Here is a 55411-nt window from a genome sequence, read left to right as displayed (position 1 = left end):
CAGCCTGGAGGCGCGCCGCGGTGAACTCAACCGCTCGATTGAAACCGCCAACCAGCAGGCCACCTCGCTCACCGACGAGCAGCAGCGTGCGCGCGACGAACTGGCCCGCCTGTCTGATGCGGCCGCCCAGGGCGGCCTGCAGGCGGCGCTGGAAGTGAAGATGGAGCGCGAGAAGGCCCTCGGCGCCCAGCGCAGCGAGTACGACGACCTGACCGCCAAGCTGCGCGCCAGCGACGAGCGGCGCATGCAGCTCGAACGTGCGCTCGATCCGCTGCGCGCGCGCATCACCGAATTCCAGCTCAAGGAACAGGCCGCGCGCCTGGGCCTGGAGCAGTACAGCACCTTGCTGGCCGACGCCCAGGCCGACCTGGAGGCCGTGGCGCAGTCGATAGCCGAGGGCAATGTGCGCGTGTCCGGCCTGCAGGGTGAAATCGACCGCCTGCACCGCGAGATCGCCGCGCTGGGTGCCGTGAACCTGGCAGCTCTCGACGAGCTCAAGCTGGCCAGCGAGCGCAAGGTCTTCCTCGATGCGCAGACGGCCGACCTGACCGAGGCCATGAACACGCTGGAAGACGCGATCCGCAAGATCGACGGCGAGACGCGCCAGCTGCTCTCAGGTACCTTCGATACCGTGAACGGCCATTTCGGGCGCATGTTCCCCGAGCTGTTCGGCGGCGGCCAAGCCAAGCTCATCATCACCGGCGACGAAATCCTCGACTCCGGCGTGCAGGTCATGGCCCAGCCCCCGGGCAAGAAGAACCAGACCATCCACCTGCTGTCGGGTGGCGAGAAGGCGCTGACCGCCATCGCCCTGGTGTTCGCCATCTTCCAGCTCAACCCCGCGCCGTTCTGTCTGCTGGACGAGGTGGACGCGCCGCTGGACGACGCCAACACCGAGCGCTATGCCAAGCTGGTCTCCAGCATGAGCAAGGGCACGCAGTTCCTGTTCATCAGCCACAACAAGATCGCGATGGAGATGGCCGAGCAACTGATCGGTGTGACCATGCAGGAGCAGGGCGTTTCGCGCATCGTGGCGGTCGATATGGAGTCGGCTCTTTCCATGGCCGATGCATGACATGATGGCGCCGACATACTTTCATTGCCCAGGCCGCAGGAATAGGCTGGACCGAAATCTATGAGCACATTGCAAGTGAGTCTGGCCATCGTCGGCGGCCTGGTGTTGGCCCTCATCGTGGCCTACAACGCCTGGACATCGCGCCGCAATGCGCCTCGGCGCGCCTCGCCCGAGGAGCCCGAGCACGTGACCGACCCGGCGCTGCGCCAGGAACCCGGCTTCGACACGGGCGCCGTGCAGCTCACGGCGGCAGAGCTCGACAGCCTGGACCGAGGGACCGACCCCTCGGTGCACACAGTCGACGTGCTCGATGCGCTGCAGATGCCGGTGCCGCCGATGTCGCTGGAGCGCCGCCCGGGCCTGGACCCGTTGATCGACGTGATCGCCCCCCTGCAGCCCGAGCTCATCGTCTCGGGCGATGCCGCGCTGGCTGCCATGCCGCCCACCCGCCGCGCGGGCAGCAAGCCTTTTGCCATCGAGGGCTACAACGAAGCCACGCAGCAGTGGGAGACACCGTCACCCGGCCAGCGCTACCAGAGCTTCCAGGCGGGCGTGCAACTGGCCAACCGCATGGGGGCGCTCAACGAGATCGAGTTTTCGGAATTCGTGATGAAGGCCCAGGACTTCGCCGATGCGGTGAATGCCGCCCCGGATTTCCCCGACATGCTGCAGGAGGTAGCGCGCGCCCGTGAGCTCGACCAGTTCGCGAGCGACCACGATGCACAACTGGCCTTCATGCTGCGTGCGCGCCAGGCCGCCTGGAGCCCGGGCTACATCCACCAGAATGCGGCCCGCCTGGGCTTTGTGTCCGGTGCCATGCCGGGCCGCCTGGTGCTGCCCACGGGCAACCCGGGCCTGCCGCCGCTGCTTACCCTGGGCTACGACACGCAGGCTGCGCTGGCCGATGACCCGGACCAGTCCGCCATCCGCGACGTGACGCTGAGCCTTGACGTGCCCCAGGTGCACCGCGGCGAGCAGCCTTTCACGCGACTGCGCGAAGTGGCAGGCGCCCTGTGCCAGGCCATGGACGGCGTGCTCTGCGACCAGAACGGCCATCCGCTGCCTGCCATGGCCATGGATCCCATCGCCGCTGACCTGGAACTGCTCTACGACCAGCTCGACGGGCGTGAGCTGTCGGCCGGCTCGGTGCTGGCAAGGCGTTTGTTCAGTTGATGGCCATGGCTGCGGTACAGCAGGAGAACCACGTGCCCTGGTGGCATGTGCTGTTTCCGCAGGTGGTGGAAACACCGCAGGGGCTGTTCCGCCCCTTCAACCGTTTCATCGACTACGGCCTGCCCGCGATCGGGGCAGTGGTCATCCTGGGCATGTTCCTCAGAGCCTCTTTGGCGGGCCTCACCAACTATTTCATTCTGGGTTACCTGGCCTTCGTCATTGCGCCTGTGGCCTTGGCTTGGCGTGCGCAGCACAAGTTCGGCGCGATGGGGCGGCCGCTGGTGCGCATCGATGGGATGGGTCTCTACATGGGCATGGCCCTGAACGTGCGCCCGGACCATATCCAATTGCCGCTGGCCAATATCCGCACGCTCGTGGTCAAGGGCACGCCGGGCCAACTGAGCTATGTGTTCGAGCGCCATGCGGGCGATCCCATCGAGGTGCGTCCGGGCTTCGGTCGCACCGACCCGCGCGTCGTGGCCTTCCTGCAGCGCGCTCTGCCTCCCAACATTCCTGTGGAGGTGCGCGAGCCTCCCACCTTCCTGGGTGCCATCCGTGGTGACTGATTCCAATGCTTCCGCAGCCAGCGCGCTGCCCCCGCAAGCGACCGATGCCGCTGATGCGGTCGACGCACTGCGCGCGCAATTGAACCTCTGGGCCCACCAGTACTATGTGCTGGACGAGCCCACGGTGCCCGACGCCGAGTACGACCGCGTATTCCGCGAGCTGCAGGCGCTGGAGGAGGCCCACCCCGACCTCATGAGCCCTGACTCGCCCACGCAGCGCGTGATCGGCGCGGTGATGGACGGCCTGGCCCCGGTGCGCCATGCCGTGCCCATGCTCAGCATCCATACCGAGACCGACACCGAGGCCACGGGCGCCCAGGCTTTTGACGCGCGCGTGCGCCGCGAGTTGGGTCTGGCCGAGTCCGACCCGGTGATCGAGTACGTGGCCGAGCCCAAGTTCGACGGCCTGGCCATGAGCTTGCGCTATGAGGGCGGCCGCCTGGTGCAGGCTGCCACGCGCGGCGACGGCGAGGTGGGCGAGGACGTGACGCACAACATCCGCCGCATCCGCCAGATCCCGTTGACCCTGCCGGCCGACGTGCCTGCGCTGCTCGAAGTGCGCGGCGAGGTCTACATGCGCCGTGCCGATTTCGACGCGCTCAACGAGCGCCAGCGCGAGCAGGGCGGCAAGACCTTCGTGAACCCGCGCAACGCAGCCGCCGGCGCGGTGCGCCAGCTCGATTCGGACATCTCGGCCCAGCGCCCGCTGAGCTTCTTTGCCTACGGCTTGGGCGCCATCACATCGGCCGGGGAGGGCGGGCCGGTGTTTGCCACCCACTACGACATGCTGCAGCGGCTCAAGGCCTGGGGCTTTCCGGTGGCGGCGCAGGTCACGGTGGCCCAGGGCGCGGCCGAGCTGGTGGCCTTCCACCAGCAGGTGGGTGCCTCGCGCGACCAGTTGCCTTACGACATCGACGGCGTGGTCTACAAGGTCAACCGCCTGGACCTGCAGCGCGACTTGGGCTTCAAGACGCGCGAGCCGCGCTGGGCCGTGGCCCACAAGTACCCCGCGCAGGAGATGGCCACGCGCGTGGAGGGCATCGATATCCAGGTCGGTCGTACCGGCAAGCTCACGCCCGTGGCGCGCCTGGCGCCGGTCTTCGTCGGCGGCGTCACGGTGACCAATGCCACGCTGCACAACCTGTTCGAGATCCGCAAGAAACAGGTGCGCGTGGGCGACACCGTGATCGTGCGCCGTGCGGGCGACGTGATCCCCGAGGTGGTGGGCGTCATGCCCGGCCAGCGCCCGGCCTATGTGCCCAACTTCCGCATGCCCAGGCAGTGCCCTGTGTGCGGCAGCGACGTTGTGCGCGAGCCCGGCGAGGCCAACCACCGCTGCACCGGCGGCCTGTTCTGCGCCGCCCAGCGCAAGGAGGCCATCCTGCACTTCGCCGCGCGCCGCGCCATGGACATCGAGGGCCTGGGTGACAAGCTGGTGGACCAGTTGGTCGAGTCCAACGTGATCCGCACCTTGCCCGACCTGTACCGCCTGGGGCTCAGCTCCCTGGTGGCGCTGGAGCGCATGGCCGAAAAATCGGCGCAGAACGTGCTGGCCGCGCTGGAAAAATCCAAGGAGACCACGCTGGCGCGTTTTCTCTTCGGCCTGGGCATCCGCCATGTGGGCGAATCCACGGCCCGCGACCTGGCCAAGCACTTCGGTACCCTGGATGCGCTGATGGGCGCGACGCTGGAGACCGCCGCCACCGTGGAGCAACTGCTGGAAGTGCCCGACGTGGGCCCCATCGTTGCGCAGAGCGTACACACCTTCTTCCAGCAGCCGCACAACCGCGAGGTGGTGGAGCAACTGCGTGCCTGCGGCGTGACCTGGCCCGAAGGGGCGCGCACCGAAAAGGCGCCCCAGGTGCTGGCCGGCAAGACCTTTGTGCTCACCGGCACGCTGCCCACCCTGGGCCGCGATGCCGCCAAGGACATGCTCGAAGCCGCGGGCGCCAAGGTTTCAGGCTCGGTGAGCAAGAAGACCAGCTACGTGGTAGCCGGCGAAGAGGCCGGCAGCAAGCTCGCCAAGGCCGAGGAACTGGGTGTGCCCGTGATCGACGAGGCTGGCATGTTGGCGCTGCTGGCCGGCGCCGCGCCAGCCTGAGAACTTGCGCCAGTTTCCTGAGTCTGAGCTTGTTTCCCATCGGGCCGCCAACGTGTTTCTCCTGTCCCTGATTTTCCCGGCCCCCGAGGGGCTTGCCTGATGCCCCCCATGTTTTCTTCCCTGGCCGCCCGACTGGCCGCAGGCTTTGGTCGCGCGCTGGCCTATGCGCAGGCCTCCCGGCGCCGCACCTGGCTGCTGGCCATTCTGGCCCTGCCCATGGCGCTGGTGCTCTACACCCTGGCGCTGATCCCGTTCACTCCGTCCATCAGCGACATCACCAAGGCCAAGACCGAGCGGCCTGCGCAGTTGATCTCGGCCGATGGCAAGGTGTTGTCCGAATACCGCTGGGCCAACCGTGAGTGGGTGGCTCTGAACCGCGTGGCACCGCATGTGGTCAACGCGCTCATTGCCACGGAAGACCACCGCTTCTACGAGCACTGGGGCATGGACTGGCGGCGCACGGCGTCCTCCGTGGTGCACACGCTGCGTGGCGACCCGCAGGGCGGCTCCACCATCACGCAGCAGCTCGCGCGCAACCTGTTTCCCGAGGAGATCGGGCGCTCGCGCACCATCACGCGCAAGCTCAAGGAGGCGATCACCGCGATCAAGATCGAGATGTACTACTCCAAGGACGAGATCCTGGAGACCTACCTCAACACCGTGCCCTTCCTTTACAACGCCTTCGGCATCGAGATGGCGGCGCGCACCTATTTCGACAAGTCGGCCGACAAGCTCAACCTGCTCGAGAGCGCCACGCTGATCGGTATGCTCAAGGGCACGGCCTACTACAACCCGGTGATGAACCCCGAGCGTGCCCAGGCCCGGCGCAACACCGTGCTGGCGCAGATGGTCAAGCGCGACAAGCTCGACAAGGCCCAGTTCGACACCCTGCAAAAGCGCCCCCTGCGCCTGGACTTCGAGCGCCAGACCGAGGCCACGGGCCTGGCCCCGCACTTTGCCCAGCAACTGCGCAAGACGCTGATCGCCTGGGCCGACGCCAATGGCTACAGCCTGCATGCCGATGGCCTGATGGTGCACACCACCATCGACTCGCGCCTGCAGGCCATGGCCAACCAGGCCGTGGCCAAACAAGGCAGGCAGCTGCAGGGCATTGCCGATACGGCCTGGGCCCAGCGCAGCGCCTGGAACCCGCAGTCGGACCTGGTGCAGGACTTCGTGCGCGATACCTCCGAATACCGCACGGCGGTGGAGCAGGGCGCCACGCCGGACGAGGCGCTCAAGACCTTGCTGGCCGATACGGCCTTCATGCGCACCCTGCGCCAGAACAAGACCCGTGTGCAGGCCGGCTTCATGGCCATGGACCCGGTCACCGGCAAGGTGCTGGCCTGGGTGGGCAGCCGCGATTTCGGCCAGGACCCGTTCGACCACGTGCAGCAGGCGCGGCGCCAGCCGGGCTCCACCTTCAAGCCGTTTGTCTACGGTGCGGCCTTCGAGCAGGGCGCGCTGCCCGATGACACGCTGATGGACGAGGCCGTCGAGATTCCCCTGGGCGGCGGTCAGGTCTGGCGCCCCACCGACGGCGGCCCGCCGAGCGACGCGCCCATGAGCCTGGCCGATGGCCTGGCCCTGTCCAAGAACACCATCACCGCGCAGCTCATGCACAAGGTCGGCCCGGCGCGCGTGGCCGAACTGGCCCAGGCCATGGGGGTGCGCGAGAGCAAGCTGGAACTTGTGCCCTCGCTTGCCCTGGGCACCAGCCCGGTCACGCTGCGCGAGATGGTCACGGCCTACAGCACCATCGCCAATGCGGGCCGCTACGTGTCTCCGGTGCTCATCACGCGCATCGAAGACCGCCATGGCAAGGTGCTGCAGACCTTCACCCCGCCCGCGGCCGAGAAGGTGCTTCCCACCGGTGCCGCACAGACCCTGCGCGCAACCATGCGCGGTGTGATCGACAAGGGCACGGGCCGCGCCATCCGCTCGCGCTACGGCATCCAGGGCGATGTGGCGGGCAAGACCGGCACCACGCAGGACAACACCGACGGCTGGTTCATCCTCATGCACCCGCGCGTGGTGGCGGGTGCCTGGGTGGGCTTCAACGACGGCCGTGTGACCCTGCGCAGCGACTATTGGGGCCAGGGCGCGCACAGCGCGCTGCCCATGGTGGGTGACTTCGTGCAACAGGCCTTCCGCTCGCAGGTGCTCGACGGCAAGGACCGCTTCATCGACGAGGAAGACACCAGCGCCATGGGCAATGCCATGGCCGGCATGCGCAACTGGGTGATGGAACTCTTCGGGCGCGATGCACCGGGCCAGCCTCCCGCCGGGGGCTACCCGCCGCCGCTGCCCCAGGGTACGCTGCCGCCTGTCATCCGAGAGCCGGACCAGCCCGATGCACCACCGCAGCGCGGCCCTGCACCGCCGGCCGAGCAGATGGTGCTGCCGCCGCTGCCACCGCCCATGCCTGCGCCGGTCAGCATTCCCCCGCCCGGTAGCGCGCAGGCGCCGGGGGCTGAAACCCCGCCCTGAGGGCGGGGCGGCCCGCCCTCAAGTTGGCTTCACGCTTGGCCAGATGATGGCCTGGGCCACGATCACGCGCTCCCCGTTGAAGGTCGCGGCCGGCGAGCCGTACAGCTGGTAGCCCAGCGCCAGGGCCTCGCTTACCCGCTTGCAGAAGGCCGCATCGTCGGGGCCGGTCAGCAGTCGGTAGGTGGGCAGGTTGTCGGGTGGGGTCGTCATGGCATTGCGGTCGGTGCGCAACCGGCTATTCGATGTCTATGCAGTGCAGGCCGAAGGCGCCTTTTTTCCTGTCGGCAAAAAAGGCCTCCAGCGTTTCCTTCACCGTGCGGAAGGCGATCTCGTCCCAGGGAATATCGGCCTCGGTGAACAGCCGTGCCTCGATGGTCTCATGGCCGGGGTTGAACACCTCGCTGAGCAGTGTGGCGCGGTAGAACAGGTGCACCTGGCCCACACGGCGCACATTGAGCAGGCTGAACAGCGGGCCGATCTCGATCTGCGCACCGGCCTCTTCGTCGGTCTCGCGCGCCGCGCCCTGCGCGGTGGTCTCTTCCAGCTCCATGAAGCCTGCGGGCAGCGTCCACTTGCCCCAGCGCGGTTCGATGTTGCGCTTGCACAGCAGCACACGGCCGTCGGGCAGTGCGGGCACCGTGCCCACCACGTTGAGTGGGTTCTCGTAATGCACCGTGTTGCAGGCCGGGCACACGGCGCGCTGCTTGGTGTCGCCGTCGTCGGGCAGGCGGTACACCACGGCGGTGCCGCAGGCGCGGCAGTGTCGGATCGGGCTGCGGAAGGTCATGGGTGGAAATCGTGGTGCAGGGGGCCCGGGCGTGCCCCCTCAGCTATGAAAAAGAGAGTGTAGCGGCACACCGGCCTGGTGCCCACGCTCAGGCATTGACGTTGTGCACCAGGCGCCCGTCGTTGGGCGTGTTGAGCAGGTCGGTGTCCAGGTCGAAGACGATCTTGCTGCGCTCGGAGGTGAGGTAGGCCGTCAGGTGCATCACCGGCACGCCGCCCTTGGCCGTGACCATGCGCACCATCTTGAGCAGCGGCGCGGCGATGTCCACCTTGAGCAGCGTGGCGACATGGGGGTCTGCCGCCACGGCCGTGATCTCCTCGGTCACATGCTCGAAGTGGATGCCTTCGGCAAGCAGGATCTCGGAGATGCCCTGGCGCCGCAGCTTCTCGGCAGTGATCTGGCGCGCATGGTGCATGGGTGCCCATACGTCCGTGACGATCAGGGGCACGCTGTTGGCACTGCGCAGCCGGCTCACGAACACGGCTTCCTGGTCGGCGGGCTGCTGCAGCTTCGCCGCCACATTGGCTGGCGGCAGGCGGCTGCAGACCTCGAGCACGGTGATCTGGGTCTGGCGCGAGCGCTGCATCAGCGTCTCGACAAAGGTCAGTGCCGGCTCAGCCGCCGTCTCGGTCTCGCTCACGCGCACGAAGGTGCCGCGGCCCATGCGTTTTTCCAGCCAGCCGGCATCGACCAGGTCGCTCACGGCGCGCCGCACGGTGATGCGCGACACCCCGAACAGGCGCCCGAGCTGGTCCTCGGGCGGAATGGCCGACCCCACGGGAAAGACCCCCCTGCGGATCTGTTCGCGCAGGGAACGGAACAGCTGGCGGTGCAGCAGCTCCCCCTGCTCGCGGTGCAAATGTGTGCTCATGGATTCTTGTGGGACATGTCTGTCGGCATTGTCCGTGAAGAAATCAGACGTATTGATATCATGACGTCATGTTGTTATGATGATGTGATTGGATGCCTGGTGGCGGCGACCTGGGTTTCTGTGCCTGGCTGGTGGCAGGCCGGACGCAGGTGGCCAAGGCCAGTGCAGCCGGTACCCAGCCGGCCGCCGCAAGGCGCAGTACAGCCCCGACTGGCAGGCCCGACCACCACAAAAGAGAACCGGAGACATCAGTGAAACCAACGCGCAAGACCGCCCGCTGCCACACCACCCGCCATTCAGTCCGCCATCGCCTGGCGATCCAGCTGCCCACGGCAGCCACGCTGCTCCTGTCCGCCGGCCTGGCCGCGGCCCAGAGCGACTCGCTGCAGCTGTACGGCAACGTCGGGGCGGGCCTGATCTACAAGAACCACCAGACGGGCGGCGGCCATTCGCTGCAGATGACCAACAGCCTGCTGTCCTCGTCCTACTTCGGGTTCCGCGGACAGGAGGACCTGGGTGGGGGGCTCAGGGCGGTCTTTCGCCTGGAGTCGGGCTTCAACACCGATTCGGGCAATCCCAACACGGCCAGCAAGTTCTTCAACCGCCAGTCCTTCGTCGGCCTGGCGCACGAGCGTCTGGTCACCGTCACGCTGGGCCGGCAGTTCCATGCCTCCACCGACCGCGTGATCCAGAGCCTGGACGCGCACAGCGTGGCGGGCCCGGTGCTCGACACCGCGCCCATCGGCCTGTTCGGCGTCAACCGCTTCGCCGGCAACGACAACCGTGTGGACGACAGCCTCAAGCTGCGCATCAGCGGCCCCGTGGGCTCCACCCTGGGTCTGAGCTACGGCAACGGCGAAGGCGCGGGCAAGAGCGTGGCCTTCGACCTGGCGCAGGTCACGCCCGACTACACCGTGGCGCTGTATGGCGTGAAATACAACGCCCCGGCGCCCGTGGCCGCCACCAACGTCTTTCCCGAGCACCAGGTCATCGGCGGCGGTGCCCAGGTGCCCGTCGGGCCGGTGCGCCTGTATCTCAACGTGTTCTCCAGCACGCTCGACTCGACCGCGGCCAATCGCCCGATGCAGAAGAACAAGGGCGCGGTCGCGGGCATCCGCTACGGCATTGCCAACTATGTGCTCAAGGCCGCCTACACCCACGACAAGGGCACGGCCATGAACAACGTGGCCGGGCGCGACGGCACCAAGGACACCTGGCTGCTCTCGGCCGAGTACTACTTTTCCAAGCGCACATCGGCCTACGTGGCGGCCTTCTCGAACCGCTTCTCGGGCGGCTACCGGCTCGACCCGCTGAACATCGCCGCGCTGTCGCGCGACCCCAATGCCGCGGCCACGCGCGGCTACTCCGTGGGCATGCGCCATGAATTCTGAAACCACCTCCACCAACCAGGAAATGAGCCACCAAGATGCATAGCAAGGAATCGTTCAAACCCGTCAAGGTCCTCGTGCCCTGCGGATCCCTCGGGGCCGGCGTGTACGCGGACGAGATCGACTACGGGATCGCGCGGGGCGCGCAGGTCATCGCCACCGATGCCGGCTCCACCGACAGCGGCGCGGCCTACCTGGCCACCGGCCAGTCCAAGAACAGCCGGCAGGCCGTGCGACGCGACCTGCGCATCCTGCTCGCTGCCCACGCGAAGACGGGGATACCGATCATCGTCGGCACCTCCGGCCAGGCCGGGGGCGACGAGAACCTGGACTGGACCCACGGCATCCTGCAGGAGCTGGTGCGTGAACTCGGCATCGCCCCCAAGGTCGCACTGATCTACTCCGAGCAGGGCCGGGACGCCGTCAAGCAGCTCAACCGGGCCGGCCGGATCGCGCCGCTGCCGCCGCTCGGCGCACTGGACGACGCCACCGTCGATGCCTGCGAGCACATCGTCGCGGCGCTCGGCGTCGAGGCCTTCATCGCCGCGCTGGAGCAGGGCGCCGACATCATCCTCGCGGGCCGGGCCACCGACCCCGCGGTGATGGCCAGCTACCCGATCTGGAAGGGCGCGCCCTGGGGCGCCTCCTGGCACGCCGGCAAGATCGCCGAGTGCGGCGTGCACTGCGCCGAGAGCACCACGCTCGGCGCCGGCGTGCTGCTGTCCATCGACGCCGAGGGCTTCACGGTGGAGCCGCTGTCCGAGCAGAACCGCTGCACGCCCTACAGCGTCTCGGCACACATGCTCTACGAGAACGCCAACCCCTTCCAGCTGACCGAGCCGGGCGGCGTGCTCGACGTGTCCGCAGCGCAGTACGTGCAGCACGGCGAACGCGCGGTGCGCGTCACGGGCGCGGTGTGGAACCCCCGCCCCTACACCATGAAGCTCGAAGGCGCGGGCGGCAACCAGTACCAGACCATGATGCTGGTCGGCATCCAGGACCCCGAGGTGCTGGCCGACGTGAGCGGTTTCCACGACCGCATCCTGAAGGCCCTGCACGACCGGGCGCGTTCCACGGCCTCGGCCGAGGAACTGGGCGACTTCCACATCTCGCTGCGCATGTACGGCTGGAACGCGGTGAGCGGCGACCACCCCATCGACGCGGCCCCGCCGCGCGAGATCGGCATGCTCTTCGTGGCCACCGCGCGCACGCAGGAGCTCGCCAGCTCCATCGCGCGGGCCTGCAACCCGTACTTCTTCCACTACCCGGCGGTGCTGGGCAAGGAGCTGCCGAGCTACGGCTTCGCCTTCAGCCCGGCCGACGTGCCGCGCGGGCCGGTCTACGAATTCAAGCTCAACCACGTGGTGCACATGGACGACCCGCTGGAGCTGGTGCGTTTCGACTGGCCCGAAGTGGCCGTGCCAGAGACCGCCGCATGAACCGACAGCAAGGAAACCACGCCATGACCCAACTGAAAGACGTGTGCCGGCACATCCGGTCCAAGCAGGCTGGCCCGTTCTGGGTGACGGTGGACCTGTTCTTCGACAGCGCCGAGAGCTTTGAGAAGTATGGCCGCCACCCGGCTCTCTCGGCCGACCTGATCCACGAGCTCTACGGCGCTGACCCGGCGCTGGTGAAGCTGATCCCGGTGGAGAACCTCCACGTGCTCAAGATCTCGTATCCGCGCGTCACGCCCCAGGGCGGCATGGTGGAGCGCGACATGCATTCAGGCCAGCAGTACGTGCGCCTGTCGAAGACCGTTCTCGACTGAGCCGCCAGGGCATCCCAATGACAAGAATGATGGAGACAAGCATGCCCACATGCACTGCCGCGCCGGACCGTCGGCGCTTCCTGGTGGCCGCTGCGGCGGCGGGGGCCGCGCCCTTCGCCATCGCGCAGCCCGCCTACCCCGACAAACCCATCCGCCTGCTGCTGCCTGTGTCCGCAGGCTCCGGCATCGACGCCACGGCGCGCAAGCTCGCGCCGCTCATGGCCGTCCGGCTCGGCCAGCCCCTGGTGGTGGAGAACATGCCCGGCGCGGGCGGCCTCATCGGCACCAGCGCCCTGGTGCGCAGCGCGCCCGATGGCTACACCGTGGGCATGGTCGCATCGACCCACTGCATCACGCCCCACCTGCACAAGACGCCGTATGACGCGCTGCAGGACGTGCAGCCCATCTCGGTCATCACCTCGGGGCCCATGGTGCTGGTGGTGCCCGCCAGCGTGCCCGCCGGCAACCTCCGGGAGTTCCTGGCAGTCATGAAGAGCCGGCCCGAGGGCCCGGTCCGGCTGGGCAATGCCGGCAACGGCACGGCCGTGCAGTTGGCTGCGGCGCAGTTCGGCATCCAGGCGAAGCTGGAGGTGCTGCACATCCCCTACAGGGGCAACAACAACTACCTGACCGACCTGGTCGGCGGCCAGCTCGATGGCGGCTTCCTGGCCCCGGTGGTCGCCATGCCGCTGGTGCGCCAGGGGCGCCTCAAGGCCATCGGCCTGAGCACCGGCCGGCGCCTGGCGGTGTTCCCGGAAGTGCCGACCCTGGCCGAATCGGGCCTGCCGGGCTTCCACGTGGATGGCTGGTTCGCCATGGTGGCGCCCGCCAGGGTGCCCCGGCCCATCGTGGACCGGCTGCAGGCCGAGCTGGTGCGCGCCCTGAAGGACCCCGAGGTCGAGAAGTTCGTCACGGCCTCGGGCGGCGCCATCGTCGCCGGCAGCGTCAAGGACGCGGAGAAGACCTTCGAGAAGGAGTACGCCGATGCCGGCGCCGTCATCCGGCAGCTGGGCATCAAGGCCGACTGAACACCCGCCCCTGCAGCGGGCCGCTTTCCCCTTTTTCGTTCATCCCATGACCGCCATCACCGACATAGACCCCATCAACCTCGAGATCTGGTGGAGCCGGCTCGTCGCCATCACCGACGAGGCCGCCGCCGCGCTGCTGCGCACCGCCTTTTCCACCATCGTGCGCGAGTCCAACGACTTCGTCACCGTGCTCATGGACCGCAACGGCGAATCCATGGCCGAGTGCAGCGGCGGCATCCCCGCGTTCGCGGGCCTGGTGCCGCGCGCGGCCCAGGCCATGCTGCGCAAGTTTCCGCGCGAGACCTGGCGCGAGGGCGACTGCCTGATCACCAACGACCCCTGGATCGCCACCGGCCACCTGCCCGACATCGCCATCGTGATGCCCATCTTCCACCGCGGCGAGCTGGTGGGCTTTAGCGGCTCGGCCGCGCATTCGCCGGACATCGGCGGCAACCCGAGCCCGCTGACCCGGCAGATCTACGAGGAGGGCGTCTTCATCCCGCCGATGCGCCTGTACCGGGCCGGCGTGCGCGACGAGTCCTTCGTCGAGCTGTTCCTGGCCAATGTGCGCCTGCCCGAACAGGTGATCGGCGACATCGAGGCCCAGGTGGTCGCCAACACCGTGGGCTGCCGGCGCGCGGTCGAGTTTCTGGAGGGAACGGGGCTGGCCTCCTTCGACACCCTGGCCGCCCAGGTGCAGCGCTATGCCGAGATGGCCATGCGCCGCGCCATCGCTGCCATCCCGGACGGCCGCTACACCTCCACCGTCGAGGCCGATGGCGTCGACGACCAGCCCACGCGCATCGCCTGCGAGATCACCGTGGCCGGCGACTCCATGGTGGTGGACTATGCGGGCACCTCGGGCCAGGTGGAGCGGGGCACGAATTGCACGCTCAACTACACCCAGGCCTACAGCATCTACCCGCTCAAATGCGCGCTCGACCCGAGTACGCGCCGCAATGCAGGCTCGTACCGCCCGATCGAGGTGCGCGCGCCCGAGGGCAGCATCGTCAATGCCCGGCGCTCCGCTGCCGTGGGCGCACGCCACCTCACGGGCCACCTGCTGTGCTGCGCGGTGTTCCAGGCGCTGGCCGAGGCCATGCCCGGCCAGGTGCTGGCCGACAGCGGCGGCAGCCCGGCCTTCCGCGCCGGCTTCAGCGGCGTGGACGCCCGGGGCAGGGCGTTCTCGCAGATCCTGTTCGCCAGCGGCGGCATGGGGGCCTCGCACGGGGCCGATGGCCTGTCCACCACCGCCTTCCCGACCAATTCCGGCGCCGGCAGCCTGGAGGCCATGGAAGCCGTCACGCCATTGCTATTCGAGAAGAAGGAGTACCGCACCGACTCGGGCGGGGCTGGGCGCCAGCGCGGCGGCCTGGGGCAGGAATGCGTGGTGCGCAACCTGGCGGCGCGCCCCATCCAGTTCGGCCTGCTGGGCGACCGGGGCCAGCACCCGGCGCTGGGCCTGCACGGTGGCCAGCCCGGGGCAACGGCGGCGGCCTTCGGCGGCGATGGCAAGCCCTTGCCGCTCAAGTTCGTCGGCGCCATTGCGCCGAGCCAGGCGGTCACGCTGCATTTTGCGGGCGGCGGTGGCTATGGTGTGCCCGGTGAGCGCAGCCCGGCCGCTGTGGCCGCCGATGTGCAGGCGGGCTATGTGTCTGCCGCGGCCGCCGCCAGCGACTACAGCAGCGCAGCCGCCGCCTGATGCCAATACCGCGCATGCAACGGCTCGCCATCTGGATCGCCCTCGGCGTTGGTTCGGCCTTGGCGGCCTGGACGCTGCACGGCCTGAAGGTGCCGGGCGCCTTCCTGCTCGGCCCCATGCTGGTGGGCATTGCTTTTGCCACGGCGGGCGCGCAGGCGCGGATTCCCGGCCTGGCCATGCTGCTGGTGCAGGGCGTGCTCGGCTGCCTGATCGCCGCGGCGGTCAACGATGTGCTGCTGGGCGCCGTCCGGCAGCACTGGCCGCTGTTCATGGCGCTGAGCCTCGCCAGCGTCGTGCTGGCGGCGGGCATCGGCCACGTCATCCAGCGCCTGGGCTGGCTGCCGGGGTCGACGGCGGTCTGGGGTCTGGCGCCGGGCGCTGCGACCACCATGATCCTGCTGTCCGAAGGCAGCGGCGCGGATCCGCGCATCGTCGCGCTCATGCAGTACCTGCGGGTGCTGCTGGTGGCTTTGTCCACCGTGGCCCTGGCCGGCCTGGTGGGCGAGCGGTCTGCACCCTCTGGCGCCGCCGGGGCGCTGGCGCCTGCCGGGGCCGCGCTGGGCCTGCAGGGGGCAGTGCAACTGCTGGGCCTGATGGCGCTGGGGGTGCTCGCCGCCGCTCTGTGCCGCAAGCCGGTCCTGGCGCTGCTGGTGCCCACCTTTGCCGGGGGCGCCCTGCAGGGCGCGCACGTGGCGGCCTTCCATGTACCGCCCTTGCTGGCGGCCGCCGCCTTTGGTGTTGCGGGCTGCGCTGTGGGGCTGCGCTTCACGCGCGCGCTGCTGGTGCAGTGCGGGCGGCGCATGCCCGTGTTCCTGCTGGCCATTGCGGCGCTGATGGCCGGCTGCGCGCTGCTGTCCTGCGTGCTGGCGCTGGTGCTGGCCCAGGCCAACCCGCTGACTGCCTACCTGGCCATGACGCCGGGCGGGCTGGACATGGCCGTGGCGGTCGGCGCCAGCCTGCAGGTCTCGCTGCCCATCGTCATTGCCGCCCAACTGGTGCGCTTGATCGTCGTGATGGCGGCCGGTCCCTCCATCGTGCGCTGCGTTGCGCGCTGGGGCTGATGCCGGTGCCCATCCATTGCCTCCACTTTTCTTCCGTTTCTTGAAAGCCTTCCCTTCCATGCCCAAAACCACCCGCATCGGTGTCGACATCGGCGGCACCTTCACCGACTTCGTGCTGCACGACGAGCAGCGCGGCATCACCCGCACCGGCAAGCGCCTGACCACGCCCGAGGCGCCCGCGCGCGCCATCGTCGAAGGCGTGCAGCGCCTGCTCGGCGAGACCGGCACCGACGCCGCGCAGATCGCCCAGATCGTGCACGGCACCACCCTCATCACCAACACCGTGCTCGAACGCACGGGCGCCCGGGTCGGGCTGATCACCACCCTGGGTTTCCGCGACGTGCTGGAAATGGGGCGCGAAAGCCGCTACGACACCAACGACCTGTTCATCCCGCCGGTTCCCGTGCTGGTGCCCCGGCCGCTGCGCCGCGAAGTCGGCGGGCGCATGCGAGCCGATGGCACGGAGCACGCGTCGCTGGACCGCGAGGCCGTGGCCGAAGCCGTGACCTGGCTGGTGGAGCAGCAGGGCATCGAGGCGCTGGCGATCTGCTTTTTTCACGCCTACCGCAACCCGGCGCATGAGCGCGAGGCCCTGCGCATCGTGCGCACCCTTTACCCGGACCTGCTGGCCAGCATCTCCAGCGAGGTGGCGCCCGAGATCCGCGAGTACGAGCGCACGGTGACCACCTGCGTCAATGCCTATGTGCAGCCGCGGGTGCATGGCTACCTCGACCGCCTGCATGCCGACCTCACGGCCCTGGGCTTTGGCGGCGAACTGCAGATAATGCTCTCCAGCGGCGGTGTCACCACGGTGCAGGACGCCAAAGATTTCCCGGTGCGCCTGATCGAGTCGGGCCCGGCCGCCGGGGCCATGGCCGCGGCCTTCATCGCGCGCCAGGCCGGGGTGGAGCGGCTGCTGGGCTTCGACGTGGGCGGCACCACGGCCAAGATGTGCCTCATCGAAGGCGGGCGCCCCGTGATCACGCACGATTTCGAAGCCGGGCGGCTGCAGAAGTTCAAGCAGGGCTCGGGCCTGCCGCTCAAGGTCTCGGTGGTGGACATGATCGAGATCGGCTCGGGCGGGGGCTCCCTGGCGGGTGTGGACGGTCTGAACCTCATGAAGGTGGGCCCGCGCAGCGCGGGCTCGGTGCCCGGGCCGGTCTGCTACAACCGCGGCGGCACGCAGCCCACGGTGACCGATGCCGACCTGCTGCTGGGCGCGCTCAATCCCGCCAACTTCCTGGGCGGCGAGATGCATCTGGCGCTGGACAAGGTGCGCAGCGCCGTGCGCAGCACGCTGGCCGAACCGCTCTCCATCGACGAAGCCACGGCGGCCCGCGGCATCCAGGAGATCGTCAACGAGAGCATGGCCGCCGCCACGCGCATGTACCTGGCCGAGAAGGGCCGGGACCCGCGCGACTTCACCCTGTTCGCCTTCGGCGGCGCGGGGCCGGTGCATGCCTATGCGCTCGCGCGGCTGCTCAACATCGGGCGCATCCTGGTGCCCATGGGGGCGGGCGTGATCTCGGCTTTCGGCTTCCTGGTGGCGGCGCCCTCGGTGGATCAGGTACGTGGCTACGTCACGGCGCTGGAGGACACCGATTGGCAGCGCGTCAATGCCCTGTACGCCGACATGGCGCGGGCGGCGCTCGCCGTGCTCGGCTCAGTGCCCGATGCCAGCAGCATCACCTACCGCTGGTCTGCCGACATGCGCTATGCCGGCCAGGGCTTCGAGATCACCGTGGAGCTGCCGGTGGGGCCGCTCGGCGCTGGCGCCAGGGACGCCATCGAGAAGGCCTTTCTGCGCGACTACGCGCAGCGCTTTGGCCGCGTGGTGCGCGGCGTGGGCCTGGAGATCGTGAACTGGCGCCTGGCGGCCAGCCTGCCCGCACAGGACATCCGGCTGGCGCAGCAGGTGGCACAGGGTGACCCGCAGCGTGGCCAGCGCACGGTCTACTTTGCAGGCTTCGGCGACCTGAGCACCACGGTGTACGACCGCTACCAGCTGGCACCCGGCACCGTGTACCCGGGGCCGGCCGTGGTGGAGGAGCGCGAGACCAGCTGCGCCTTCGGGCCGGACTGCAAGTTCTGGATCGATGCCCATGGCAACCTGGTCATCGAGCTGAGCCAGGCCGTTGCAGGCGCGACCCGCCAGGCCGAAGCCCTGGAGGCCACGGCATGAGCGCGGAACCACGCTACACGGTGGTGGTCTCGCAGCGCAACTTCGACACGGCTTCCTGGCACTACCTGGCCGGGCGTGGCTGCGCCGTGCGCATCGTGCCCCTGCCCGATGGCCTGGGCGATGGCGACCTCTCTGAGGACGCGCTGGTGGCCGAACTGCATGGTGCCGATGCCTGGATCGTCGGCCACGCACGGGTCACCGGGTCGCTGCTGCGGCGCCTGCCGCGCCTTCAGGCCATCTACCGGCGCGGCGTGGGCTACGAGCGCGTGGACACGGCTGCCGTGGCGGCCCTGGGCAAGGTCGCCACCATCGCCGTGGGCGGCAACGACGCGGCGGTGGCCGACCACGCGCTGGGCCTGATGCTGGCCGTGGCGCACCGCCTGCGCGAGGGCCAGGCGCGGCTGCTGCAGGGCGACTGGTCCATCCCGGTGGGTTCGGACCTGTACCGCAAGACCGTGGGCATCGTGGGCCTGGGGCGCATCGGGCGCGGCGTGGCGCGGCGGTTGGCGGGTTTCGACTTCGAGGTGCTGGCTACAGGCGCTGGGCCGGCGCAAGAGGGCGTGCAGCGAGTGGAACTCGATGAACTGCTGCGCCACAGCGACTTCGTGAGCCTGCATGCCCCGCTCAACGAGGCGACGCGCTTCCTGATCGACCGGCGCACCCTGGCCCTCATGAAGCCGGGCGCCATCCTCATCAACACCGCGCGGGGCGGTCTGGTGCACGACGGCGACCTGCTGCAGGCGCTGACCGAAGGCAGGCTTGGCGGTGCGGGGCTCGACGTGTTCGCCAGTGAAGCCGACCTGGCCTTCTTGCCCGCCACCGAGGCGCTGCTGCGCCTGCCCAACGTGGTGGCCAGCCCGCACTCGGGCGGCTCCACACACGAGAGCCTGCAGCGCACCAACCTCATCGCCGCGCACTGCGCGGTGGCCGTGCTCGAAGGCCGATCACCCGACCCGGTCTGCGTGATCGCGGACGGCCGCGCGCCGTCCACCTGAACCCAAGACCCCCGGTTCCCCCAAAACAATGAAAAATGGAGACAGACAAGCATGCACAACAACAACGGTTTCGACCCTTCGCAGGCCGCCTTGGTGGGTGAACGGCAGCAGCAGCGCTTTCGCACCGGCGCGGCCCTGCTCGTCGCGCTGGCCGTGTTCGCGCAGGAATCGGCCTGGAACTTCTACGACGCGCAGGTGCCCGTGTCGCTGCGCCAGTACACATCGAGCGCCGCGCTGATCGGCCTGCTCATGGGCATGGACAACCTGCTGGGCATCTTCATCCAGCCCTGGGTCGCGCACCGCTCGGACAATACGCGCACACGCTGGGGCCGGCGCATTCCCTACCTGCTGATCGGTGCGCCCGTGGCGGCCTTCTTCTACGTGCTGATCCCCTGGGCGAACTCCATGCCGGCCCTGGTCGGTGCGATGTTCTGCTATGCACTGGTCGCCAACTCCTTCAAGGCGGTGACCGAGGCCCTGGTGCCCGACTTCCAGGCGCCGCACCACCGCGGCAAGGCCCTGGCGTTCACCAAGATCGCGGTGGCCTTCACGGTGGCGGTCAGCGCCGCACTGAGTTTCCTCGTCATCGACCGCAGCCCGCACCTGGCCTTTGCCATCCCGGCGCTGCTGCTGGTGGGCGGCATGGGCATCGCCGCGCTGGGCCTGGACGAAAAGACGGCCTATGCCAACCAGTCGCCCGAAGCGCAGGCCGAGGGGCCGGGCATGGGTTTCCGCGAACTGCTGCTCGACATCTGGCGCGACACTGACAAGAGCCGGCTGGTGTTGATCGCCGCCATCTTCGTGATCGGCGGCACCTGGTCGGCGCTGCGCTCGCAGCTCACCACCTATGCCATGGAGGTGCTGGAGCTCTCGCGCGGCAAGGCGGGCTCGGTGGGCTTTCCGGCGGGCGTGGCCTTCATGCTGGTGGCGTTTCCGCTGGCGATGCTCTCCGACCGCGGGCGCCGGCTGCGCATCTGCAAGGCCGGCATGGCGCTCTTCGTGGCCGGCTGCCTGCTCGCGCACTTCGCGGGCTCGGTGACCATGACCACCGTGGGCGTGGCCGTCTGCTCGGTCGGGTTCGCCGCCTTCGTGGTCAATGCGGTGGTGATCCTGTGGAACCAGGCGCCTTCGCCCCTGGTGCTGGGGGCCTACACCGGCATCTACGGCATTGCCCTGGCAGTGGGCTCCACCCTCATGCCGGCGCTGCTCGGCCTGCTGGTGGACGCCACCGCCTGGCGCTACATGATGCTGCACACGGCGGCCCTGGGGCTGCTGGGCATGGCGTTGCTGTCGCGCGTGAAGACCGAGCAGCGCCAGCCGCCAGGGCCCAGGCCCTGAGCCGCTGCAGCTGGTTTACACCACCTTGAGCTTGAGGCCCGTGAGGCCGTCCACGCCGCCTTCGAGGGTGTCGCCGCGCACCACGGCGCCCACGCCTTCGGGCGTGCCGGTATAGATCAGGTCGCCGGGCTGCAGCTCCCAGGCGGCCGACAGGTGCTCGATGGTCTCGGCGATGTTCCAGATGAGCTGGGCCACGGTGCTGCGTTGGCGGTCTGTGCCATTGACCTGCAGCCAGATGCCGGCCTTGGCCACGTCGCCGGCCTGGGCCGCGGGCGTGATGGGGCCGATGGGGGCGCTGGCGTCGAATCCCTTGCCGATGCACCAGGGGCGGCCCTGCTTCTTCATGTCGTTCTGCAGGTCGCGGCGCGTCATGTCCAGGCCCGTGGCGTAGCCGTAGATGTGCGAGAACGCGTCGGCCGCCTTGATGTCCTTGCCGCCCTTGCCGATGGCCACCACCAGCTCGATCTCGTGGTGCAGGTTGGCCGTGAGGCTGGGGTAGGGCAGCTCACCGGTCTGCCCGGCGTCGACGACGACGATGGCGTCGGCCGGCTTCATGAAGAAGAAGGGCGGCTCGCGGCCGGTGAAGCCCATTTCCTTGGCATGCTCTTCGTAGTTGCGGCCCACGCAGTAGATGCGGTGCACGGGAAAGCGGTCACTGCTGCCCACCACGGGCACGCTGGCCACCGGGGCGGGGGAAAACACATAGCTCATGTTGGCCTTTCGGGGAATGTTGGGGAGGTTGCCGTGAATGAAGACACCCAAGGTCATCGTACCTGTTGGCAGTGTGCCACGCTCTGCAGGGGCCTGCCTGCAAGCCTCGCCAAACCGTGCTTTGGCGCCTGCCGATGGCGGCTAAACTCGCGCTTATGGCAAAGAGCTTCGATTTCCACAACACGCCGGGCCACCTGGTGCGCCGCGCGCACCAGCGGACCGTGGCGCTTTTCATGGAGGAAACGGCCGGGTTCGACGTGACCCCGGTGCAGTTCGCCATCCTGCACGAGCTGCTGGCCCAGCCCGGCGAAGACCAGGTCACCCTGGCCTCGCGCGTGGCCTTCGATGCGGCCACCTCGGGCTCGGTCATCGGCCGGCTGGAAAAGCGCGGCTGGGTGCGGCGCGAGGCCGACACCCGCGATCGGCGCCGCAAGCTGCTGTGGATCACCCCCGAGGGCGAGACCGCCGCACTGCAGATGCGTGATGCCGCCCAGCGCGTGCAGGAGCGCCTGACCGGGCCCCTGAATGCCGAGGAGAGCGCGCTCCTGATGAGCCTGCTGACCAAGGTGGTCTACCACCACAAGGACCCCGCAGGCACCTCCGGCGCCTGATCGCTCCCCATGCATGTTTCGCTGCCGGCCGACTGGCTGGTTCCCGACTGGCCTGCGCCGCCCGGCGTACACGCGCTGTGCACCACGCGTGCCGGCGGCGTGAGCGCTGCGCCTTACGACTGCCTGAACCTGGGTGCCCATGTCGGTGACGATGTGGCGGCCGTGCAGTCCAACCGCCAGGTGCTGCAGTCCGTGCTGCAATCCGCCACGGCGAACGCACGTGCCGTTTTTCTGAACCAGGTGCATGGCACCGATGCCGTGCGGATCGACCTGGCCACGCCTGATGCCACCACGGCTGACGCCTGCCTGGCCACCGCGCCCGGCGCCGTGTGCACCATCATGGTGGCCGACTGCCTGCCCGTGCTGTTCGCGCACCGCGCGGGCAGCGTGGTGGCGGCTGCCCATGCCGGCTGGCGTGGCCTGGCGGGCGCGCAAGGGCAGGGCGTGCTCGAATCCACCGTGAAAGGCCTGGCGGAGCAGGGCGCGCCTGCGGCCGAGGTCATCGCCTGGCTCGGGCCCTGCATCGGGCCCACGGCCTTCGAGGTGGGGGCCGAGGTGCGCGCTGCCTTCTGTGGCCATGACCCGGCCGCCGAGGCCTGCTTCGTGGCCCAGCCCGGCGGCAAGTACCTGGCCGATCTGGCGGGCCTGGCCCGCCTGCGCCTGGCGGCGCAGGGCATCACGGGCATTTACGGCAACGACGGCACGGCGCCCTGGTGCACCGTGGGCCATGCCTCACGGTTCTTTTCGCACCGGCGCGACACCGCCGTCCTGGGCGGCAGCGGGCGCTTCGCCGCCTGCATCTGGCGCGCTTGAATCCGAATCCGCCTTAGCGGCGCGAAGGGCTGCCTGCTCGGCATCCCAGGCCGCCTGTTCCATCTGCTCGCGCTGCTTGAGGGCGCGCTTGCGCGAGGGTGTGCCCAGGATGTAGACGAGGATGCCCATGGGCAGCAGCCCGTAGAGCACGAAGGTGACGATGGCACCGAGCACCGTACCCGTGGTGTTGGTGGCCTCGGCCACGGCCATCATGAGGGTGACATACAGCCAGGCAATGACGATCAGGTACATTGTTTGCGTGATCCAACGTGTTACAGGTTGCCAGCCCTTGCCGGGTGGGCAACAATCAAGCCACCGAGATGCCGGAACACCATGACAGGGATAGGAGACGGGATGAGTTCAGAATCGATCTGGGACCAGAGCGCCCAGCAGTTCCAGCAGATTTTCGGTCAAGGTTGGGCACAGGCCGTCCAATCCTTCCAGAAAATGGACCTGGGTACGCCCGCCGGTGCGGCCACGGCCGCACCCGTGCAATTGTCGCCCGACAAGCTGCAGGCGCTGCAAAAGCAATACCTGGAAGAGGCGCAGGCCTTGTGGGCGCAGAGCCTGCAGGGCAAGGCCGAGGTCAAGGACAAGCGCTTTGCCGGTGAAGGCTGGGCCAGCAACCCGGTGGCGGCCTTTTCTGCTGCCGCCTACCTGCTCAACGCCCGCACCCTGATGGGCCTGGCCGATGCGGTGGAAGCCGACGAGAAGACCCGTGCCCGCATCCGCTTCGGCGTGGAGCAGTGGATGGCCGCCATGGCGCCCAGCAACTTCCTGGCCTTCAACGCCGAAGCGCAGAAGAAGGCCATCGAGACCAAGGGCGAGAGCATCGCCAAGGGCATGCAGAACCTGCTGCACGACCTGCAGCAAGGCCATGTCTCGATGACCGACGAAAGCCTGTTCGAGGTGGGCCGCAACGTGGCCACCACCGAGGGCGCCGTGGTCTTCGAGAACGAGCTGTTCCAGCTGCTCGAGTACAAGCCCCTCACGGCCAAGGTCTACGAGCGCCCCTTCCTGCTGGTGCCGCCGTGCATCAACAAGTTCTACATCCTGGACCTGCAGCCCGACAACTCGCTGATCCGCTATGCGGTGAGCGAAGGCCACCACACCTTCGTCGTGAGCTGGCGCAATCCCGACGATTCCCTGGGCAAGAAGACCTGGGACAACTATGTCGAGGACGGCGCCATCGCCGCCATCGAGGTGGTGCAGGCCATCACCGGCGCCGGGCAGATCAACGCCCTGGGCTTCTGCGTGGGCGGCACCATCCTCTCCAACGCGCTCACGGTGCTGGCCGCGCGCGGCCAGGAGCCCGTGGCCAGCGCCACCTTCCTGACCACGCTGATCGACTTCACCGACACCGGCATCCTGGACGTCTTCATCGACGAGAACTTCGTCAAGTTCCGCGAGATGCAGATGGGCAGCGGCGGCCTGATGAAGGGCCAGGACCTGGCCTCGACCTTCAGCTTCCTGCGCCCCAACGACCTGGTCTGGAACTACGTGGTGGGCAACTACCTCAAGGGTGAGACGCCGCCGCCCTTCGACCTGCTGTACTGGAACAGCGACAGCACCAACCTGCCCGGGCCGTTCTACGCCTGGTACCTGCGCAATTTCTACCTCGAGAACAATCTGGTCAAGCCGGGCAAGCTCAGCGTCTGTGGCGAGAAGATGGACCTGGGCCAGCTCACGCTGCCCACCTACATCTACGGCTCGCGCGAGGACCACATCGTCCCGGCCACGGCCGCCTACGCCTCCACCCAGGTGCTGCCGGGCAAGAAGCGCTTCGTGATGGGGGCTTCGGGCCACATCGCGGGCGTGATCAACCCGCCCGCCAAGGGCAAGCGCAGCCACTGGATCCGTGCCGACGGCAAGTTCCCCGGCACGCTCGACCAATGGCTGCAGGGCGCCACCGAACACCCGGGCAGTTGGTGGACCGACTGGTCCGCCTGGCTCAAGGGCCACGCCGGCAAGCAGATTGCCGCGCCCAAGGGCTATGGCAAGGGCAGCAAGTTCAAGGCCATCGAGCCGGCCCCGGGCCGCTACGTGCAGCAAAAAGCCTGACCAGCCGACCTGAGACAATCCACCCCAGACATCCACCTCCAGAAAAGAAGGACATTCCATGGAAGACATCGTCATCGTTTCGGCCACCCGCACCGCGGTGGGCAAGTTTGGCGGCGCATTGGCAAAGGTGCCCGCCACCGAGCTGGGCTCGATCGTGATCCGCGAAGCCATCACGCGCGCCGGCCTGTCGGCCGGCCAAGTGGGTGAGGTCATCATGGGCCAGGTGCTGACGGCCGGTGTGGGCCAGAACCCTGCGCGCCAGGCCTCCATGAAGGCCGGTGTGGCCCAGGAAACGCCTGCGCTCACCATCAACGCCGTCTGCGGCTCGGGCCTCAAGGCCGTGATGCTGGCCGCCCAGGCCGTGGCCTGGGGCGACAGCGAGATCGTGGTCGCCGGCGGCCAGGAAAGCATGAGCCTGGCGCCCCACGTGCTGCCGAACTCGCGCGACGGCCAGCGCATGGGCGACTGGAAGCTGGTCGACACCATGATCGTGGACGGCCTGTGGGACGTGTACAACCAGTACCACATGGGCATCACCGCCGAGAACGTGGCCAAGCAGTACGGCATCACCCGCGAACAGCAGGACGCCCTGGCCCTGAACAGCCAGCTCAAGGCCGCCGCCGCGCAGGACGCCGGCAAGTTCGCCTATGAAATCGTGGATGTGGCGCTGGCACAGAAGAAGGGCGACCCCATCTTCTTCAACACCGATGAATACCTCAACCGCAAGACCAATGCCGACGCCCTGGCTGGCCTGCGCCCTGCCTTCGACAAGACCGGCACGGTCACGGCCGGCAATGCCTCGGGCCTGAACGACGGCGCTGCCGCCGTGGTGGTGATGACGGCCAAGAAGGCCGCCGCCCTGGGCCTCAAGCCCCTGGCGCGCATCGCCTCCTTCGGCACCACGGGCCTGGACCCCGCCACCATGGGCATGGGGCCCGTGTCGGCCACGCGCAAGGCCCTGCAGCGCGCTGGCTGGAACGCCGCCGATGTGGACCTGTTCGAACTCAATGAGGCCTTTGCCGCACAGGCCTGCGCGGTGAACAAGGAGCTGGAGATCGATCCTGGCAAGGTCAACGTCAACGGCGGTGCCATCGCCATTGGCCACCCCATCGGTGCCTCCGGCTGCCGCATCCTGGTGACCCTGCTGCACGAAATGCAGCGCCGCGACGCCAAGAAGGGCGTGGCCGCACTGTGCATCGGCGGCGGCATGGGCGTGTCCCTGGCGCTGGAGCGCTGATCCCCCCGGCGCAGCACCCTGCGGTGCTGCGGCCAGCCAAAGCCCACCAGCCGGTGGGCTTTTTTCATGGCCCGGGCCCGCTCAGCCGGTGAAGCCCGCCAGCTTGAGCGTGTGCGACCGCCCCAGCCACACCGCGCAGTCGCGGTGGTCGCGCAGGCCATCACCGGTATTGGGGTGGGCGAACACGTCGAGCGCGCCGTGGTTGAGCGCCAGCCAGCCCATCACGTGGGTGAACCCGGCCGGGCCAAAGGCCAACTGGTAGCTCCACATCGGGTGCGGGCCCACGGGCCGCTCGTGGAAGCGGCCGATCTCCACATGCCCCGCCAGCTCCCGGGCAATGGTTTCGCGCAGCGCCCAGGCCGCGTCGCGGCTCGATGCGTCGAAGTAGACATGGGCGTGCCAGTCGCGGATGAGGGCAGGGTCGAGCAGGGGCATGGGCGGCATGTTACGGCCTGGCCTGCCACCTTGCAGGGCCCGCCTGAGAAGCCCCTGTGGCCTCGGTGCGGCGGGCAGTGTCTGGTTTGCGCATCATCCGTGCGCGGTGTGCGGGCCCTGAGGCCCTCCGGGCCTTGGCGTGCCGTGGAGTGCGCGCTACATTGGACGATTCGGCCGCCATGGTGCGGCCCCTTGTTTGGCCGAGGCTCCGACACCATGGCACTGACCCGACTTTCTGCATCCTCGCTGCTGGCCCTGGCCCTGGCAGGCGCCGCGCATGCGAGCCCGACCGAGTGCGGCTCGGGCGCCCGCTACACCGCGGCGCAGGCCGAGATCGACGCTGCACTCAAGACCGTGGGCGACGGGCCGCAGCGCAACCGAGCCCGCCTCGAATCCCAGCTCAAGGCCAATGGCGTGGCGCGCGGTTGGTCGCAGGAGCAGCAGGCCGAAATGCTGCGCAAGGCCTACAGCTCCGCGGGCTACTGGGAGCTGGAAAAGCAAAAGCAGCCCCACGTGTCCACGCTCATGCAGGCCGTGACGGCCAGCTCAGGCCCCGATCCGCGGGTCTCCAAGTGCACGGCCGCCAAGCAGGTGAAGGCCAGCGCCTGGGCCGTGGCCGACATCCACAACCGACAGTACGCTTATGTGGCGCGTGAGGTGGGCATCATCAGCCAGGCCGCCCAGACCAAGGCGCGCTGAGGCCGGCAGTATGGGCGCGGTGGCTGTCCGGTAGTGGCGCAGGGCATGGCGCCGCAGCTTGCGATCCGGGTCGAGGAAACCGGCTGCGCGATGGTGCCGTGCCCGTGCGGCTGCGGCGCCCTGCGCGAGCGCCTCGATGGCGTGCTCCATCTGGCGCAGGGCGGCGGCTGGTTCCGCGCCCTGTTGCTGCGGGAGCCTGGCGAGGCTTGCGCGATCTGGCTGGCCATCGTCACGCGGGGATCGGCCGAGGATCCGCGGGACTGGCTGGTCACGCTGCACGGCAACGTGGAAGGCGCGCGCATCGAGGACCCGGGCGCATCGCCCATTACAGCGCCACAAGGCTATTCGGGCCGGCTTGTCACGCGAGATGAGCTGTTGGCCATCGACGGGGCGCCAGCGTTCTACTTTGCCTGCTTCGATGCGCTCATTGAGCAGCATTCGCGCATGCGCGCTTTCCTGGCGGAGTGACGGGCCGGGCCGTTCGTATCCATTGTCCATTGCGCCGTGCGCCACCCGCGACGCATGAAACTGGCGCGGCCAAGGCCAGTGCCCCCGTGCAAGGGCCGCCCCGCAGCACCGGGGGGCGCACCCCTCCCAGATGGCGAAGCAATATGAGAGAGGGGTGAATGCGCGAAGCGCCTCAGAGGGTGTTGCATTTCAGGGCGCGGCCAGGCGCTGCAGCAGCTCGGCCGTGGGATAGCCATCGGCCACCGCACCGATGCTCTGCTGGTACTGGCGCAGTCCGGTGCGCGTGGCCGGGCCCATCACGCCATCGGGCGTGCCGGCGTTGAAGCCGCGCTGGTTCAGTTGCTCCTGCATCTGTTGCAACTGGCTGCGCGACAGGGGCGCGAGGTCGCGCGGCCAGGCGGCCACCACGCTGCTGCCGCCCTCGATCTGGCGCGCCAGCAGGCCCACGGCCAGGGCGTAGCTCACCGAGTTGTTGTAGCGCAGGATAGTGCGGAAGTTCTGTCCCACCAGGAAGGCCGGGCCGCGCGCGCCGGCCGGCGTCGCGATGGAGGCTGCGTCCAGCGCGGGCAAGGGCTGCCCGTCCACGCCCTGCACGCCCTCAGCGGCCCACTGCGCAGCCGTCTGGCGCACGTTCTGCTCGGCGCGGGCGTAGTCGAAGCTGGGCGGCAGCCGCACCTCCACACCCCAGGGCTGGCCGGCCTGCCAGCCCATGCGCGCAAGGAAATTCGCGGTAGAGGCCGCCACGTCGGGAATGCTGCCCCAGATGTCGCGGTGGCCGTCGCCATCGGCATCCACCGCATAGGCCAGGAAGACCGAGGGCAGGAACTGCGTGTGCCCCATGGCGCCGGCCGAGGAGCCGACCATGCGTTCATCGCTGATGTCGCCCTGGTCCAGGATGCGCAGGGCCGCCAGCAGCTCGCTGCGTGCCCAGGCGGCACGCCGGCCTTCGAAGCCCAGCGTGGCCAGCGCATCCACGGCGCGGAAGTTGCCGAAGTTGCTGCCATAGTTGCTCTCCATGCCCCAGATGGCCGTGATGATGGAGGCCGGCACGCCGTAGCGCGTGGCCGCCGCGTCGATGGCTGCCTGGTGCTCGGCCCGCTTGGCCTGGCCCTGGGCGATGCGCTGGGCCGACACGGCGCTGTCCAGGTAGGCCCAGGGCGTGCGGCTGAATTCGGGCTGGGCGCGGTCAAGCTCGATCACGCGCGGCTGCAGCCTGGCATGGGCCAGGGCCTGTTGCACCGTAGCCGGCCGTATGCCTGCGGCCAGGGCTTCGCGCGAGAACGCCTCGATCCACGCGGCAAAGCCGGCCTGCTCGGCGTCTTGCGCAGGCAGTACGGTCGGTGCGGTTGGTGCGGGCGTGGGGGCCGGTGCCGCAGCAGGGCGGGGCGCGGGGGTCATGGGGGTGCCTGGTGCCGGGGACGTGGCGCATCCCGACAGGGCCAGGGCGCTTGCCAGGGCCAGGGTGGTCAGTGCGGGGCGGGTCGGAGGCAAAGAAAAATGCGAAACCAAGGGAATTGAAAGCGTTCTGGGCATGCCCCATTGTCCCGTGCCCGGCATACTTGCGCCTTCTGGTGTTTCTGACCGTAGCAATTTCCTTTCATGCATACCTTTCTCTGGCACGACTACGAAACCTTCGGGGCCAACACGCGCCGCGACCGGCCCGCGCAGTTCGCGGCCATCCGCACCGATGCCGAGCTCAACGAAGTCGGCGAGCCGCTGAACATCTTCTGCCAGCCTGCGAGCGACTACCTGCCCGACCCCGTGTCGTGCCTGATCACCGGCATCACTCCCCAGCAGTGCCTGGAGCAGGGCATGCCCGAACACGCCTTCGCCGCCCGCATCGAGGCCGAGCTGGCGCGGCCCGGCACCATCGGCGTGGGCTACAACACCATCCGCTTCGACGACGAGATCACGCGCTTCATGTTCTGGCGCAACCTGATCGACCCGTACGCGCGCGAATGGCAGAACCAGTGCGGCCGCTGGGACCTGCTGGACGTGGTGCGCATGACCTATGCGCTGCGCCCCGACGGCATCAACTGGCCCAAGAAGGAAGACGGCTCGCCGAGCTTCAAGCTCGAAGACCTGTCCAAGGCCAACGGCCTGCTGCACGAGGCTGCGCACGATGCGCTGTCGGACGTGCGCGCCACCATCGCCTTGGCGCGCCTCATCCGCCAGCACAACACCAAGCTGTTCGACTTTGCGCTTGGCCTGCACAAGAAGGACCGCGTGGCTGCCGAGCTGCGCCTGCCGGCCACGGCCATCACGGCCAAGCCCTTCCTGCATGTCTCGGGCATGTTTCCGGTGGAGCGCGGCTGCCTGGCCGTGATGTGGCCGCTGGCCAGCCACCCGACCAACAAGAACGAGCTGATCGCCTGGGATCTGGCGCACGACCCCACGCCGCTGGCCAGCATGGGCGTGGAGGAGATTCGCCTGCGCATGTTCTCGCGCGCTGCCGACCTGCCCGAGGGCGTGACCCGCCTGCCGATCAAGACCATCCACCTGAACAAGTCGCCCATGGTGGTGGGCAATGTGAACACCCTCACCGCCGAGCGCGCGCGCCACTGGAAGATGGACCTGGCCCAGGCCGCGCAGCATGCCGAGATCGCGCGCGTGCTGCCCGACATGAGCGCCATCTGGCCCGCGGTGTTCGCACGCCCCGAGGAGCCCCGGCCCGATGTGGACCAGGACCTTTACGGCGGCTTCGTGGGCAATGGCGACCGGCGCCAGCTCACCGACATGCGCGCAATGAGCGGCGAGAAGCTGGCGCGCACGCGCCTGTCGTTTGACGACCCGCGCCTGAAGGAACTGGTCTGGCGCTACCGTGCGCGCAACTTCCCCGATACGCTCACGCCCGAGGAGCACGAGCGCTGGGAGGCGCACCGCGCTGCCTGCCTGTTCGACGGGGCCGGCGGCGCGCGCACGGTGGAGCAGTTGTTCACCGAGATCGACAATCTCTCGGAGACCGCCGACGATGACCGCACCCAGGACATCCTCGGCGCCCTGTACGATTACGCCGAACAGATAGCGCCCGAGCGCTGAGTTTTAGTCTTCCCAGATTCCGCACAGTAGCAAGCCCGTATTTCCATGAGCAGCAGCAGCAACGACCAGCCTACCCGCCAGTTCACCACCCAGATCGTGCATGCCGACCGCCTGGCCGGCACCGAGTACGGCGCCGTGCACCAACCCATCCACACCTCGGTGCAGTACGGCTACGAGAAGGTGGAAGACCTGATCGGCGTGTTCCAGGGCACCCTGAAAGGCGGCTTCAACTACGCCCGCCAGGGCACGCCCACCACAGCGGCGCTGGAGGCCAAGGTCACGCAGATGGAGCGGGGCCAGGGCTCCATCGTGTTCGCCACGGGCATGGCGGCCGTGTGCGCCACGTTCCTTACCCTGCTCAAGGCGGGTGACCACCTGCTGGCCAGCCAGTTCGTCTTCGGCAACACCAACAGTGTCTTCGGCACCCTGGCCGACCTGGGCATCGAGGTGACCACCGTGGATGTGACCGACCCGGCCAAGGTGGCCGCCGCCGTGCGCCCCAACACGCGCATGGTGTTCGTGGAGACCATTGCCAACCCCGGCACGCAGATCCCGGACCTGGAGGCCATCGGCACCTTGTGCAAGGAGCGCGGCCTGCTCTATGTGGTGGACAACACCGTGGCCTCGCCCTACCTGTTTCGCCCTGTGACCGTGGGCGCCGGGCTGGTCATCAACTCGCTGACCAAGAGCATCGGCGGCCTGGGCGATGCTCTGGGCGGCGCGGTCACCGACACCGGCCTGTTCGACTGGAGCAACTACCCCAACATCTTCGCTCCCTACCGCAAGGGCGACGCCAAGGGCTGGGGCCTGCAGCAGATCCGTAAAAAGGGCCTGCGCGACATGGGCGGCATGCTGTCGTCTAACGCCGCGCACCAGTTGGCGCTGGGGGCCGAGACCCTGGCTTTGCGCATGGACCGCACCAGCGCCACGGCCCTGGCCCTGGCCCAATGGCTGGAGCAGCACCCCGCGATTGCCCGCGTGCACTACCCCATGCTCGAGTCCCATCCCCAGCACGCTATCGCACGCAAGCACTTCAAGGCCGGCTCGTGGCTGCTGGCCTTCGAGCTGCGCGATGCCGACCAATGCCTGGCTTTTTGCAACCGCTTGCAACTGCCGATCAAGGCCACGGGCCTGGCCGACACGCGCACGCTCATCATCCCGGTGGCGCACACCATCTTCTGGGAGGCCGGCCCCGCCGTGCGCGCCAACATGGGCATTGGCGACGGCATGATCCGCCTGTCGCTGGGGTTGGAAGAATTCGAGGACCTTCAAGCGGATTTTGCCCAGGCACTCGCTTAAAGGCCCTGATGCCAGCCTGTCGGTGCAAGTTGGCGTAAGGCCGGCATGCTAAGGTTTCCCCAAATGCCGGGCGGCGCTGACTGCCCCGGCTGCAAGGAGACAAGCCCATGCACCTGGAGCCCACCGCCCTGGCGGCGCCGCGCGACCTGATTCCCCACGCCCATGCGCGCTCGGCCGCCTTCGGCCTGCGCGCGCAGGACACCCTGGACGCCATGCCCCTGGCCAGTGCCGACCTGCGGTGCGCGCTGCAGCGCAACCGGGTGCTCACCGACCATGCGCTCCCGGTGATGGAGACGCTCTACCACCAGATCGCGGGCACCCACAGCATGGTGCTGCTGACCGACCCCGAGGGCGTGATCCTGCATGCCCTGGGTGACGACGATTTCGTGGCCCGGGCCGACCGCGTGGCCCTGCGCCCCGGCGGCGTGTGGACCGAGGAGCGCAAGGGCACCAATGCCATCGGCACCGCGCTCACCTTGGGTCAGGCCGTGCAGGTGCATGCCGGCCAGCATTACCTGCGTGCCAACCAGTTCCTCACCTGCTCGTGCGTGCCCATTCTGGACCCGCAGGGCAGGGCGCTGGGCGCCATCGACGTGAGCGGCGACCACCGCAGCCAGAGCAAGCACACCATGGCGCTGGTGCGCATGTCGGCCCAGATGGTGGAAAACCACCTCTGGAACCAGGTGCACGAGGACGCGGTGCGCCTGCACTTCCATGCCCGGCCCGAGTTCCTGGGTACGCTGGTGGAGGGGCTGGCCGCTTTCACCCCCGATGGGCGATTCCTGTCGGCCAACCGCAGCGGGCAATTCCAGCTCGGCCTGTCGCACAGCGCGTTGCAGGCCCATACCTTCGGCTCGCTGTTCGGCGTGGACCTGGGCCAGGTGCTGGACCAGTGCCGCAGGGCACCGGGCACGCTGCTGACGCTGCGCCTGCCCGGCGGCGTGACCGTGATGGCCCGGCCCGAGCACCGGCCGCAGGCCGAGCGGCTGTGGATCGCCGCCGATGGCGCCGAACCGGGGCGCGCGCCTGTGCGGCCTGCTGCCAGGCCGGGCGGGCTCTCGGGCTTGCGCTACCTCAACACCGGCGACCCGGCCCTGGCCCAGGCCATCGAGCGCGTCACCAAGCTGCTGGGCCGTGGCATTGCCACGCTGATCCAGGGCGAGACCGGCACCGGCAAGGAACTGCTGGCCCGCGCCATCCACCACGACGGGCCGCGCCGCCAGGCACCGTTCGTGGCGGTGAACTGCGCGTCCATCCCCGAATCGCTGATCGAGTCCGAGCTGTTTGGCTACGAAGAGGGCGCCTTCACCGGCGCGCGGCGCAAGGGCAGCCCCGGCAAGATCGTGCAGGCCCATGGCGGCACCTTGTTCCTCGACGAGATCGGCGACATGCCGCTGGCGCTGCAGGCGCGGTTGCTGCGCGTGCTGCAGGAGCGCAGCGTGGCGCCCCTGGGCGGCACGCGCCAGATTGATGTGGATATCCAGCTTGTCTGCGCCACCCACCGCAACCTGCGCGAGATGATGGCGCAAGGCAGCTTCCGCCAGGACCTGTACTACCGCTTGAACGGCCTGGTGGTGCGCCTGCCGGCTTTGCGCGAGCGCAGCGACCTGGCAGCCATCGTGCAGCGCGTGCTGCAGTCAGCGGCCGATTCGGGCACGCCGCCGCTGCCGGTGGCGCCCGAGATGATGGCCTTGTTCGCGCGCTGCGCCTGGCCCGGCAATCTGCGCCAGCTGAGCAATGTGCTGCGCACGGCGGCGCTGATGGCCGAGGGCGATACCGCCATCCGGCGCGAGCACCTGCCCGAGGATTTTCTGGAGGAGTGCGAGGCCGCTGCAGCTGTGCCCGCAGCCGCCGATGGACCTGCGCCTGCCGCGCAGCCCCTGCAGGCCATCACGGCCGCCGCGATTGCGCAGGCCCTGGCCGCGCAGGGCGGCAACGTCTCGGCCGTGGCGCGTGCGCTGGGCGTGTCGCGCAATACCGTGTACCGGCACCTGCGCGCCCAGGCCGCGTGACGGCCAAAGGGGTCAACTGAACAGCTTCTGCATCTCCGCATAGGGGATCTGCCCCTGCAGCTTGCTGGAGTCGCCCGCCTGCAGGAAATCCGTCGCCAGCGCCGCGGCCTGGCCCCACAAGGCCTGCGGAATGCCGGAGCCCGCGCTGAGCCGCTTCACACCCAGGGCCTGCAGTTCGGCGGCATTGGCCAGGCCGCCCCAGGCCATCAGGTTGAGCGGCAGGTCAACGCCGGCCACGACAGCCCGGATCTGCGCCGCATCGGTGAGCCCGGGGACGAACAGGCCGTCGACGCCTGCGCTGCCGTACAGCTGGCCGCGTGCAATGGCTTCCTCGGCGAAGCGGCCTTCATCGACCAGGCGCGCCAGGACAATGTCCGTGCGCGCATTGACAAACAGGTCCAGCCCGTCCCGGGCCAGCCGCTCCCGGATCGCCTGCACCTTGCGCGCCAGCAATTCGGGGGGCTTGCGCCCGTCTTCGAGGTTGATGCCGGCCACACCGGCGCCGGCCAGGCGCGCGGCCAGGTCGGCGACCTGGGCCGGGTCGTCCGAATAGCCGTCTTCCATGTCCACGGACAGGGGGACCCGCAGCACCCGCACCAGGTTTTTGGCGAACGCCACCACCACGTCGATGGGCATGGCGTAGCCATCGGCATAGCCCTGCGACCAGGCCACACCGGCACTGGTGGTGGCGATGGCCATGGCCCCCAGGCTCTCAAAGAGCCGGGCGCTGGCGGCATCCCAGGCATTGGGCAGGCGCAGCAAGGTGCCGTTGGCGTGCAGTGCACGGAAGGTGGCGGCGGGTGCGGTCATCACGGTCTCCTCCAGTCAGTCTTTATGCGAGCATACCGCCGTCCACCGTGAGCGCCGTGCCGGTGATGTACTGCGCCTTGGCGCTGGCCAGGAAGGCCACGGCATGGGCGATGTCCTCGCCGCTGCCGTACTTGCCGACGGCGATGGGCTGGCGGATCAGGTCGGACAGTGGTCCGGCGGCCGGGTTCATGTCGGTGTCGATGGCGCCCGGCTGCACCAGGTTCACGGTGATCCCCTCGGGCCCGAGTTCGCGGGCCAGGCCCTTGGTGAACGAGGCCAGGGCCGATTTGGACATCGCATAGATGCTCAAGCCCGGCCACTGCACCTGCTCGGCGAACCAGCTGCCGATGTGGATGATGCGCCCGCCCTGGCCCAGGTGGGGAATGGCCGCCTGGCTGGCAAGGACCGGTGCGCGCACATTTACGTTCAGGATGGCGTCGATATCTGTGAGCGCCGCATCCTTCACCAGGCCCATGTGGAAGATGCCGGCGTTGTTGACCAGGATGTCGATGCCGCCCAGGAAGGCCACCGCCTTCTGTACCGAGGCCTGCACGGCCGCAGCGTCGGCGCTGTCGGCCTGGATGGCGGTGCCCCGCCGGCCCAGGGCCTCGATCTCGCGCACCACGCCAGCGGCCAGTTCGGCGGACTTTTCATAGGTGATGGCGACGTCGGCGCCCTCGGCGGCCAGGGTCTTGGCAATCGCGGCGCCGATACCCCGGCTGGCCCCCGTGACGAGGGCGCGTTTGTTGGAAAGTAGCATGAATTACCTTTCTGTGTTGATCGATACAGAATGATTGCGGCATTGATCTTTGCTGTCAATCGATTTATTGTGTCGATCAACACAAAATTAATGAAAGGTGATTTCCATGCCGGTTCTGGGCCGACCGAGGGCGTTTGACCGCGATGCCGCCTTGCAGGCCGCCGTGGAGGTTTTCTGGCGCCAGGGCTTTCTGGCCACCTCCATGAACGACCTGTGCGCGGCCATGGGCATCCGCTCGCCCAGCCTGTACGCGGCTTTCGGCAGCAAGGAGGCCCTGTACGCCGAGGCCATCGGGCGCTACAGCGCAGCGGCCGACGAGATGATCTGGAACCATGTCGATGGCAGCGCCACGGTGCGCGAGGGCATGCAGACAGCGCTGCTGGCCGCCGCCGGGGTCGTGGCGGGCCGGGAGGGCATGCCCTCGGGCTGCATGGTGACGCTGGCCACGGGCGAAGAGTGCCCGGGCGGCTCGCCCGACACAGCCCGGTACGCCCGCGAGGGTTCGCTCGCCAAGCTGCGCGCGGGGCTCCAGCGTGCGATGGCTGCGGGCGAGTTGCCGCAGACCACGATCATCGACCGGCTGGCCCGCTTCTACCTGGGCGTGGTGCAGGGCATGGCCATCCAGGGGCGCGATGGGGCCGACCTGGCGGACCTGCAGGACATGGCCCGGACTGCCATGGCCGCATGGCCGGAAAAATGAAATCCCCCTGGTTCGCCGCGCGCGCCAGGGGGATTGGGGTCAAGCCACCGGGTGGCTTTGCAATGCCTGCAACTCATCCTGGGTGAACGGCCGCGAGCGGATCAGGAAGCGCTGGCCCGTGGGCCGCTCCAGCGAGAACATGCCGCCCCCGCCGGGCACCACGTCCACGGTGATCTGGGTGTGCTCCCACACCGCGAACTGCGGCCGGCTCATGTAGAAGGGTTCGCCGCCGATGTGGCCGAGGAGCACGTCCGAGTCACCCACCAGGAACTCGCCGCGCGCAAAGCACATGGGCGCGCTGCCGTCGCAGCAGCCGCCCGACTGGTGGAACATCAGTGGGCCGTGCTGGCCGTGGAGCTGGGCGATCAGCGCCAGGGCCTCGGGCGTGGCCAGGACACGTGCCGGTGGGGCCGGTGGGTCCGTGTCCTGGCCCGGCAGGGCGGCTTCGTGGGCCAGGGTGTCGGCCATGGGCTGCGGGCTCAGAAGAAGCCCAGGGGGGCCTGGGTGTAGCTCACCAGCAGGTTCTTGGTCTGCTGGTAGTGGTCCAGCATCATCTTGTGGTTCTCGCGGCCGATGCCTGACTGCTTGTAGCCGCCGAAGGCCGCGTGCGCCGGGTACTGGTGGTAGCAGTTGGTCCACACGCGCCCGGCCTGGATGCCCCGGCCCATGCGGAAGGCGCGGTTGCCGTCGCGGCTCCAGACGCCGGCGCCCAGGCCGTACAGCGTGTCGTTGGCGATCTCAAGCGCTTCCTCTTCGGTCTTGAAGGTGGTGACCGACAGCACGGGGCCGAAGATCTCCTCCTGGAAGATGCGCATCTTGTTGTGGCCCTTGAAGACCGTCGGCTGGATGTAGTAGCCGCCGGCCAGGTCGCCAGGGAGGTTGTTGCGCGCGCCGCCGATCAGGCACTGTGCGCCTTCCTGCTTGCCCAGGTCCAGGTACGAGAGGATCTTTTCGAGCTGCTCCTGCGAGGCCTGCGCGCCGATCATGGTGCTCTTGTCGAGCGGGTGGCCTTGCTTGATGGCGGCCACGCGCTTCAGGGCACGCTCCATGAAGCGCTCGTAGATCGATTCCTGGATCAGCGCGCGGCTTGGGCAGGTGCAGACCTCGCCCTGGTTCAGCGCGAACATCGCAAAGCCTTCGAGCGCCTTGTCGAAGAAGCCGTCGTCGGCGTCCATCACGTCCGCGAAGAACACGTTGGGGCTCTTGCCACCCAGCTCCAGCGTCACCGGGATGATGTTCTGGCTGGCGTACTGCATGATGAGCCGGCCCGTGGTGGTCTCGCCCGTGAAGGCGATCTTGGCGATGCGCGGGCTGCTGGCCAGGGGCTTGCCGGCCTCCAGGCCAAAGCCGTTGACGACATTGACCACGCCGGGCGGCAGCAGGTCGGCCACGATCTCCAGCAGCACCAGGATGGAGGCGGGCGTCTGCTCGGCAGGCTTCAGGACCACGCAGTTGCCCGCTGCCAGCGCAGGGGCCAGCTTCCATACCGCCATCAGGATGGGGAAGTTCCAGGGAATGATCTGCCCGACCACGCCCAGCGGCTCGTGGAAGTGGTAGGCCATGGTGTCGTGGTCGATCTCGCTGATGCCGCCTTCCTGGGCGCGGATCGCGCCCGCAAAGTAGCGGAAATGGTCGATGGCCAGCGGGATGTCGGCCGCCATGGTCTCGCGCAGCGGCTTGCCGTTGTCGATGGTCTCGGCCACGGCGATGGTCAGCAGGTTGGCCTCCATGCGGTCGGCGATCTTGAGCAGGATGTTGGCGCGGTCCGTGGTCGAGGTCTTGCCCCAGGCCGTTTTCGCCTTGTGGGCCGCGTCCAGCGCGGCGTTGATGTCCTTGTCGTTGGAGCGCGGGATGGCGGTGAACACCTGGCCGTTGATGGGCGAGCTGTTCTCGAAATACTGCCCGTCGATGGGGGCCACCCACTGGCCGCCGATGAAGTTGCCGTACTGCTTCTTGTAGGGGTTGGCGATGCCGAGGCTGGCGATTTCTGCCATGTTCATGCTGTGTCTCCTGAGGTGGTTGGGTTGTGCCAGGCACCGCTCGGCGGGCCTGCAGCCGGAGATGGGCGCAATGCCCGTGCCAGCGGGCCCAAGGAGGCGTCGATTCGCCGCAAACCAAGCACCCATGCGGCTGCGGACCGATGTGCCGACAGCGCGTGCAGCGGGCTCGGGGTGTGCCATGGCACACCCGTTGTTCGGAAATGGAACAACGGGCGGGACACCCCGGGAACACCCTGGAGTCCGTCTGCGTGCAAAAAGCCACTGATCGGCATGGTGGTGGCGGTTGCGGGCCGCCGCTTTTGCCACAATGCAGGGATCGCCACCCGGATGCCCATGACCGCCACGCCCCCGCTCATCCCCCCGACCATCGGCAAGTACCGCATCGAGCGTGAGCTCGGGCGTGGTGCCAGCGGCATCGTCTACCTGGGGCTCGACGGCTTCCGTGGCAAGCGCGTGGCCATCAAGCAGATGCATGCGCACCTGCTGGCCCAGCCCGATCAGGCCGAGCGCTACCGCCGCCTGCTGCGCAACGAGGCGGCCATGTCCGGCCGGCTCAAGCACCCGCACATCGTGCGCCTGCTCGATGCCGACGAGGACGCGGCCCAGCCCTACCTGGTGCTCGAATACGTGGACGGCCAGCCCCTGGCAGCCCACGCCCGGGCCGATGCGCTGCTGCCCGTGCCCCAGGTGCTGGACATCGCCTTCAAGTGCTGCAACGCGCTCGAATACGCCTACCGCGAAGGCCTGGTGCACCGCGACATCAAGCCCGCCAACCTGATGCTGGCCGCCAATGGCGACGTCAAGCTCACCGACTTTGGCGCCGCGCTCTCGCTGCGCAGCGATGCCACCCAGCTCTCGGGCATGGTGGGCTCGCCCTCCTACATGTCGCCCGAGCAGGTGCGCGAGGAAGACCTCACGCACCACAGCGACATGTTCTCGCTGGCCATCGTGGTGTACGAGCTGCTCACGGGCCGCCGCCCGTTCGACGGCGAGACCGACTTCGCCACGCTCTACAAGATCAGCCACGAAGACCCCACGCCGCCGAGCCTGCTGCGCGTATCGCTGCCCGGGCATGTGGATGCCGTGCTGCTGCGCGCGCTGTCCAAGAAGCCGGCCGACCGCTTTGCCACCTGGGGCGACTTCGCCCAGGCCCTGCTCGACGCCCACCGCGACCTGCCGCGCCAGCGCTCGCAGGACACCGAGGCCGAGCGCTTCGGCCGGCTGCGCGAGCTGCCGTTCTTCGCCGACTTCCACGACGTAGCGCTGTGGGAGCTGATGCGCCTGGGCAACTGGCGCCGGCTGGAGCGCGGCACCGTGCTCATGCGCGAAGGGCAGCCCGGCGACTCGTTCTGCATTCTCATCGAAGGCCAGGTGGGCGTGAGCCGCCAGGGCTGGACGCTGAGCACCCTGGGCCCGGGCGTCACCCTGGGCGAGATGACCTACCTGCGCCCGGACAACCGCCTGCGCACGGCCACCGCCGTGGCCGAGACCGAGGTGCTGGTGCTCAAAGTCCGCAACCCCGCACTGCGCGAGGCCTCCGAAGACCTGCAGTCGCGCTTCGACAAGGCCTTCATCAAGCTGCTGGTGGGCCGGCTGGTCGCCGCCAATGAGCAGATCGCCGAATGGGACATGGTGGCCGGCCAGGTGTTCACGCCGGACGACGAGCAGGGCTGACCGCTTCCAGCGCCTGCAGCACATGCCGCAGCCGCGCGCCAAAGGCCGCGGCCAGCAGCGCACTGAGCAGGGCCACGGCGCTCCACCCGCCCCAGGCACCCCAGCCCAGCGCCGGGATGCGGGTACCCAGTGAATCGAAGGACAGCCAGGCCGCCAGCGGCAGGAACAGCAGCAGCGATCCCACCGTGTTGACGGCGCTGGCCCAGCGCACGTCGCCCAGGCCGCGCAGCGCAAAGGCGCTGCCCAGGTTGACGGCATCGAGCACCTGGTAGGCGGCCACCAGACCGATCAGTGACGTGGCCAGCGCCAGCGCCGCCTGGCTACCGGGGCCTCCATCACCCGACGTGCCCGACAGCCAGGCCAGCAGAGCGGGGCCGGCCAGGGCCATGGCAGCGCCCACCAACGCCATCCAGCCCGCCATCAGCCACAGGCTGGCACGCACCAGGGGCCCGACCTGCTGCGGCTGGCCAGCCCCCACGGCATGGCCCACCAGGGTGGCGCTGCCCGTGGCCAAGCCCAGCGCGGGCCAGAAGGCCAGGCCCGTGAGCGACAGCAGCAGCAGGGTGGCAGCGCCCTCGGCCGGGCCGATGCGCGACATCATGAGCTGAAACACCGCCATCGCCAGCACATCGGCAGCCGCCGCAACACCGATGGGCAGGCCGTTGCGCCACAACTCCACGGTGCGGGTCGCCAGAGCGGTGAAGGACATGCTCCACCCCCCGCGCGCCAGCAGGCCCAGCCCCACCGCCACCCCCACCAGACTGGCCAGTGTGGACGCATGGGCCGAGCCGGCGAGGCCCAGGCCTGCGTCGAAGATCAGCCACTGGTTGAGTGGCACATTGGCCGCGGCGGCTGCAAGATTGGCTCCCAACGCGGCCAGCGTGCGGCCCTGGCCCGCGAGGTAGCTCGACACCGCGAACAGCAGCACCACCGACACCCCGCCCGCCATGCGCGGTTGCCAGTACTGCACGGCCTGCGCCGTGGACTCGGCGGGCAGCTGCCACAGCGCAAACAGCCAGGGCCCGGCCCAGGCCAGTGCCAGAAAGCAGGGCAGGGTGAGGGCAGAGGCCAACAGGCCTGCGGGGAGGTAGTCCCGTGCAGCCTGCGCCTGGCCCGCCCCTACGGCCTGGGCCACGGGCACCTGCACGGCAAAGGCCACCCCGCCCAGGCCCACGAACACCGCCAGGTTCAGAAAGCTCTGCGCGCCCAGCCCGGACAGGGCCTCGGCCGAGATGCGCGCGGCAAACCAGGTATCTGTCAGCCCGATCACGGCCTGCAGCGAGTAGGTGGCGATCAGCGGCCAGGAGATGGCCAGGAGGGCACGCACGGGGCGGGTTGCATGGGCGGCCATGGCCATCAGCCAGCCATGTACGGATCCCAGAAGCCCTCGGCCGGCTCGGCCTGCTCCACGATGTCCAGCACCAGGCCCGACGGGTCGCGCACCTGGAAGCGCACCTGCCCCCAGGGCTCGTGCTGCACGGCGTAGACGATCTCCACGCCGGCCGCGCGCAGCCGGGCCTCTTCGCGGCGGGCATCCTGAACCTGCAGGGTGAGCAGCAGGCCCTGGCCGCTGAAGACCTCGGGGCCGGGCGGGCGCGAAGGGTGGTCGGGGGCCATGAAGGCGATGGATGCTGCGCCGCCCTCGGTGCTGTTGCGCGACAGCAGCACGAACCACGAGGCTTCGAAGACCACCTCGAAGCCCAGGTGCTGCACGAAGAAGTCGCGCGAGGCCTGCACGGTGGCGGTGGTGACCAGGGGGTAGGCGGAGGTCAGTTGGGAAAGGGCAGAGGGAGAGGGTGTTGGCATGGAGGGCTCCTGTTGCATCCGTGATTGCTCGGGTACATACTGTCTGTATGTTCAATTAAATATAGATACATACAGTCTGTATGTCAACGAAAAAATCCAATTCCATGGGCGCTGCGGGTAACCGGCGCCTGGAGCAGGGTGCCCAGTCGCGCACCAAACTCATTGCGGCGGCGCGCGCGCTGTTCGAGCGCGACGGCTATGCCACCACCTCCACCGAGGCGCTGCTGGTGGCCACGGGCCTCACGCGCGGCGCGCTGTACCACCACTTCCGCGACAAGAAAGACCTGTTCGTCGCGGTCTGCGAGGCCGTGCATGCCGAACTCAGCGCCGCCATCGACGCGGCGGCCGATGACAAGGCCCCACTGCCTGACCAGTTGCTGGCCGGTGCGCTGGCCTGGATCGACGCCGTCTCGCACCCCGGCCCGCGCCAGGTGCTGCTGATCGACGGGCCCTCGGTGCTGGGTGCCCAGGCCTGGGCCGAGCTGGATGGGCGCCATGGCTACCAGCAGCTGCATGCCGTGGTGGCCGAGATCCTGGCGCCCGCGGGCCTGCCGGCGCTGGAGGTCGATGCCTGTGCCTCGGCCTTGAATGGCGCCATCAACGAGCTGGCGCGCTGGCTGGCGCGCCACCCGGCCGATGCGCACCCGGACGCCCGCGGTGCGGCCATCGCCGCACTGCAGCGGGCCTGTGCGAGCGTGTTGCCGGGCTCCTGAGCCGGGCTACCCGCCGACATGGGCCTTGAGCCCGGCGATCAGCTCTTGCAGCGGCATGGCCTTGGCAAACAGCCAGCCCTGCGCATTGCGCACGCCGCGCTCGCGCAGGAAGTCGGCCTGGAACTGCGTTTCCACGCCCTCGGCGATCAGGTCCAGCCCCAGTTTGTGTGCCATCTCGATGATGTGCGTGGTGACCGGGCTGATGGCCGCCTGCGCGCCGATACTGGCGATGAAGATGCGGTCGATCTTGAGCGTGTCGATGTCGATGGATTCGAGCATGGACAGGCTCGAATAGCCGGTGCCGAAGTCGTCCATGGCGATCGACGCGCCGATCTGCCGGCCGGCCTGCAGCGCGGGCCGCGCGGCTTCGGTGTCCACCAGGCCGCGCTCGGTCACCTCCAGCATCAGCGCGCCCGGCGGCAGGTCCTGGGCCTCGAAGCGCTGCTGCAGGTACTGCACAGGCCCGTCGGCCACCAGGTCCTGGGTGGAAAGGTTCAGGCTGATGTGAAAGCCCGGGCAGGCCTTGAGCACCTCGGGCAGGTCTGCGAGCACGCGGTCCATCAGGTAGCGGGTCAGGTGCGCTACCACGCCCGTGCGCTCCGCTTCGGCAATGAACTCGTCCGGCGGCACCAGCGTGCCATTGCTGCGGCGCCAGCGCATCAAGGCCTCGGCACCCGTCCAGCGGCCGGTCTGCAGGTCCACGATGGGCTGGTAGAGCACGAAGAACTCGCGCCGCCGCAGCGCCGCGCGCAGGCGCGACTGCGCCGACAGCTGCCACCGCGTGAGCGCCGCCACGCCCAGGGCCAGGGTGGCACTGGCCAGCAGGCCCAGTGGGGCCAGCACCAGGGCCTGGCGCGCCAGGCCTTCGAAGGCCATGGCCTTGGGGGCGGCGGCCAGGGCGACGACGTTGTTGTTTGGGGAACTGCGAAAGACGATGTAGTGGGTGCCGCTCTCCACCTGGCTGTGGCCGGGGGCCTGGTAGTGGTCGAGCCACGCCTCCTGCAGCGGGCCGCGGGAGCGGATGAGCGCCTTGGGCGTGATGATGGCCAGCCCCAGCGCCACATCGGCATGCAGCACCGGCATGTCGATCACGATGCCGGGGTGGATGATCACCGCATGGCCGTTGCGCGCGTAGATGTGAAACGGCTGCTGTGGCGCAAACGGCAGCCGCGCCCCGATCCAGCTGGAGATGCCCGACGAGGTCACCATGGGCTTGCCCGCCAGGGGCACCGGAGCGCTGCCCAGCGTGAGCGTGCTGCAGACCAGCGTGCCATCGACCACCGCGCCCATGCCCTGCAGGTAGAACGAGGTGCCCACCATCTGCTGCATGCGCGCCATGCTGGCCTGGCTGCATGGCGGGCTGGGGTCCTTGTCCAGCTCGTCCAGTGCCGCCACCAGTTGCTGGCGCGAGGCGATGCCCCGGCGCAGCACCTCGTCGGCCAGCGACGTCAGGTAGGCCACCTGGTCGTCCCGGGCCTTGCGCTGTGCCAGATAGAGCGAGGCCGCCATGGGAATCAACGCCGCCAGCAGCAGGGGGACCGAGGCAACGACGTAGAAGCGTTTCATGGATGCGGCGGTGAGGGCAGGGGCCTTGCGATGGAGGACGATGCTGGCGCTTTTCGGCCCGCGGGGCAACCGGCGCTACCCTGCATGGCGGTCCCGCCCGCCCCCCTGGCCCGCGCTCAGTTGAACGAGATGTTCCGCGCGCGCAGGATGCCCTCGATGCGCTGGCTCAGGTCGGTTTCCACCTGGCCGCGGCTGGCGCAGGCGTAGGCCTCGCGGCGAGTCACCATGCCGTAGAGATTGCGGCCCCGGAACTGGGTGGCGCACAGATGATTGAGTTGAAGGGTTCCCTCGTCGGTCGATTGCAGCTTGTAGGTGGCCGTCACCGCGGACTGGGCGGAGCCGCCGATGACGGTGCCGTTCCAGGTGCCGCAGTCGCAGACATCGGGAATGGACACAGGCCGACCCTTGCTCTTGAGTTCGCCCAGTTCCGGCGTGATGGACGCGGTCTCGTAGCCTGCGGATTCGAAGGCGGCCTTGGCGGCGTCCAGCACGGCAGGTACATCCTTGCTCTTGACCTGCCAGGTCTTGGCCTGGGGGGTGTGCTTGGCAGCGGCAGGCCGGTCGACAGGCGCGAACGCGCAACCGGTGGCCAGCAGGGCGGTGGCACACAGTGCCAGGGTCTTTGTCATCATCATCGTGCTTTCTTTCTGGGAGTGGGGTCCGTCTTCCGCCACCCTTGGGTGGCCCTCTCGCCAGTAATGTTACTACCTGTTAATGGCGTGTGGCATTGGATCGCTGCGGAGGAGGCAGAGAGATCTTGCAAACCCCCTCGCTAGACAATACGAATGAGAATGCATATCATTTTAATTGCCTGAGTACGCTACATCCGTCCACCGCAAAAGGCTCCCACCAGGAGCTTTGCCATGGACCTGCGCCACGCATCCAGCCTTTCGACCACCCCCGCCGCCCGGGACGCCCTGGCGCCCGAGCCCGCCACGCTGGCGCATTGGGAGCGCACGCTGCAGCGCGCCAATGCGGCGCTGCACATGGACCAGCCCGTGATGGCGCTGGCCTACCAGCAGCAGGCCCTGGTCATCGCCTTGCGCATCGTGCAGGCACCGTCGGCCGGCCGTGAGGACGACTGCATTGCCGCGCTGGTGGTCTCGCACCTGAACCTGGCCGACCTGCAGGCCGAGGCGGGCGCGCTGGAATCTTCGGTGCAACTGCTGTGCAGCGTGCACGCCACGCTGCTGGGCCTGATGGCCGATGGCAGCCAGGGCAGCGCGTTGCAGCAGGCCGCCTGGCGCCACAGCCGCGAGACCCATGCTGCCTTGTTGCGCCATGTGCAGGCGCATGGCCCGCATCCCGACACCACCGCCGTGCTGGCCGCTGCTTTCGGCGTGCTGCAGGGCGCCGCCCACTGAGCTGCCCACCATTTCCCCACCCCTGAAAGGAACCCATGCCCTATTCGCTGCCCGCCTTGCCCTACGCCTACGACGCGCTGGAACCCCACATCGATGCCCGCACGATGGAGATCCACCACACCAAGCACCACCAGACCTACATCAACAACCTGAACGCCGCGCTGGAAGGCACGCCGCATGCCGGCCTGCCCATCGATGAGCTGGTGGCGGGGCTCGCGCAACTGCCCGAGAACCTGCAGGGCCCCGTGCGCAACAACGGCGGTGGCCATGCCAACCATAGCCTGTTCTGGACCGTGATGTCCCCGACGGGGGGCGGCGAGCCGCAGGGCGCACTGGCCGAGGCGATCAAGACCGACCTGGGCGGCTTCGAGGCCTTCAAGGAAGCCTTCACCAAGGCCGCGCTCACGCGTTTTGGCAGCGGCTGGGCCTGGCTGTCGGTGAACAGCGCCGGCAGGCTGGTGGTGGAAAGCTCGGGCAACCAGGACAGCCCGCTCATGGCCGGCCTGCTGTCGGGCAACACCCCCATCCTGGGCCTGGACGTGTGGGAACACGCCTACTACCTGCAGTACCAAAACCGACGCCCCGAGTACATCGCGGCGTTCTATAACGTGGTGGACTGGGCTGAGGTGGCCCGCCGCTACGCTGCCGCGCGCGGCTGAATTCATCCACCCCGCCCTGTGCCAGCTGGAGCCGAGCCCATGAACGTTCCCCCGCCGTCCCCCGACAACGCCGCGCTGCCTGCCGGCCACGCCCCCGCTGCCCGCCAGCCCCTGCACTGGCGCCAGTGGCTGGGCCTGGCCATCGTGCTGACCGGGGGCGTGGTCGGCACGCTGCAGATCTGGCAGTGGATTGCGCAGCAGCCGGTGGTGCTGTCGGCGCTGTTGGGCGGCAGCGTGGCGGCGCTAGCCACCGCGCTGGGCACGCTGCCGGTGATGCTCTCGCAGCGCATCTCCGAGCGCACGCAGGACACCATGTTCGGCTTTGGCGCGGGCGTGATGCTGGCGGCCTGCTCGTTCTCGCTCATCATCCCGGGCATCAATGCCTCGCGCGCCGCCGGGGCCGGGGCCTGGGAGGCGGGCGGCACCATGGGCGCGGCCATCCTGCTCGGGGCCCTGGTGCTGCTGCTCATGGAGCGCCTGCTGCCGCACGAGCACTTCATCAAAGGGGTGGAGGGCGGGCAGACCTCGCGCACGCTGCGCCGCACCTGGCTCTTCGTCTTTGCCATCGCGTTGCACAACCTGCCCGAGGGCCTGGCCATCGGCGTAGGCTATGCGAGCGGCGACACCATGCGCGCAGGCGCCCTGGCCACGGGCATCGCCATCCAGGACGTGCCCGAGGGCCTGGTGGTGGCCGTGGCTTTGCTGGCCGCCGGCTACAAGCGCTGGCTGGCCGTGGGGCTGGGCATGGCCTCGGGCCTGGTCGAGCCGCTGGGCGCCGTGCTGGGTGCTGCCGTCGTGAGCTATTCGGCGGCCTTGCTGCCCTGGGGCCTGGGCTTTGCGGCCGGCGCCATGCTGTTCGTGATCAGCCACGAGATCATCCCCGAATCGCACCGCAAGGGGCACGAGTCCTGGGCGACCGGCGGGTTGATGCTGGGCTTTGTGATCATGATGGTGCTGGACACAGCCCTGGGCTGATCCCGCGCCATCCCATCGGCCACGGCAGGGAAAGCTGCCGTGGCCTTTGTGCTTTCAGGGCAGGGCCTCGTAGGCCGCCTTGAGCGCCGGGCTCAGGGCCTGCAGCGGGGTCGGGGTCGTGTTGCCCACATGGCGGCCTTCCACCGAGCGCACCCGCCCCTCGTTGAGCGCGCGGGCCATCTCGGCCAGCAGTTGGGCCAGGTCGGGTGCAATGCCGGCCTGGGCCATGCCCTGGGCGGCGGCTTCATAGGGCAGCTGCTGGTAGGCCAGTGCGGGCTGGCCGATGACCCCGCCCACAAAGGTGGCCAACTGGGCGTGGCTCAGGTCCCCGGGGCCCAGCAGCTCGCGCACGCGGTGGCCGGTCCAGCCGCGCTGGTCCAGGGCCGCTGTGGCCGCATCGGCAATATCGCGCGTGGCGATCATGGGGATGGGCAGGTCGGGCGCAAAGGCATCAGCCAGGCTGCCGCCGTATTTCACGCCGGGCAGCAGGTTGAACAGGCCTTCGAAGAACATGGCCGGGCGCAGCTTGAGCACATGGCTGTGCTGCAAGGCGGCCAGGCGCTGTTCCTGCTCGTGCAGGCTGACCAGCACGCCCGTGCCCGTGGACTGCTCGGCCCCCAGGCTGCTCAGCGCCACCACATGCGGCACGCGCGCCGCCTGCAACGCCGACACGATGGCCTGGCCCTGGGTGCGCTGCAGTTCCATGAAGCCCGAGGCCGTGGGGTCGAAGGGCATCATGGCGTAGACCGCGTCGGCGCCGCCGAAGGCGCGTTCGAGGTAGGCCGCATCGGCGCAATCGCCCACGTGAACCTGAGCGCCCTGCTGGCGCAGGGATTCGAGCCGCTCGGCCGAGCGGCCCATGGCACGCACGCGGTGGCCCAGCGCGAGGAGGTTGCGGGCGATCACGCTGCCCGTGTGGCCGGTGGCACCCATCACTGCGATTTCAGACATCTGGAACTCCAAGAGGTTGGTGGAACAACAAAACAGGCGTCCAGTGTCTCGGCGCAAGGCCGGCATGCCAATGATGATTCGAAGGTGTTTTTTGATTATTCGTCCAGAGCCGTTACCATGCGCCCATGGACATCCAGGTTGAAGCCGCCTCTGCCGCCACCGATCCGCTGGGCCGGGCCTTGCACCTCCTGCGCATGACGGGGGTGATCTACTCCTATTCCTACCTGCACCCGCCCCTGGGCATCGCGCTGCCGCCCCTGCCGGGCTGTTTCATGTTCCACGCCGTCACGGCCGGTGAATGCTGGCTGCGCGTGCCGGGCGCCGAGCCCGTGCTGCTGCGCGCGGGCGATTTCGCGCTGGTGCCGCGCGGCGAGGGGCATGACCTGCTGTCCACCGCCACCTCGCGCGCCGATGATTTCTTCGACCTGCCGCGCGTGCAGCTCGGCGGGCGCTTCGAGATCCTGCGCCATGGCGAGGGCAGCGCGCCGGTCTCCATGGTCTGTGGCGCGGTGCGCTTCGACGACGTGCTGGCCCGCCGCCTGGTGCACGCGCTGCCGCGCCAGATCGTGCTGGGCGGGCAGTCGCTGGGTGCCTCGAACTGGCTGGCGCCCATATTGGCCCTGTTGCAGGATGAGGTGCAGCACCTGCGCCCCGGTGGCGAGGCCGTGGCCACGCGCCTGGCCGATGTGCTGGTGCTGCAGGCCATCCGCACCTGGCTGCAGAACGACCCGGGCGCGCGCACCGGTTGGCTGGGTGCCCTGCAGGACGCCCAGCTCGGCCCGGCCCTGGTGCTTATGCACGAGCAGCCCGGCACGCCCTGGACCCTGGCCTCGCTGGCCAGCGCCGTGGCCATGTCGCGCTCGGCCTTTGCCGCGCGCTTCGCGGCATCGGTGGGCATGCCGGTGATGCAGTACCTGACCCTGTGGCGCATGGCCTTGGCCCAGTCGCGTTTGCAAGAGGGGCAGGTGCGCCTGGCCGAGCTGGCCGACAGCCTGGGCTACCAGTCGGAGGCGGCGTTCAGCCGCGCGTACAAGCGCTGGTCGGGGCGCTCGCCGGGGAGTGAGCGGCGGGTGGAACCCGTTGCAGCCCTGGCGTAGAACCCGCTCTCAACCAAAAAACCAGTAGCAGACCGCAATGGCCGCGATGACCCCGGCCAATTCCGCCAGCAGCGCACAGGCTACCGAATGCCGCGCGCGCTGGATGCCCACGGCGCCAAAATACACGGCCAGCACGTAGAAGGTGGTCTCGGTGCTCCCCTGGATGATGGCGGCTGCGCGAGCCGCGAAGCTGTCCACGCCCTGGGTCTGCATGGTCTCGATCAGCATGGCGCGGGCCGCGCTGCCCGAGAAGGGCTTGACCAGGGCGGTGGGCAGGGCGTCGACGAAGCGCGTGTCGGCGCCGACCACCTCCACGCACCAGCGGATGGCGTCGAGCACATAGCCCAGCGCGCCCGAGGCGCGGAACACGCCCACGGCGCAGAGCATGGCCACCAGGTAGGGCAGTAGGCCCTTGGCCACGTCGAAACCCTCGCGGGCGCCTTCGATGAAGGCCTCGTACACGGCCACCTTGCGAAGAGCGCCCAGCACCACGAACAGCACGATCAGCGAGAACAGCACGAGGTTCCCCAGCAGCGAGGACAGGCTGGCCAGGGCCGCCGCGCTCAGCGTGGCGAGCAGCGCCATGAAACCGCCGAGCACCAGCGCCACGGGCAGCAGGTAGGCCAGCACCACGGGGTGCCACAGCGGCAGCCGCTGCACCACAGCCACGGCCAGCAGGCCCACCAGGGTGGAGGCGGACGTGGCCAGCAGGATGGGCAGAAAGACCAGGGTCGGGTCCGGCGCGCCCTGCTGCATGCGGTACATGAAAATCGTCACCGGCAACAGCGTGAGCGACGACGCATTGAGCACCAGGAACAGGATCTGCGCGTTGGTGGCGGTGTCGGGCCGGGGGTTGAGCTCCTGTAGCGAGCGCATGGCCTTGAGGCCCATGGGCGTGGCAGCGTTGTCCAGCCCCAGGGCGTTGGCGGCAAAGTTCAGCGTGATGAGGCCCAGCGAAGGGTGGCCGCGCGGCACCTCGGGCATCAGCTTGGCGAACAGCGGTGCCAGCCAGCGGGCCAGGGCGTCGACAATGCCGGCCTTCTCGGCAATGCGCAGAAAGCCCAGCCACAGCGTGAGCGTGCCGAACAGCAGCACCATGACCTCGACCGAGAGCTTGGCCATGGCGAACAGCGCCTCGACCATGCTGCCGAAGATCTGCGCATTGCCCGCCAGCAGCCATTGGGCCAGGGCGGCCATGGCGCCAATGACGAAAAAACCCAGCCACAGGGTGTTGAGCATCCGGTCTCCCCAAGTTGGATGGCCGAGGTTAACCCGGCCCAGCGGGGCGATGGAGCTTGCGTTGCTGGCGATTTGCCCGGGGTTCCCTGCCGCAGGGCGTTCTGGTAGCGTGCATGGCCATGGCGCTCCCCACCACTGAACCCTTCATCGCCGCCGCAGAGGCCCGCCTGGGGGCGGCCTTGCCGGGCTGGCTGCGGGCGCGGCTGCTGCAGGCCAATGGCGGCAACCTGGAGGCCGAAGGGGAGTGCTGGGAACTGTTCTCGGTGCTGGATACGACCGACCGCAAGCGCATCACCCGCTCCGCCACCAACATCCCCGGTGAAACGGCCGCTGCGCGGGAGTGGGTGGGGTTTCCGCCCCAGGCGATTGCCATTGCCAGCAATGGCGGGGGCGACTACCTGGTCCTCATGCCTGACGGACAGATGCCTTCCCGACTGTGCGAGGCGCCTTTCATCTGGCTGCATGGCGTGGACGAGCCACCCGTGCAGATCGCCATTCCTGCCCCCTGACGGCACCGGGCCTTGGCGACAGTGGTAATCTATAGGGTTCGGCTGGAGACGGGGCTGCTGCGTTTTTGCAACGCTTGCGTGCCTGGATTTCCGGCCTGACAGGGCGCCCGCCGGGGCGCCCGACCAATCAAAACTCACCGAGGAAGAGGTCCGACATGGGCGCGCAGTGGAAAGCAAAAGGCAAGGCACAGGTGGCAGATGCCAAGGGCAAGCTGTTTGGCAAGCTGGTCAAGGAAATCACGGTCGCCGCGCGCGGCGGTGCCGACCCGGCCAGCAATGCGCGCCTGCGCCTCGTGGTGGAGCAGGCCCGCAAGGTCTCCATGCCCAAGGACACGCTGGAGCGCGCCATCAAGAAGGGCTCCGGCACGGGCGCCGACGCTGTCAATTACGAACGCGTGATCTATGAAGGCTTCGCGCCGCACCAGGTGGCCGTGATGGTCGAGTGCCTGACCGACAACGTGAACCGCACCGCGCCCGAGATGCGCGTGCTGTTCCGCAAGGGCCAGTTGGGTACTTCGGGCTCGGTGGCCTGGGACTTCAACCACGTGGGCATCATCGAGGCCGAGCCCGCAAATGGCGATGCCGACCCCGAGCTGGCCGCCATCGAAGCCGGTGCGCAGGATTTCGAGCCCGGCGAGGAAGAGGGCAACACCACCTTCTGGACCGAGCCGACCGACCTGGACCTGGTGAGCCGCGCACTGCCGGCCCATGGCTTCACCGTGCTGTCGGCCAAGCTGGGCTACAAGCCCAAGAACCCGGTGAACCCGGCCAACCTGTCGGCCGAGCAGCTCGAAGAGGTGGAAAGCTTCCTGGCCGCCATCGATGGCAACGACGACGTGCAGAACGTGTACGTGAGCCTGGCCGGCTGAACCCCCAGGGCCGCCTGGAGGCCGGGCGCCGCCTGGCCTTCATCGCAGCCTTTTCATTCCATCCATGACCGCAGACCACTACGCCGCCCTCGGGCTGGCGGCCAACGCAACGCTCGCCGACATCAAGAAGGCCTACCGCCAGAAGGCGGCCTTCTACCACCCGGACCGCAATGCTGCGCCCGATGCGGCGCAGCGCTTCCAGGCCGTGCAGAAGGCCTACGACGTGCTGTCCGACGACACGGCCCGCCAGGCCTACGACGACAACCGCCGGCGCAACCTGCTGGACGACCCGCTGCAGACGGCCCAGGAAATCTGGCGCACCTATACCCAAGGCATTCTTCCTTCGTGAAACTCTCTCCCTATTTCCATGACCTGCGCTCGGCCTACCAGGCCGAACTCGATGACCTGACCCAGGATTCCGAAGGCAAGGACGTGCTGCGCAAGCGGCTGGCCGAGAAGCGCAAGGAGATCGCCTTCCTCGTGCAGATGATGGAGCTGGCGCCCGAAATGGTGGCCGTGGTGTTCCACCAGGGCTTTCGCTTCGCGCGCCCCATGGCCCTGGAGCAACTGCTGGGCCGTGGCGTGGACGACCTGCCCGGCTGGAGCAGCCTGGCTGCCGACGGTGCCGTGGTGCTGGAGCCCTGGGCGGCCAGCCTGGCCAAGGCCGTGCTCGCGGAGCCTGGTGGCGAGCGCTTTCTGGCCGTGGCAGCGGGGCTCGAATTCCTGCAGGCGCATGCGCGCCTGGCACCTGTGGCATCGCATGCCGAAGCCGGGGACGGGGAGGGCGACGACGAAGACGCCGCCGAGCACGATGACGACTATGACGCGCTGAGCGCCGACGACGCGGCCGATCCGCACAACGCGCGTTCGCGCGAAGAAGCCAGCGACAACTGGCTGTCCGACGTAGGCTTTGACCGCAAGGACTGACCATGAGCAGCAGCAACAACCACCTGGCCCTTATCACCAAGACCACGGCCCTGATCGCGGCTGGCGACATCGTGGGCGCCGAATCGGCCCTGTCCGAGCTGGCCGACACCGATGGCGACAACGCCCTGATGGTCGTGCTCGACCAGCTCGCGCCCAAGGATATCCTGGCCGTGATGCGCGAGTACGACGACTCCAAGGCGTCCGTGGTCAACATGCTGGTCACGCCCGAGCAGTTCGCGCGCGCCATGGTGCTGGAAAAGCAGTACAAGGACCTCACCCACACGCACCTGCGCAACATGGTCAATGCCGTGGTGTTCCGCGACGATGCGGACCCGGTGGAGTTCCTCACGGCCATCGGCGACCTGGAAGGCGGTAGCGAGGCCATGGCCAACTACTTCGCCGAGAAGTGGAGCCGCGTGGAGGCCTTTGCCCGCACCGGCAGCTTCGATGCGGTGGAGGACTACGGTCCCACATTGACCGATGACGAGCTGCTGGCCTCGGGCTATGTGCAGCCGCGTGTGGACCTGGACGAGGTGGCCGACCGCGACTGGATGCAGATGGCCTGGCTGCTGCGCTACGAGTGCCGCGACCTGTTCATCGAAACGCTGCTGGTGCTGCGCGCCAAGGCCCGTGCCTTTGACCTGGGCCTGGATGAGGACGACGGCGTGCCGGCGGAGGAAGACGACGGCAAGTTCGAGACCAGCGAGACGGACCGGGGCAAGGCCACGCCGGTCGCCCGCGACTCCGACGAAGAATCCGCGATCTAGATGACAACCCCCTGTGGCGCTTCGCGCCTTCCCCCTTCTCTCGAATTGCTGCGCAATTCGGGAAGGGGGACGCCGCCAGCGCGGCGGGGCAGCCCTTGCGCGGCGGCCCTGGCCTCGTCCGCGCCAGTTTCACGGGCTGTCCCCGGTCCGTGGCGCAGTGGAAAACAGAAATGACTGCACCCGACAAGCCTTTTGCTACCGACCCACCGGCTGCCAATGCCCTGCAACTGCACGACGCTCGCCCTTTCTTCGAGAAGGCGCTGGCCCATGGCGTGGCGCACGGCATCATCGATGCGGCCAAGCTGGCCGCGATGAACACCGATGCCCCCAAGGGCATGGTGCAGATCGCGCGCTATTTCGGCAGCGAGTTTTTGCGGCCCGAGCTGGAGAAGGCCCGCGACCGCATGGTCAACCTGATCAGCCTGTACCTGCTGGAGAGCACGGGCGGTGACCTGCACGAGGCGGCCGTTTCGCTGCGTGACAACTCCTTTCTGTCGCGCTCCAAGGGCGGCTCGGACATGCTCAAGCGCCTGATCGCCATGCCCGAGAGCAGCAACTTCGGCATGGGCGGGTATGCCGATGCCGAAACGCCGCTCCTGGCCGTGTGGTCGCTGCGCAGCCATGCGGAGTACCAGGCCGAGCTGGCGCGGCGCTCGCAGATCGCCGCGGCCATCGAGGCCGCGCGCTGGCTGGCCGATGCATACGACCTGGACGAAGACGCCCTGGAAGAGGCGGGCGCCGATGCCGAGGCGGTCATCCGCGCGGGCCTGCTGCTGCAGACCCTGGCGCCCAAGGCGGGCGACTGGCCCAACGCCGTGGTGTTCGAGAAGATCGTGGCGGCCCACCGCAAGAAGCAGACGGCGGCGGGCGCGCTCGTGGTGCCCCTGCCTTCCGGTCTGCCTGCAGGCCTGAAGGCGGCGGTGGAGGCCCAGCGCGCCATGGTGCTGGCCGACCTGCCCAGGCTGCTCGATGCCGCCACGCCGCTGCGCAACCTGCTGCGACCCACCAGCGGCTTCAGGGCGCGCTACTTCCTGCTCGACGACCCGCTGGCCGAGGTGGACGATTACCACCGCAGCCTGGCCGACCTGGACGACGACGGTGCCGATGACCCGCAGCCCGCCAGCAAGACCTGGGCAAAGGTCGTGCAGGGCAACGAGGACGAGCCCAGCCTGCTCACCCTGTTCCTGTGCCTGGCCACGGCCACGCCCAAGAAAACGGTGCTGACCGAGAAGACCGCCGCCAGCCTGGTGCGCAAGCTGCGCAAGAGCGGCTGGCAGCCCGCGCTGGCCACGGACTTCATCCGCGCCCACGCGGCCGGCGTGCGCCAGGCCGACTATGTGGAGCTGTGGCACAGTTTCGTGCAGGAGTCGCAGGCCACGCTGCACAGCGACATGGACTACCAGATGCACGACGCCCTGGCGCTGCTGCGCCGGGAGTGCCATGTGGCCGCTTGAAGCGGTGGGGTGAGCGGGCTTCCGTGCTGACTCTGGCGTACCGGGCGGTCTTGGAACAGGTTCTCGCATTGCGGTCCATTTCACGAGGGGGTTCGAATGGCATCGGTCTGTGGTGATTGCGGCAAAGTGCATGGGGAGATGTCGCGCTACTTCATGTGGCGCATACCCGAGCTGGGGCTGGATACTGCCGCGAAGCTGGTATCCGAGGGCGAATACATGTGCCGTGTCGGCAACACGCGGCACTTCATCAGTTGCGAGCTGGCGCTGGCGTTCACCGATGATGCCGATGAGAAGCCCCTGGGCTTCATTGGCTGGGTCGAGGTGTCGGCTGCGGCCTATGCGGCGTACCAGCACTATCGGGCTGCCGAAGAAACGCTGCCCCCCATGGAGGCATCGATGGATGGACGGCTTGCGAACCCCATTCCGGGTGTAAACGATTCGCTGGGAACGGCGGTGCGCTTCGAAGTCGTCTGTGGTGATCCCACGCCCTACATCACCTGGGTGCAGCCTGGCACCGCACTCGCGGCCCGGGTGCAGGAGGGGGCCACCGTGGCGTTCTGGCACAAGGCCGCGGGTCTGGGCTAGCAGGCTGTTGAAATTCACCGCTTGCCACCGAAAGCCCCCCGCTTTAAGTTGCAGGCGCTCAGCAGACGGCTTG

At 68.7% G+C, this 55411-nt stretch carries 54 protein-coding genes (1 of these 54 cut by a window edge); 37 read left to right on the top strand and 17 right to left on the bottom strand.

All coding sequences use genetic code 11. The features are described from left to right. The 5 genes from smc to AC3WOH_RS28115 form a co-directional block, all read left to right on the top strand. Positions 1 to 1075, top strand: partial view of a chromosome segregation protein SMC gene (gene smc, locus AC3WOH_RS28135; protein WP_492232607.1) — the 3' end only. Its footprint begins 2450 nt before the window's first position; 1075 of the gene's 3525 nt are visible here — the last part of the coding sequence; the start codon falls outside the window, past its left edge; the stop codon is at positions 1073 to 1075. A 60-nt stretch (positions 1076 to 1135) separates the two neighbouring features. Then, the gene (locus tag AC3WOH_RS28130; protein WP_492232606.1) at positions 1136 to 2248 is read left to right on the top strand and encodes a cell division protein FtsZ; all 1113 of its coding nucleotides are present in this window, start codon (positions 1136 to 1138) and stop codon (positions 2246 to 2248) included. A gap of 5 nt (positions 2249 to 2253) precedes the next feature. Then, complete coding sequence (locus AC3WOH_RS28125) at positions 2254 to 2814, top strand: hypothetical protein (protein WP_492232605.1); 561 nt, start codon at positions 2254 to 2256, stop codon at positions 2812 to 2814. Between the two features lie 25 nt (positions 2815 to 2839). Next, positions 2840 to 4915, top strand: a complete 2076-nt coding sequence (gene ligA, locus AC3WOH_RS28120; RefSeq protein ID WP_492232625.1) for an NAD-dependent DNA ligase LigA — start codon at positions 2840 to 2842, stop codon at positions 4913 to 4915. A 99-nt stretch (positions 4916 to 5014) separates the two neighbouring features. Then, on the top strand, positions 5015 to 7405 hold the full coding sequence (locus tag AC3WOH_RS28115) for a transglycosylase domain-containing protein (protein WP_492232604.1): 2391 nt from the start codon (positions 5015 to 5017) through the stop codon (positions 7403 to 7405). 18 nt (positions 7406 to 7423) lie between these two features. Here the strand turns inward: AC3WOH_RS28115 and AC3WOH_RS28110 are convergent, their stop codons facing one another. The 3 genes from AC3WOH_RS28110 to AC3WOH_RS28100 form a co-directional block, all read right to left on the bottom strand. After that, positions 7424 to 7615, bottom strand: coding sequence for a DUF1737 domain-containing protein (locus AC3WOH_RS28110; RefSeq protein WP_492232603.1), 192 nt, complete (start codon positions 7613 to 7615; stop codon positions 7424 to 7426). A gap of 25 nt (positions 7616 to 7640) precedes the next feature. Then, positions 7641 to 8192 (bottom strand): NUDIX hydrolase, encoded by a 552-nt coding sequence (locus AC3WOH_RS28105; RefSeq protein WP_492232602.1) that lies wholly within the window; start codon positions 8190 to 8192, stop codon positions 7641 to 7643. Positions 8193 to 8280: 88 nt separating this feature from the next. Beyond that, positions 8281 to 9063, bottom strand: coding sequence for a GntR family transcriptional regulator (locus AC3WOH_RS28100; RefSeq protein ID WP_492232601.1), 783 nt, complete (start codon positions 9061 to 9063; stop codon positions 8281 to 8283). Between the two features lie 251 nt (positions 9064 to 9314). Between AC3WOH_RS28100 and AC3WOH_RS28095 the strand changes: the two genes are divergently transcribed. From AC3WOH_RS28095 to AC3WOH_RS28055, 9 genes are read left to right on the top strand one after another with little or no spacing between them, the layout of a single operon-like run. Beyond that, the gene (locus AC3WOH_RS28095) at positions 9315 to 10454 is read left to right on the top strand and encodes a porin (RefSeq protein WP_492232600.1); all 1140 of its coding nucleotides are present in this window, start codon (positions 9315 to 9317) and stop codon (positions 10452 to 10454) included. A 35-nt stretch (positions 10455 to 10489) separates the two neighbouring features. Beyond that, positions 10490 to 11890, top strand: a complete 1401-nt coding sequence (locus AC3WOH_RS28090; RefSeq protein ID WP_492232599.1) for an acyclic terpene utilization AtuA family protein — start codon at positions 10490 to 10492, stop codon at positions 11888 to 11890. A 23-nt stretch (positions 11891 to 11913) separates the two neighbouring features. Further along, positions 11914 to 12222 carry a DUF4387 domain-containing protein gene (locus AC3WOH_RS28085; protein ID WP_492232598.1) on the top strand — a complete coding sequence of 103 codons (309 nt, stop codon included), beginning with the start codon at positions 11914 to 11916 and terminating at the stop codon, positions 12220 to 12222. A gap of 41 nt (positions 12223 to 12263) precedes the next feature. After that, positions 12264 to 13250, top strand: coding sequence for a Bug family tripartite tricarboxylate transporter substrate binding protein (locus AC3WOH_RS28080; protein WP_492232597.1), 987 nt, complete (start codon positions 12264 to 12266; stop codon positions 13248 to 13250). 46 nt (positions 13251 to 13296) lie between these two features. Then, the gene (locus AC3WOH_RS28075; protein WP_492232596.1) at positions 13297 to 14952 is read left to right on the top strand and encodes a hydantoinase B/oxoprolinase family protein; all 1656 of its coding nucleotides are present in this window, start codon (positions 13297 to 13299) and stop codon (positions 14950 to 14952) included. A gap of 14 nt (positions 14953 to 14966) precedes the next feature. Continuing rightward, positions 14967 to 16013, top strand: a complete 1047-nt coding sequence (locus AC3WOH_RS28070; RefSeq protein ID WP_492232595.1) for an AbrB family transcriptional regulator — start codon at positions 14967 to 14969, stop codon at positions 16011 to 16013. Positions 16014 to 16071: 58 nt separating this feature from the next. Beyond that, positions 16072 to 18195 (top strand): hydantoinase/oxoprolinase family protein, encoded by a 2124-nt coding sequence (locus tag AC3WOH_RS28065; RefSeq protein WP_492232594.1) that lies wholly within the window; start codon positions 16072 to 16074, stop codon positions 18193 to 18195. Then, a complete protein-coding gene (locus AC3WOH_RS28060) occupies positions 18192 to 19190 on the top strand; it encodes a phosphoglycerate dehydrogenase (protein ID WP_492232593.1) in 999 nt (332 codons plus the stop codon). Before AC3WOH_RS28065 ends, AC3WOH_RS28060 begins: the two co-directional genes overlap by 4 nt. A gap of 51 nt (positions 19191 to 19241) precedes the next feature. Continuing rightward, positions 19242 to 20528 (top strand): MFS transporter, encoded by a 1287-nt coding sequence (locus tag AC3WOH_RS28055; protein WP_492232592.1) that lies wholly within the window; start codon positions 19242 to 19244, stop codon positions 20526 to 20528. A gap of 15 nt (positions 20529 to 20543) precedes the next feature. On the opposite strand, the gene AC3WOH_RS28050 is transcribed toward AC3WOH_RS28055, so the two are convergent. Continuing rightward, the gene (locus AC3WOH_RS28050; protein ID WP_492232624.1) at positions 20544 to 21239 is read right to left on the bottom strand and encodes a fumarylacetoacetate hydrolase family protein; all 696 of its coding nucleotides are present in this window, start codon (positions 21237 to 21239) and stop codon (positions 20544 to 20546) included. Between the two features lie 155 nt (positions 21240 to 21394). Between AC3WOH_RS28050 and AC3WOH_RS28045 the strand changes: the two genes are divergently transcribed. Next, positions 21395 to 21850: a MarR family winged helix-turn-helix transcriptional regulator gene (locus tag AC3WOH_RS28045; RefSeq protein WP_492232591.1), complete on the top strand. Its 456-nt coding sequence runs from the start codon at positions 21395 to 21397 to the stop codon at positions 21848 to 21850. 9 nt (positions 21851 to 21859) lie between these two features. After that, complete coding sequence (gene pgeF, locus AC3WOH_RS28040; protein WP_492232590.1) at positions 21860 to 22663, top strand: peptidoglycan editing factor PgeF; 804 nt, start codon at positions 21860 to 21862, stop codon at positions 22661 to 22663. On the opposite strand, the gene AC3WOH_RS28035 is transcribed toward pgeF, so the two are convergent. Further along, positions 22583 to 22915: a hypothetical protein gene (locus AC3WOH_RS28035; RefSeq protein ID WP_492232589.1), complete on the bottom strand. Its 333-nt coding sequence runs from the start codon at positions 22913 to 22915 to the stop codon at positions 22583 to 22585. The two genes, pgeF and AC3WOH_RS28035, sit on opposite strands and share 81 nt — an antisense overlap. Positions 22916 to 23017: 102 nt before the next feature. On the opposite strand from AC3WOH_RS28035, the gene AC3WOH_RS28030 reads away from it, so the two are divergent. Both AC3WOH_RS28030 and AC3WOH_RS28025 read left to right on the top strand, forming a co-directional pair. Continuing rightward, complete coding sequence (locus tag AC3WOH_RS28030) at positions 23018 to 24724, top strand: PHA/PHB synthase family protein (protein ID WP_492232588.1); 1707 nt, start codon at positions 23018 to 23020, stop codon at positions 24722 to 24724. A 58-nt stretch (positions 24725 to 24782) separates the two neighbouring features. Then, positions 24783 to 25961 carry an acetyl-CoA C-acetyltransferase gene (locus AC3WOH_RS28025; RefSeq protein WP_492232587.1) on the top strand — a complete coding sequence of 393 codons (1179 nt, stop codon included), beginning with the start codon at positions 24783 to 24785 and terminating at the stop codon, positions 25959 to 25961. 81 nt (positions 25962 to 26042) lie between these two features. On the opposite strand, the gene AC3WOH_RS28020 is transcribed toward AC3WOH_RS28025, so the two are convergent. Next, positions 26043 to 26396, bottom strand: a complete 354-nt coding sequence (locus tag AC3WOH_RS28020; protein ID WP_184855720.1) for a DOPA 4,5-dioxygenase family protein — start codon at positions 26394 to 26396, stop codon at positions 26043 to 26045. Positions 26397 to 26612: 216 nt separating this feature from the next. Between AC3WOH_RS28020 and AC3WOH_RS28015 the strand changes: the two genes are divergently transcribed. Continuing rightward, positions 26613 to 27095, top strand: a complete 483-nt coding sequence (locus AC3WOH_RS28015) for a hypothetical protein (protein WP_492232586.1) — start codon at positions 26613 to 26615, stop codon at positions 27093 to 27095. A 45-nt stretch (positions 27096 to 27140) separates the two neighbouring features. Then, entirely contained in the window at positions 27141 to 27563 is a 423-nt protein-coding gene (locus AC3WOH_RS28010; RefSeq protein WP_492232585.1) for a hypothetical protein, read from the top strand. 189 nt (positions 27564 to 27752) lie between these two features. Here AC3WOH_RS28010 and AC3WOH_RS28005 read toward each other — a convergent pair whose 3' ends face one another. Further along, the gene (locus AC3WOH_RS28005) at positions 27753 to 29096 is read right to left on the bottom strand and encodes a lytic murein transglycosylase (RefSeq protein ID WP_492232584.1); all 1344 of its coding nucleotides are present in this window, start codon (positions 29094 to 29096) and stop codon (positions 27753 to 27755) included. A gap of 66 nt (positions 29097 to 29162) precedes the next feature. On the opposite strand from AC3WOH_RS28005, the gene sbcB reads away from it, so the two are divergent. The 3 genes from sbcB to AC3WOH_RS27990 all read left to right on the top strand — a co-directional run bounded on the left by sbcB (position 29163) and on the right by AC3WOH_RS27990 (position 33913). After that, entirely contained in the window at positions 29163 to 30602 is a 1440-nt protein-coding gene (sbcB, locus tag AC3WOH_RS28000; protein WP_492232583.1) for an exodeoxyribonuclease I, read from the top strand. Between the two features lie 45 nt (positions 30603 to 30647). Continuing rightward, on the top strand, positions 30648 to 31901 hold the full coding sequence (locus AC3WOH_RS27995) for a cystathionine gamma-synthase family protein (RefSeq protein WP_492232582.1): 1254 nt from the start codon (positions 30648 to 30650) through the stop codon (positions 31899 to 31901). Between the two features lie 107 nt (positions 31902 to 32008). Beyond that, entirely contained in the window at positions 32009 to 33913 is a 1905-nt protein-coding gene (locus AC3WOH_RS27990; protein ID WP_492232581.1) for a sigma-54-dependent Fis family transcriptional regulator, read from the top strand. 12 nt (positions 33914 to 33925) lie between these two features. On the opposite strand, the gene AC3WOH_RS27985 is transcribed toward AC3WOH_RS27990, so the two are convergent. After that, positions 33926 to 34723 (bottom strand): isocitrate lyase/PEP mutase family protein, encoded by a 798-nt coding sequence (locus AC3WOH_RS27985; RefSeq protein WP_492232580.1) that lies wholly within the window; start codon positions 34721 to 34723, stop codon positions 33926 to 33928. Between the two features lie 22 nt (positions 34724 to 34745). Continuing rightward, the gene (locus AC3WOH_RS27980; protein WP_492232579.1) at positions 34746 to 35483 is read right to left on the bottom strand and encodes an SDR family NAD(P)-dependent oxidoreductase; all 738 of its coding nucleotides are present in this window, start codon (positions 35481 to 35483) and stop codon (positions 34746 to 34748) included. 106 nt (positions 35484 to 35589) lie between these two features. Between AC3WOH_RS27980 and AC3WOH_RS27975 the strand changes: the two genes are divergently transcribed. Further along, the gene (locus AC3WOH_RS27975; RefSeq protein ID WP_492232578.1) at positions 35590 to 36183 is read left to right on the top strand and encodes a TetR/AcrR family transcriptional regulator; all 594 of its coding nucleotides are present in this window, start codon (positions 35590 to 35592) and stop codon (positions 36181 to 36183) included. 39 nt (positions 36184 to 36222) lie between these two features. Here AC3WOH_RS27975 and AC3WOH_RS27970 read toward each other — a convergent pair whose 3' ends face one another. Next, positions 36223 to 36651 (bottom strand): DUF779 domain-containing protein, encoded by a 429-nt coding sequence (locus AC3WOH_RS27970; RefSeq protein WP_492232577.1) that lies wholly within the window; start codon positions 36649 to 36651, stop codon positions 36223 to 36225. Between the two features lie 11 nt (positions 36652 to 36662). Further along, entirely contained in the window at positions 36663 to 38183 is a 1521-nt protein-coding gene (gene adh, locus AC3WOH_RS27965) for an aldehyde dehydrogenase (protein ID WP_492232576.1), read from the bottom strand. A gap of 333 nt (positions 38184 to 38516) precedes the next feature. On the opposite strand from adh, the gene AC3WOH_RS27960 reads away from it, so the two are divergent. Next, positions 38517 to 39857, top strand: coding sequence for a protein kinase domain-containing protein (locus tag AC3WOH_RS27960; RefSeq protein WP_492232575.1), 1341 nt, complete (start codon positions 38517 to 38519; stop codon positions 39855 to 39857). Here the strand turns inward: AC3WOH_RS27960 and AC3WOH_RS27955 are convergent. Beyond that, positions 39832 to 41208: an MATE family efflux transporter gene (locus AC3WOH_RS27955; protein WP_492232574.1), complete on the bottom strand. Its 1377-nt coding sequence runs from the start codon at positions 41206 to 41208 to the stop codon at positions 39832 to 39834. The genes AC3WOH_RS27960 and AC3WOH_RS27955 overlap by 26 nt on opposite strands. A gap of 5 nt (positions 41209 to 41213) precedes the next feature. Further along, positions 41214 to 41663 (bottom strand): VOC family protein, encoded by a 450-nt coding sequence (locus AC3WOH_RS27950; RefSeq protein ID WP_492232573.1) that lies wholly within the window; start codon positions 41661 to 41663, stop codon positions 41214 to 41216. 104 nt (positions 41664 to 41767) lie between these two features. On the opposite strand from AC3WOH_RS27950, the gene AC3WOH_RS27945 reads away from it, so the two are divergent. Further along, entirely contained in the window at positions 41768 to 42376 is a 609-nt protein-coding gene (locus tag AC3WOH_RS27945) for a TetR/AcrR family transcriptional regulator (RefSeq protein ID WP_492232572.1), read from the top strand. Between the two features lie 6 nt (positions 42377 to 42382). On the opposite strand, the gene AC3WOH_RS27940 is transcribed toward AC3WOH_RS27945, so the two are convergent. After that, positions 42383 to 43942, bottom strand: a complete 1560-nt coding sequence (locus AC3WOH_RS27940; RefSeq protein WP_492232571.1) for an EAL domain-containing protein — start codon at positions 43940 to 43942, stop codon at positions 42383 to 42385. Positions 43943 to 44058: 116 nt separating this feature from the next. Beyond that, positions 44059 to 44574 carry a hypothetical protein gene (locus tag AC3WOH_RS27935; RefSeq protein WP_492232570.1) on the bottom strand — a complete coding sequence of 172 codons (516 nt, stop codon included), beginning with the start codon at positions 44572 to 44574 and terminating at the stop codon, positions 44059 to 44061. Between the two features lie 231 nt (positions 44575 to 44805). Here AC3WOH_RS27935 and AC3WOH_RS27930 point away from each other — a divergent pair, with 231 nt between their 5' ends. Genes AC3WOH_RS27930 through AC3WOH_RS27920 form a run of 3 tightly spaced genes read left to right on the top strand, consistent with a single transcriptional unit; the run spans position 44806 to position 46940 of the window. Continuing rightward, entirely contained in the window at positions 44806 to 45306 is a 501-nt protein-coding gene (locus AC3WOH_RS27930; protein ID WP_492232569.1) for a DUF2753 family protein, read from the top strand. A 35-nt stretch (positions 45307 to 45341) separates the two neighbouring features. After that, entirely contained in the window at positions 45342 to 45965 is a 624-nt protein-coding gene (locus tag AC3WOH_RS27925; RefSeq protein WP_492232568.1) for a superoxide dismutase, read from the top strand. A gap of 39 nt (positions 45966 to 46004) precedes the next feature. After that, positions 46005 to 46940, top strand: a complete 936-nt coding sequence (locus AC3WOH_RS27920) for a ZIP family metal transporter (RefSeq protein WP_492232567.1) — start codon at positions 46005 to 46007, stop codon at positions 46938 to 46940. A 54-nt stretch (positions 46941 to 46994) separates the two neighbouring features. Here AC3WOH_RS27920 and AC3WOH_RS27915 read toward each other — a convergent pair whose 3' ends face one another. Continuing rightward, the gene (locus tag AC3WOH_RS27915; protein WP_492232566.1) at positions 46995 to 47891 is read right to left on the bottom strand and encodes an NmrA family NAD(P)-binding protein; all 897 of its coding nucleotides are present in this window, start codon (positions 47889 to 47891) and stop codon (positions 46995 to 46997) included. Between the two features lie 125 nt (positions 47892 to 48016). Here AC3WOH_RS27915 and AC3WOH_RS27910 point away from each other — a divergent pair, with 125 nt between their 5' ends. After that, entirely contained in the window at positions 48017 to 48988 is a 972-nt protein-coding gene (locus AC3WOH_RS27910; protein ID WP_492232565.1) for an AraC family transcriptional regulator, read from the top strand. A 9-nt stretch (positions 48989 to 48997) separates the two neighbouring features. Here AC3WOH_RS27910 and AC3WOH_RS27905 read toward each other — a convergent pair whose 3' ends face one another. Next, entirely contained in the window at positions 48998 to 50227 is a 1230-nt protein-coding gene (locus tag AC3WOH_RS27905) for a nucleoside recognition domain-containing protein (RefSeq protein WP_492232564.1), read from the bottom strand. 113 nt (positions 50228 to 50340) lie between these two features. Between AC3WOH_RS27905 and AC3WOH_RS27900 the strand changes: the two genes are divergently transcribed. From AC3WOH_RS27900 to AC3WOH_RS27870, 7 genes are all read left to right on the top strand, one after another. Beyond that, positions 50341 to 50736, top strand: coding sequence for an SMI1/KNR4 family protein (locus AC3WOH_RS27900; protein WP_492232563.1), 396 nt, complete (start codon positions 50341 to 50343; stop codon positions 50734 to 50736). Positions 50737 to 50891: 155 nt separating this feature from the next. Continuing rightward, a complete protein-coding gene (locus AC3WOH_RS27895; RefSeq protein ID WP_492232562.1) occupies positions 50892 to 51605 on the top strand; it encodes a YebC/PmpR family DNA-binding transcriptional regulator in 714 nt (237 codons plus the stop codon). 64 nt (positions 51606 to 51669) lie between these two features. Then, positions 51670 to 51954: a DnaJ domain-containing protein gene (locus AC3WOH_RS27890; RefSeq protein ID WP_184855746.1), complete on the top strand. Its 285-nt coding sequence runs from the start codon at positions 51670 to 51672 to the stop codon at positions 51952 to 51954. Beyond that, positions 51951 to 52532, top strand: coding sequence for a hypothetical protein (locus AC3WOH_RS27885; protein WP_492232561.1), 582 nt, complete (start codon positions 51951 to 51953; stop codon positions 52530 to 52532). The genes AC3WOH_RS27890 and AC3WOH_RS27885 overlap by 4 nt, the downstream gene beginning before the upstream one ends. A gap of 2 nt (positions 52533 to 52534) precedes the next feature. Further along, entirely contained in the window at positions 52535 to 53299 is a 765-nt protein-coding gene (locus AC3WOH_RS27880) for a hypothetical protein (RefSeq protein ID WP_492232560.1), read from the top strand. A 170-nt stretch (positions 53300 to 53469) separates the two neighbouring features. Then, positions 53470 to 54753, top strand: coding sequence for a hypothetical protein (locus AC3WOH_RS27875; RefSeq protein WP_492232559.1), 1284 nt, complete (start codon positions 53470 to 53472; stop codon positions 54751 to 54753). A 96-nt stretch (positions 54754 to 54849) separates the two neighbouring features. Further along, on the top strand, positions 54850 to 55338 hold the full coding sequence (locus AC3WOH_RS27870; RefSeq protein ID WP_492232558.1) for a DUF2199 domain-containing protein: 489 nt from the start codon (positions 54850 to 54852) through the stop codon (positions 55336 to 55338). The last annotated feature ends 73 nt before the right edge of the window (positions 55339 to 55411 follow it).

This window comes from Acidovorax sp. FW305-C-20-28 (genome assembly GCF_058783375.1).
Note: the sequence above shows the minus strand (reverse complement) of the source record. Positions and strands in the feature narration are given on the sequence as shown.

Bases quoted from the DNA above. Each gene is read 5' to 3' on its own strand.
- AC3WOH_RS27940 (WP_492232571.1), bottom strand. From the start codon at position 43,942: ATGAAACGCTTCTACGTCGTTGCCTCGGTCCCCCTGCTGCTGGCGGCG.
- AC3WOH_RS28125 (WP_492232605.1), top strand. From the start codon at position 2,254: ATGGCTGCGGTACAGCAGGAGAACCACGTGCCCTGGTGGCATGTGCTG.
- AC3WOH_RS28005 (WP_492232584.1), bottom strand. From the start codon at position 29,096: ATGCCCAGAACGCTTTCAATTCCCTTGGTTTCGCATTTTTCTTTGCCT.
- AC3WOH_RS27980 (WP_492232579.1), bottom strand. From the start codon at position 35,483: ATGCTACTTTCCAACAAACGCGCCCTCGTCACGGGGGCCAGCCGGGGT.
- AC3WOH_RS28115 (WP_492232604.1), top strand. From the start codon at position 5,015: ATGCCCCCCATGTTTTCTTCCCTGGCCGCCCGACTGGCCGCAGGCTTT.
- AC3WOH_RS28070 (WP_492232595.1), top strand. From the start codon at position 14,967: ATGCAACGGCTCGCCATCTGGATCGCCCTCGGCGTTGGTTCGGCCTTG.
- AC3WOH_RS27880 (WP_492232560.1), top strand. From the start codon at position 52,535: ATGAGCAGCAGCAACAACCACCTGGCCCTTATCACCAAGACCACGGCC.
- AC3WOH_RS28025 (WP_492232587.1), top strand. From the start codon at position 24,783: ATGGAAGACATCGTCATCGTTTCGGCCACCCGCACCGCGGTGGGCAAG.
- AC3WOH_RS27995 (WP_492232582.1), top strand. From the start codon at position 30,648: ATGAGCAGCAGCAGCAACGACCAGCCTACCCGCCAGTTCACCACCCAG.
- AC3WOH_RS27945 (WP_492232572.1), top strand. From the start codon at position 41,768: ATGGGCGCTGCGGGTAACCGGCGCCTGGAGCAGGGTGCCCAGTCGCGC.
- AC3WOH_RS28105 (WP_492232602.1), bottom strand. From the start codon at position 8,192: ATGACCTTCCGCAGCCCGATCCGACACTGCCGCGCCTGCGGCACCGCC.
- AC3WOH_RS27895 (WP_492232562.1), top strand. From the start codon at position 50,892: ATGGGCGCGCAGTGGAAAGCAAAAGGCAAGGCACAGGTGGCAGATGCC.
- AC3WOH_RS27990 (WP_492232581.1), top strand. From the start codon at position 32,009: ATGCACCTGGAGCCCACCGCCCTGGCGGCGCCGCGCGACCTGATTCCC.
- AC3WOH_RS28060 (WP_492232593.1), top strand. From the start codon at position 18,192: ATGAGCGCGGAACCACGCTACACGGTGGTGGTCTCGCAGCGCAACTTC.
- AC3WOH_RS27875 (WP_492232559.1), top strand. From the start codon at position 53,470: ATGACTGCACCCGACAAGCCTTTTGCTACCGACCCACCGGCTGCCAAT.
- AC3WOH_RS27915 (WP_492232566.1), bottom strand. From the start codon at position 47,891: ATGTCTGAAATCGCAGTGATGGGTGCCACCGGCCACACGGGCAGCGTG.
- pgeF (WP_492232590.1), top strand. From the start codon at position 21,860: ATGCATGTTTCGCTGCCGGCCGACTGGCTGGTTCCCGACTGGCCTGCG.
- AC3WOH_RS27900 (WP_492232563.1), top strand. From the start codon at position 50,341: ATGGCCATGGCGCTCCCCACCACTGAACCCTTCATCGCCGCCGCAGAG.
- AC3WOH_RS27870 (WP_492232558.1), top strand. From the start codon at position 54,850: ATGGCATCGGTCTGTGGTGATTGCGGCAAAGTGCATGGGGAGATGTCG.
- AC3WOH_RS28015 (WP_492232586.1), top strand. From the start codon at position 26,613: ATGGCACTGACCCGACTTTCTGCATCCTCGCTGCTGGCCCTGGCCCTG.
- AC3WOH_RS28020 (WP_184855720.1), bottom strand. From the start codon at position 26,396: ATGCCCCTGCTCGACCCTGCCCTCATCCGCGACTGGCACGCCCATGTC.
- AC3WOH_RS28080 (WP_492232597.1), top strand. From the start codon at position 12,264: ATGCCCACATGCACTGCCGCGCCGGACCGTCGGCGCTTCCTGGTGGCC.
- AC3WOH_RS27975 (WP_492232578.1), top strand. From the start codon at position 35,590: ATGCCGGTTCTGGGCCGACCGAGGGCGTTTGACCGCGATGCCGCCTTG.
- AC3WOH_RS28090 (WP_492232599.1), top strand. From the start codon at position 10,490: ATGCATAGCAAGGAATCGTTCAAACCCGTCAAGGTCCTCGTGCCCTGC.
- AC3WOH_RS28050 (WP_492232624.1), bottom strand. From the start codon at position 21,239: ATGAGCTATGTGTTTTCCCCCGCCCCGGTGGCCAGCGTGCCCGTGGTG.
- AC3WOH_RS28035 (WP_492232589.1), bottom strand. From the start codon at position 22,915: ATGTACCTGATCGTCATTGCCTGGCTGTATGTCACCCTCATGATGGCC.
- AC3WOH_RS27890 (WP_184855746.1), top strand. From the start codon at position 51,670: ATGACCGCAGACCACTACGCCGCCCTCGGGCTGGCGGCCAACGCAACG.
- AC3WOH_RS27960 (WP_492232575.1), top strand. From the start codon at position 38,517: ATGACCGCCACGCCCCCGCTCATCCCCCCGACCATCGGCAAGTACCGC.
- AC3WOH_RS27920 (WP_492232567.1), top strand. From the start codon at position 46,005: ATGAACGTTCCCCCGCCGTCCCCCGACAACGCCGCGCTGCCTGCCGGC.
- AC3WOH_RS28065 (WP_492232594.1), top strand. From the start codon at position 16,072: ATGCCCAAAACCACCCGCATCGGTGTCGACATCGGCGGCACCTTCACC.
- AC3WOH_RS27905 (WP_492232564.1), bottom strand. From the start codon at position 50,227: ATGCTCAACACCCTGTGGCTGGGTTTTTTCGTCATTGGCGCCATGGCC.
- AC3WOH_RS28085 (WP_492232598.1), top strand. From the start codon at position 11,914: ATGACCCAACTGAAAGACGTGTGCCGGCACATCCGGTCCAAGCAGGCT.
- AC3WOH_RS27930 (WP_492232569.1), top strand. From the start codon at position 44,806: ATGGACCTGCGCCACGCATCCAGCCTTTCGACCACCCCCGCCGCCCGG.
- adh (WP_492232576.1), bottom strand. From the start codon at position 38,183: ATGAACATGGCAGAAATCGCCAGCCTCGGCATCGCCAACCCCTACAAG.
- AC3WOH_RS28075 (WP_492232596.1), top strand. From the start codon at position 13,297: ATGACCGCCATCACCGACATAGACCCCATCAACCTCGAGATCTGGTGG.
- AC3WOH_RS27985 (WP_492232580.1), bottom strand. From the start codon at position 34,723: ATGACCGCACCCGCCGCCACCTTCCGTGCACTGCACGCCAACGGCACC.
- AC3WOH_RS28130 (WP_492232606.1), top strand. From the start codon at position 1,136: ATGAGCACATTGCAAGTGAGTCTGGCCATCGTCGGCGGCCTGGTGTTG.
- AC3WOH_RS27935 (WP_492232570.1), bottom strand. From the start codon at position 44,574: ATGATGACAAAGACCCTGGCACTGTGTGCCACCGCCCTGCTGGCCACC.
- AC3WOH_RS28110 (WP_492232603.1), bottom strand. From the start codon at position 7,615: ATGACGACCCCACCCGACAACCTGCCCACCTACCGACTGCTGACCGGC.
- AC3WOH_RS27910 (WP_492232565.1), top strand. From the start codon at position 48,017: ATGGACATCCAGGTTGAAGCCGCCTCTGCCGCCACCGATCCGCTGGGC.
- AC3WOH_RS28030 (WP_492232588.1), top strand. From the start codon at position 23,018: ATGAGTTCAGAATCGATCTGGGACCAGAGCGCCCAGCAGTTCCAGCAG.
- AC3WOH_RS28010 (WP_492232585.1), top strand. From the start codon at position 27,141: ATGGCGCCGCAGCTTGCGATCCGGGTCGAGGAAACCGGCTGCGCGATG.
- AC3WOH_RS28055 (WP_492232592.1), top strand. From the start codon at position 19,242: ATGCACAACAACAACGGTTTCGACCCTTCGCAGGCCGCCTTGGTGGGT.
- AC3WOH_RS27950 (WP_492232573.1), bottom strand. From the start codon at position 41,663: ATGCCAACACCCTCTCCCTCTGCCCTTTCCCAACTGACCTCCGCCTAC.
- AC3WOH_RS28100 (WP_492232601.1), bottom strand. From the start codon at position 9,063: ATGAGCACACATTTGCACCGCGAGCAGGGGGAGCTGCTGCACCGCCAG.
- AC3WOH_RS27970 (WP_492232577.1), bottom strand. From the start codon at position 36,651: ATGGCCGACACCCTGGCCCACGAAGCCGCCCTGCCGGGCCAGGACACG.
- sbcB (WP_492232583.1), top strand. From the start codon at position 29,163: ATGCATACCTTTCTCTGGCACGACTACGAAACCTTCGGGGCCAACACG.
- AC3WOH_RS27955 (WP_492232574.1), bottom strand. From the start codon at position 41,208: ATGGCCGCCCATGCAACCCGCCCCGTGCGTGCCCTCCTGGCCATCTCC.
- AC3WOH_RS28045 (WP_492232591.1), top strand. From the start codon at position 21,395: ATGGCAAAGAGCTTCGATTTCCACAACACGCCGGGCCACCTGGTGCGC.
- AC3WOH_RS27925 (WP_492232568.1), top strand. From the start codon at position 45,342: ATGCCCTATTCGCTGCCCGCCTTGCCCTACGCCTACGACGCGCTGGAA.